49 protein-coding genes, 2 pseudogenes and 1 riboswitch (1 of these 52 only partly in view) are annotated in these 57,671 nt (G+C 48.8%); of the genes and pseudogenes, 21 read left to right on the top strand and 30 right to left on the bottom strand.

Annotated features, from left to right (window positions below; translation table 11 throughout):
- Positions 1-37 precede the first annotated feature (37 nt).
- From ABH899_RS11070 to ABH899_RS11060, 3 genes are all read right to left on the bottom strand, one after another.
- A complete protein-coding gene (locus ABH899_RS11070) occupies positions 38-673 on the bottom strand; it encodes an FMN-dependent NADH-azoreductase (RefSeq protein WP_369996136.1) in 636 nt (211 codons plus the stop codon).
- A gap of 188 nt (positions 674-861) precedes the next feature.
- Positions 862-1,464, bottom strand: a complete 603-nt coding sequence (locus ABH899_RS11065; RefSeq protein ID WP_369996134.1) for a nitroreductase family protein — start codon at positions 1,462-1,464, stop codon at positions 862-864.
- 184 nt (positions 1,465-1,648) lie between these two features.
- Positions 1,649-2,272 carry a DUF5701 family protein gene (locus tag ABH899_RS11060; RefSeq protein ID WP_369996133.1) on the bottom strand — a complete coding sequence of 208 codons (624 nt, stop codon included), beginning with the start codon at positions 2,270-2,272 and terminating at the stop codon, positions 1,649-1,651.
- A 184-nt stretch (positions 2,273-2,456) separates the two neighbouring features.
- Between ABH899_RS11060 and ABH899_RS11055 the strand changes: the two genes are divergently transcribed.
- The 4 genes from ABH899_RS11055 to ABH899_RS11040 are packed head-to-tail and all read left to right on the top strand — an operon-like array spanning position 2,457 to position 6,980.
- Positions 2,457-3,185 (top strand): MerR family DNA-binding transcriptional regulator, encoded by a 729-nt coding sequence (locus ABH899_RS11055; protein WP_369996131.1) that lies wholly within the window; start codon positions 2,457-2,459, stop codon positions 3,183-3,185.
- 54 nt (positions 3,186-3,239) lie between these two features.
- The gene (locus ABH899_RS11050) at positions 3,240-4,772 is read left to right on the top strand and encodes a spore germination protein (protein ID WP_369996130.1); all 1,533 of its coding nucleotides are present in this window, start codon (positions 3,240-3,242) and stop codon (positions 4,770-4,772) included.
- Positions 4,762-5,859: a GerAB/ArcD/ProY family transporter gene (locus tag ABH899_RS11045; protein WP_369996128.1), complete on the top strand. Its 1,098-nt coding sequence runs from the start codon at positions 4,762-4,764 to the stop codon at positions 5,857-5,859. The genes ABH899_RS11050 and ABH899_RS11045 overlap by 11 nt, the downstream gene beginning before the upstream one ends.
- Entirely contained in the window at positions 5,856-6,980 is a 1,125-nt protein-coding gene (locus ABH899_RS11040) for a Ger(x)C family spore germination protein (protein ID WP_369996126.1), read from the top strand. Before ABH899_RS11045 ends, ABH899_RS11040 begins: the two co-directional genes overlap by 4 nt.
- 27 nt (positions 6,981-7,007) lie before the next feature.
- On the opposite strand, the gene ABH899_RS11035 is transcribed toward ABH899_RS11040, so the two are convergent.
- The 3 genes from ABH899_RS11035 to ABH899_RS11025 all read right to left on the bottom strand — a co-directional run bounded on the left by ABH899_RS11035 (position 7,008) and on the right by ABH899_RS11025 (position 9,820).
- Complete coding sequence (locus ABH899_RS11035) at positions 7,008-7,802, bottom strand: SDR family NAD(P)-dependent oxidoreductase (protein WP_369996125.1); 795 nt, start codon at positions 7,800-7,802, stop codon at positions 7,008-7,010.
- 22 nt (positions 7,803-7,824) lie between these two features.
- A complete protein-coding gene (locus ABH899_RS11030; protein ID WP_369996124.1) occupies positions 7,825-8,343 on the bottom strand; it encodes an NUDIX domain-containing protein in 519 nt (172 codons plus the stop codon).
- 394 nt (positions 8,344-8,737) lie between these two features.
- A complete protein-coding gene (locus tag ABH899_RS11025) occupies positions 8,738-9,820 on the bottom strand; it encodes a VanZ family protein (protein ID WP_369996123.1) in 1,083 nt (360 codons plus the stop codon).
- Positions 9,821-10,249: 429 nt separating this feature from the next.
- Between ABH899_RS11025 and motA the strand changes: the two genes are divergently transcribed.
- Together motA and motB are read left to right on the top strand one after the other, a co-directional pair.
- Positions 10,250-11,047, top strand: a complete 798-nt coding sequence (motA, locus tag ABH899_RS11020) for a flagellar motor stator protein MotA (protein WP_009673662.1) — start codon at positions 10,250-10,252, stop codon at positions 11,045-11,047.
- Positions 11,040-11,840: a flagellar motor protein MotB gene (motB, locus tag ABH899_RS11015; protein ID WP_369996121.1), complete on the top strand. Its 801-nt coding sequence runs from the start codon at positions 11,040-11,042 to the stop codon at positions 11,838-11,840. The genes motA and motB overlap by 8 nt, the downstream gene beginning before the upstream one ends.
- 205 nt (positions 11,841-12,045) lie before the next feature.
- Here the strand turns inward: motB and ABH899_RS11010 are convergent, their stop codons facing one another.
- A complete protein-coding gene (locus ABH899_RS11010) occupies positions 12,046-13,098 on the bottom strand; it encodes a DUF1835 domain-containing protein (protein WP_369996119.1) in 1,053 nt (350 codons plus the stop codon).
- 209 nt (positions 13,099-13,307) lie between these two features.
- Complete coding sequence (locus tag ABH899_RS11005; RefSeq protein ID WP_369996118.1) at positions 13,308-14,306, bottom strand: DMT family transporter; 999 nt, start codon at positions 14,304-14,306, stop codon at positions 13,308-13,310.
- A 125-nt stretch (positions 14,307-14,431) separates the two neighbouring features.
- Positions 14,432-14,577: riboswitch (FMN riboswitch) on the bottom strand.
- 622 nt (positions 14,578-15,199) lie between these two features.
- On the opposite strand from ABH899_RS11005, the gene ABH899_RS11000 reads away from it, so the two are divergent.
- Positions 15,200-15,535 (top strand): hypothetical protein, encoded by a 336-nt coding sequence (locus ABH899_RS11000; protein WP_369996117.1) that lies wholly within the window; start codon positions 15,200-15,202, stop codon positions 15,533-15,535.
- A gap of 215 nt (positions 15,536-15,750) precedes the next feature.
- Here the strand turns inward: ABH899_RS11000 and ABH899_RS10995 are convergent, their stop codons facing one another.
- The 3 genes from ABH899_RS10995 to ABH899_RS10985 all read right to left on the bottom strand — a co-directional run bounded on the left by ABH899_RS10995 (position 15,751) and on the right by ABH899_RS10985 (position 18,862).
- Positions 15,751-16,191, bottom strand: a complete 441-nt coding sequence (locus ABH899_RS10995) for a hypothetical protein (RefSeq protein ID WP_369996115.1) — start codon at positions 16,189-16,191, stop codon at positions 15,751-15,753.
- Positions 16,192-16,267: 76 nt separating this feature from the next.
- Positions 16,268-17,026 (bottom strand): DUF6973 domain-containing protein, encoded by a 759-nt coding sequence (locus ABH899_RS10990; protein WP_369996114.1) that lies wholly within the window; start codon positions 17,024-17,026, stop codon positions 16,268-16,270.
- Between the two features lie 1,449 nt (positions 17,027-18,475).
- Positions 18,476-18,862, bottom strand: a complete 387-nt coding sequence (locus ABH899_RS10985; RefSeq protein WP_369996112.1) for a hypothetical protein — start codon at positions 18,860-18,862, stop codon at positions 18,476-18,478.
- Positions 18,863-19,072: 210 nt separating this feature from the next.
- Here ABH899_RS10985 and ABH899_RS10980 point away from each other — a divergent pair, with 210 nt between their 5' ends.
- Together ABH899_RS10980 and ABH899_RS10975 are read left to right on the top strand one after the other, a co-directional pair.
- A complete protein-coding gene (locus tag ABH899_RS10980; protein ID WP_369996111.1) occupies positions 19,073-19,273 on the top strand; it encodes a hypothetical protein in 201 nt (66 codons plus the stop codon).
- Between the two features lie 473 nt (positions 19,274-19,746).
- On the top strand, positions 19,747-20,235 hold the full coding sequence (locus ABH899_RS10975; RefSeq protein ID WP_369996109.1) for a hypothetical protein: 489 nt from the start codon (positions 19,747-19,749) through the stop codon (positions 20,233-20,235).
- 341 nt (positions 20,236-20,576) lie between these two features.
- Here the strand turns inward: ABH899_RS10975 and ABH899_RS10970 are convergent, their stop codons facing one another.
- Together ABH899_RS10970 and ABH899_RS10965 are read right to left on the bottom strand one after the other, a co-directional pair.
- On the bottom strand, positions 20,577-21,272 hold the full coding sequence (locus tag ABH899_RS10970) for a metallophosphoesterase family protein (protein ID WP_369996108.1): 696 nt from the start codon (positions 21,270-21,272) through the stop codon (positions 20,577-20,579).
- An 18-nt stretch (positions 21,273-21,290) separates the two neighbouring features.
- Entirely contained in the window at positions 21,291-21,665 is a 375-nt protein-coding gene (locus ABH899_RS10965) for a phage tail assembly protein (protein WP_369996107.1), read from the bottom strand.
- Between the two features lie 437 nt (positions 21,666-22,102).
- Here ABH899_RS10965 and ABH899_RS10960 point away from each other — a divergent pair, with 437 nt between their 5' ends.
- Positions 22,103-22,414 (top strand): hypothetical protein, encoded by a 312-nt coding sequence (locus tag ABH899_RS10960; protein ID WP_218230138.1) that lies wholly within the window; start codon positions 22,103-22,105, stop codon positions 22,412-22,414.
- 358 nt (positions 22,415-22,772) lie between these two features.
- Here ABH899_RS10960 and ABH899_RS10955 read toward each other — a convergent pair whose 3' ends face one another.
- From ABH899_RS10955 to ABH899_RS10925, 7 genes are all read right to left on the bottom strand, one after another.
- Positions 22,773-26,174 (bottom strand): M14 family metallopeptidase, encoded by a 3,402-nt coding sequence (locus tag ABH899_RS10955; protein WP_369996105.1) that lies wholly within the window; start codon positions 26,172-26,174, stop codon positions 22,773-22,775.
- The gene (locus ABH899_RS10950) at positions 26,171-27,199 is read right to left on the bottom strand and encodes an LCP family protein (protein ID WP_369996103.1); all 1,029 of its coding nucleotides are present in this window, start codon (positions 27,197-27,199) and stop codon (positions 26,171-26,173) included. The genes ABH899_RS10955 and ABH899_RS10950 overlap by 4 nt, the downstream gene beginning before the upstream one ends.
- Before the next feature lie 39 nt (positions 27,200-27,238).
- Positions 27,239-27,910 carry an SGNH/GDSL hydrolase family protein gene (locus tag ABH899_RS10945; protein ID WP_369996101.1) on the bottom strand — a complete coding sequence of 224 codons (672 nt, stop codon included), beginning with the start codon at positions 27,908-27,910 and terminating at the stop codon, positions 27,239-27,241.
- A 42-nt stretch (positions 27,911-27,952) separates the two neighbouring features.
- Complete coding sequence (locus ABH899_RS10940; protein WP_369996100.1) at positions 27,953-29,077, bottom strand: acyltransferase family protein; 1,125 nt, start codon at positions 29,075-29,077, stop codon at positions 27,953-27,955.
- Between the two features lie 210 nt (positions 29,078-29,287).
- The gene (locus tag ABH899_RS10935; protein WP_369996099.1) at positions 29,288-30,427 is read right to left on the bottom strand and encodes a WD40 repeat domain-containing protein; all 1,140 of its coding nucleotides are present in this window, start codon (positions 30,425-30,427) and stop codon (positions 29,288-29,290) included.
- Positions 30,424-31,887: a HAMP domain-containing sensor histidine kinase gene (locus ABH899_RS10930; RefSeq protein WP_369996097.1), complete on the bottom strand. Its 1,464-nt coding sequence runs from the start codon at positions 31,885-31,887 to the stop codon at positions 30,424-30,426. The genes ABH899_RS10935 and ABH899_RS10930 overlap by 4 nt, the downstream gene beginning before the upstream one ends.
- A gap of 5 nt (positions 31,888-31,892) precedes the next feature.
- Positions 31,893-32,582, bottom strand: a complete 690-nt coding sequence (locus ABH899_RS10925) for a response regulator (RefSeq protein WP_369996096.1) — start codon at positions 32,580-32,582, stop codon at positions 31,893-31,895.
- Positions 32,583-32,927: 345 nt separating this feature from the next.
- Between ABH899_RS10925 and ABH899_RS10920 the strand changes: the two genes are divergently transcribed.
- Positions 32,928-34,127, top strand: coding sequence for a DUF418 domain-containing protein (locus tag ABH899_RS10920; protein WP_369996094.1), 1,200 nt, complete (start codon positions 32,928-32,930; stop codon positions 34,125-34,127).
- Positions 34,128-34,299: 172 nt separating this feature from the next.
- A pseudogene (locus ABH899_RS10915) lies at positions 34,300-34,410 on the top strand (organic hydroperoxide resistance protein); the annotation flags it as partial.
- Between the two features lie 313 nt (positions 34,411-34,723).
- On the opposite strand, the gene ABH899_RS10910 reads toward ABH899_RS10915, so the two are convergent.
- Positions 34,724-35,101 (bottom strand): winged helix-turn-helix transcriptional regulator, encoded by a 378-nt coding sequence (locus ABH899_RS10910; protein ID WP_369996093.1) that lies wholly within the window; start codon positions 35,099-35,101, stop codon positions 34,724-34,726.
- Between the two features lie 257 nt (positions 35,102-35,358).
- On the opposite strand from ABH899_RS10910, the gene ABH899_RS10905 reads away from it, so the two are divergent.
- From ABH899_RS10905 to ABH899_RS10890, 4 genes are all read left to right on the top strand, one after another.
- On the top strand, positions 35,359-35,898 hold the full coding sequence (locus tag ABH899_RS10905; protein ID WP_369996091.1) for an NAD(P)H-dependent oxidoreductase: 540 nt from the start codon (positions 35,359-35,361) through the stop codon (positions 35,896-35,898).
- A gap of 222 nt (positions 35,899-36,120) precedes the next feature.
- Positions 36,121-37,683: a spore germination protein gene (locus ABH899_RS10900; RefSeq protein WP_369996089.1), complete on the top strand. Its 1,563-nt coding sequence runs from the start codon at positions 36,121-36,123 to the stop codon at positions 37,681-37,683.
- A complete protein-coding gene (locus ABH899_RS10895) occupies positions 37,664-38,767 on the top strand; it encodes a GerAB/ArcD/ProY family transporter (RefSeq protein ID WP_369996088.1) in 1,104 nt (367 codons plus the stop codon). The genes ABH899_RS10900 and ABH899_RS10895 overlap by 20 nt, the downstream gene beginning before the upstream one ends.
- Positions 38,764-39,888 (top strand): Ger(x)C family spore germination protein, encoded by a 1,125-nt coding sequence (locus tag ABH899_RS10890; protein ID WP_369996086.1) that lies wholly within the window; start codon positions 38,764-38,766, stop codon positions 39,886-39,888. Before ABH899_RS10895 ends, ABH899_RS10890 begins: the two co-directional genes overlap by 4 nt.
- A gap of 112 nt (positions 39,889-40,000) precedes the next feature.
- On the opposite strand, the gene ABH899_RS10885 is transcribed toward ABH899_RS10890, so the two are convergent.
- From ABH899_RS10885 to ABH899_RS10860, 6 genes are all read right to left on the bottom strand, one after another.
- Positions 40,001-41,278, bottom strand: coding sequence for a Gfo/Idh/MocA family protein (locus ABH899_RS10885; protein ID WP_369996084.1), 1,278 nt, complete (start codon positions 41,276-41,278; stop codon positions 40,001-40,003).
- 113 nt (positions 41,279-41,391) lie between these two features.
- Positions 41,392-43,068 carry a response regulator gene (locus tag ABH899_RS10880; RefSeq protein ID WP_369996082.1) on the bottom strand — a complete coding sequence of 559 codons (1,677 nt, stop codon included), beginning with the start codon at positions 43,066-43,068 and terminating at the stop codon, positions 41,392-41,394.
- Between the two features lie 13 nt (positions 43,069-43,081).
- On the bottom strand, positions 43,082-44,812 hold the full coding sequence (locus tag ABH899_RS10875; RefSeq protein WP_369996081.1) for a histidine kinase: 1,731 nt from the start codon (positions 44,810-44,812) through the stop codon (positions 43,082-43,084).
- Positions 44,813-44,848: 36 nt separating this feature from the next.
- Complete coding sequence (locus tag ABH899_RS10870; protein WP_036740554.1) at positions 44,849-45,715, bottom strand: carbohydrate ABC transporter permease; 867 nt, start codon at positions 45,713-45,715, stop codon at positions 44,849-44,851.
- A 30-nt stretch (positions 45,716-45,745) separates the two neighbouring features.
- Complete coding sequence (locus tag ABH899_RS10865; RefSeq protein WP_009674108.1) at positions 45,746-46,651, bottom strand: ABC transporter permease; 906 nt, start codon at positions 46,649-46,651, stop codon at positions 45,746-45,748.
- A gap of 110 nt (positions 46,652-46,761) precedes the next feature.
- Positions 46,762-48,387, bottom strand: coding sequence for an extracellular solute-binding protein (locus ABH899_RS10860; protein ID WP_369996079.1), 1,626 nt, complete (start codon positions 48,385-48,387; stop codon positions 46,762-46,764).
- Between the two features lie 318 nt (positions 48,388-48,705).
- On the opposite strand from ABH899_RS10860, the gene ABH899_RS10855 reads away from it, so the two are divergent.
- Positions 48,706-50,451 (top strand): sensor histidine kinase, encoded by a 1,746-nt coding sequence (locus ABH899_RS10855; RefSeq protein ID WP_369996077.1) that lies wholly within the window; start codon positions 48,706-48,708, stop codon positions 50,449-50,451.
- 110 nt (positions 50,452-50,561) lie between these two features.
- Here the strand turns inward: ABH899_RS10855 and ABH899_RS10850 are convergent, their stop codons facing one another.
- A complete protein-coding gene (locus tag ABH899_RS10850; RefSeq protein ID WP_369996075.1) occupies positions 50,562-50,981 on the bottom strand; it encodes an HD domain-containing protein in 420 nt (139 codons plus the stop codon).
- A 269-nt stretch (positions 50,982-51,250) separates the two neighbouring features.
- Between ABH899_RS10850 and ABH899_RS10845 the strand changes: the two genes are divergently transcribed.
- Positions 51,251-51,625 carry an SMI1/KNR4 family protein gene (locus tag ABH899_RS10845; RefSeq protein ID WP_369996074.1) on the top strand — a complete coding sequence of 125 codons (375 nt, stop codon included), beginning with the start codon at positions 51,251-51,253 and terminating at the stop codon, positions 51,623-51,625.
- A gap of 94 nt (positions 51,626-51,719) precedes the next feature.
- Here ABH899_RS10845 and ABH899_RS10840 read toward each other — a convergent pair whose 3' ends face one another.
- Positions 51,720-52,625, bottom strand: coding sequence for a LysR substrate-binding domain-containing protein (locus tag ABH899_RS10840; RefSeq protein ID WP_369996072.1), 906 nt, complete (start codon positions 52,623-52,625; stop codon positions 51,720-51,722).
- A gap of 118 nt (positions 52,626-52,743) precedes the next feature.
- Between ABH899_RS10840 and ABH899_RS10835 the strand changes: the two genes are divergently transcribed.
- A complete protein-coding gene (locus ABH899_RS10835; RefSeq protein ID WP_369996071.1) occupies positions 52,744-53,463 on the top strand; it encodes an O-methyltransferase in 720 nt (239 codons plus the stop codon).
- Positions 53,464-53,580: 117 nt separating this feature from the next.
- On the opposite strand, the pseudogene ABH899_RS10830 reads toward ABH899_RS10835, so the two are convergent.
- Positions 53,581-54,202 (bottom strand): annotated as a pseudogene (locus ABH899_RS10830) (YheC/YheD family protein).
- Positions 54,203-54,523: 321 nt separating this feature from the next.
- Here ABH899_RS10830 and ABH899_RS10825 point away from each other — a divergent pair.
- Positions 54,524-57,262, top strand: a complete 2,739-nt coding sequence (locus tag ABH899_RS10825) for a PAS domain S-box protein (protein ID WP_369996070.1) — start codon at positions 54,524-54,526, stop codon at positions 57,260-57,262.
- A 177-nt stretch (positions 57,263-57,439) separates the two neighbouring features.
- A protein-coding gene (locus ABH899_RS10820) for a MarR family winged helix-turn-helix transcriptional regulator (RefSeq protein WP_009674103.1) crosses the window boundary here: on the top strand, positions 57,440-57,671 show its 5' portion. The gene runs 212 nt beyond the window's last position; only the first 232 of its 444 coding nucleotides appear in the window; its start codon is at positions 57,440-57,442; the stop codon falls past the right edge of the window.

Raw genomic sequence — 57,671 nt, 5'->3', positions numbered from 1 at the left:
TCCCGGCTGGCAGCTCCGGCTCCAGGCCGGAGGGTGATTAGAAGCGTTTCGCCGCTTCTTTCGCTTTGGCGATAGCCGCTTCTTTGATCGCCGGAGCTTTATCCGGCATAGCCGCCATGCCTTCCACGAAGATGCCTTCAAAGGAAGGTACGCCGTGGAACTGCATGATTTTTTTCAGGAAGCTGTGTCCGCTCTCAAAGCTCGCGGCAGGACCTTCGGAGTAGACGCCGCCGCTTGCTTGGATATGAATGGCTTTCTTGTCGGTCAGCAGGCCGACCGGGCCGTTTTCCGTGTACTTGAACGTTTTGCCGGCGATGCAGATGGCATCGATGTAGGCTTTAAGAACCGGAGGGAACGAGAAGTTCCACATCGGGGAGACAAAAACATACTTGTCGGCCGCAATGTACTGCTCCACGATGTCGTTCAGACGCTGAACTTTCGCCTGCTCGGAAGCGGAAAGCTGGTCGAACGAAGAACCGGAGCGCAGCTTGCCCCAGCCGCTGAATACGTCCGCGTCGATTTGCGGAATATCCGAGTTATAAAGATCGAGGGCGATGACTTCATCGGCCGGATTGGCTTCTCGGTACGCCTCGATAAATTCTTTTCCTACCGCCATGCTGTAAGAAGTCTGGTGATCGTGCGGGTGAGCCGTAATGTATAGGACTGTTGCCATAATTGAATTCTTCCCTTCTTGTCGGAAATAATCTTAACTTCAAACTAATTATGTCTCATATTTTCCGTTCTGGGAAGTAGGCACATCCATGTGGGTTAGGATAAAAAAAGGTACTGTAAACGTGCGGGTAACAGAAACAGGCCCCATTTCTGCGGGAGAAATGGGGCCTCAGGTCGGGTTCGCCGGTGTTATTTGGCTATTTTGACCCGTTCCTCAACCGGTTTATATTCCTTGTCGCCCGCAGGCGCCGTCGGCTTGCCGAACGGCATCTGGGCGATCAGTTTCCACGATTCCGGCAGGTTCCAAGTGCTTTTTACCTTCTCGTCGATCAAAGGGTTGTAATGTTGAAGCGTCGCTCCAAGCCCTTCGCTCTCCAGCGCCGTCCAGATGACATATTGCAGCATGCCGCTCGACTGCTGGGACCAGTTCGGGAAATGGTCCTGATAGCTCGGGAACTGCCCCTGCAGACTCTCGATGACAGACATATCCTCGAAAAACACAACCGAACCGTGACCGCTGCGGAAACTGTTCACCTTCTGTTCCGTGGCGGCAAACTGGTCTTCCTTGACGATCGTACGAAGAATATCTTTGACGATGTCCCACAGCTTATGATGCTGCTCACCGAGAAGCACGAGCACCCGGGCGCTTTGGGAGTTAAAGGAGGAAGGCGTGTGTTTGACCGCTTCCTTCACGATTTCCACTATCTTGTCGTCTGAAACCGGGGATTCTCCGCTGATTGAATAAATAGAGCGTCTTTCCCGGACCGCTTGCAAAAATGATTCCGCTGACATACGTATCCCTCCGTTTTTCGTAGAAGTGAAGTGATTGTAATTTGCCGCATTGTACCCGTTTCTATGCAAACCCTATTATTCACGGCGGGTTAAAGGACAATCCTCCCTTATTACCCGCAGCGCCCCGTTAGGAATCTTCTTGACTGTAACGGAAAGGACGGCATACAAAACCCAGGCCGCACGTTCAAATTCTAGCTCCGCAGGAGGCCGATCCCAGCCAAGTATGGGGATTGCCGGCCCAGCACCAGCCCAGCTTCGGCTTGCCGCCGCTAATCCACAGTGCGCTTACCCTCCGGTCGCCGCATCTGGAACCGCATAGAGAAAATCCGTGGTTTTTCTGCAAAATGTCCGGGAATTGGGTGATCACCGCAATTCCCTCCTCGATCGTCAGCGGAGACCGGTTCCATTCCGCAAACGACTTCATGGCTTCATCCGGCGTCCGGTTCAGCGTTTCCGAACCCGTATCCACGTCCAGGAGCAAGTATGCTTCTCCTTCGGGAAGCTCCACGCCTTGGATAGGGCTGAACCTTGCGAGATCTTCGGCCTCCATGACGCTGAAGCCGTTTTTCCCGCCGCGTTCCACCCGCTGCATCATCTCATCCCGTGGAATTGTACCGGACGCCATGACCAGGACGAAAGGCAGGCTGCCCTCTCCCGTCTTAAAATCTTCCCGCATCCGCTTGGCGGCTCTTTCTTGTAACGGGGCAAAAAGCTCGCGAAAAGCCGCTTCCTCCAATCCCGCCAAACCGGGATAGCCTTTGTCTATTAAATTCTGGATCTGTCTTTCAAATTCCTCTTCAAACGTCATCAGTCCGCTCCTCTCCCACCGGTAGCTTTTTTTAAACTCTCCGGCTCTCCATATTCTCATTTTCATTGTATAACATGCGTGCGAATTCTAAGTTTTCAAAACTTTAATCCTTTGAAACCGCATTTTTTTGATAAAATACTTATAACCTTACTTGAAGGTTTAGATTGATACGGAGGTCATTCCCATGAATTTCAGACCCATCGATATCGCCCGAAAATTGCACGTCAGCACGAGTGCTTTAAGAAATTACGAAGCCGCAGGACTCGTCCCTCCCGCAGATCGGACCGCTTCCGGTCACCGGACCTATACGGAGCTGCATGCGGCTTATTTCGAGTGCATCCAGGCGATGTCGCCCGGCTTCGGCATGGACATCACCGCGGAAGTATTGCGCCGGCTCCAGAAAGGAGAGTGGGCCTCCGCCCTCTGGCGCATGACCGAAGCCCAAGCCGCTCTCTTCCGGGACAAGCGGAGAGCCGACGACACGCTGGCCTACCTGGAAAGCGGGGAAGCCGAAACCGCTCAGGAAGCGCCAGACCCGGGCGGCCAAAGCATCGGCCGGGTGTCGATGGAAACCGGTGTCCCGCGCTCCGCTATCCGTCACTGGGAGAAAGCGGGGCTCATCACCGCCTCCCGGAATCCGGCCAACGGATACCGGACGTTCAGCCGCCTGCAGGTGCGCAAAATCCGGCTGATCCTCACGCTCCGGCAGGCCATTTATTCGCAGGAGCTCGCGGAGCTGAAAAAAGCGATCGGGCTTCTCGATCCTGACAATCTGGAAGCGGCCAAAGCCATCGCCCGCGATTCGCTCCGGTATCTGGAACGGATGAATCTGCATCAGTTGAAGGGCGCGTACTGTGTCTACCGGCTGTGCGAAAGGCTGAATGTGCCGCTTTCCCCCATCCATAGAGAATAATGGCAATCCCGTTGGAACACATTATGGATATCGAATCCAAAGGGTGTGTATCGCATGAGTCTCTATCGCAAGCTTCTCCGAGCTGCCCGGAACTCAGGCCCGGGTGAACATCTCCAGGAACCGGCAAAGCCCCCTCAGGCTTCCGATTCTATTGCCATCAATATCGGTTATCTTCAGCATGGTCTATGCTATACGGAAGATATGAAGCAGCAGCCTCTCCCCTTCGCCGGAACGGACGGGATGCTGGTTTACCTCGAATCGCTCGTCGATCAGGACAAAATACAGCTTCATGTGGTCCAGCCTCTGCACGAAAACACCGGCCAAGAGCCGGATAACTTGTTTAATATTCTCGAAACGACCCGCGAAATTCCGCTGGATAACGCCGTCCAAGCGCTGATTCAAGGGAAATGCGTTTATTTTCTGGAAGGTCTTCAGGGGTTTTATGTTTTGGCAACCGAAGCGGTTTACAAACGGAGCGTGGAAGAACCCGAGAACGAAGGCGTGATCCGGGGTCCGCATTACGGCTTCATCGAAGTTCTGAACGTGAACTTGTTTCTGATCCGCAAGCTGATCGCAAGCCCTTATTTGACGGTTCGCTACTATAAGGCCGGCACGCATACGCAAACCCGGATCGCTATTGTTTATATGAATAATATCGCCAATGCCGAGCTCGTTCAGGAAGTCGAGGAACGGATCCGGTCCATTTCCACCGATACCGTACTGACAACGGGAATTATTCAGGAGATGACGGAGGATCACCCGTTCTCCGTGTTCCCGCAGCATTTGGCCACCGAGCGCCCGGACCGGACCGCTTCCAATTTAATGGAAGGACGCGTCGTGATTCTTACGGAAGGAAGTCCGACCGTTCTTATCGTTCCCGTCACCTTCTTCGCCTTCTACCAATCGCCGGACGATTATAACGGCCGCTGGATCGTCAGTTCTTTTGTCCGGATGATCCGGATGTTCAGTTTTCTGCTGGCATTCACGCTTCCGGCTATTTACATTGGGACCGTTTCCTTTCACCCGGATATTTTGCCGCTGGAGCTTGTTCATACGATCAAAAGCTCGCTGGAACGCGTGCCGTTTCCCGCTATCGTCGAAGCCATGCTGCTCGAACTCATCTTCGAGCTGCTCCGCGAGGCCGGAATCCGGCTGCCCAGCCGGGTCGGACAGACGATCGGCATCGTCGGCGGTTTGGTCATCGGGGATGCCATCGTACGGGCCGGACTCGTGTCCTACACGATGATCATCGTCGTTTCGCTGACCGCGATCGCCTCTTTTCTCGTCCCGTCCCATGAAATGAGCTCGGCCGTGCGGATTTTACGCTTTCCGCTGATGATCGCCGCCTCTATTTTCGGATATGTGGGAATCGCTTTCGGTCTCATGCTCCTGACCATCCATTTGTGCAAACTGGAGTCTTTCGGCACGCCCTACTTCTCTCCTTTCGCACCGCTGAGAATAAAAGATATGAAGGACGTGTTTGTCCGCTTTCCTTCGTGGCTGCTCAACGGGCGTCCTCATGACGCCAATCCTAAAATCATGAAGCAAGAAGCGACCTCAAGGAGCTGGAAACGGGATGAAGATTGAACCCAAAGACACCATTTCGCAAGGCCAGCTTTTTCTGCTCATTATCAAGCTCCAAATCGGTGTCGGAATCCTGTCGCTCCCGTACCGTCTGCACCAGCTCGCCAAAGGCGGAGGTTGGATTTCGGTCCTGATCGCCGGCGTCTTCCTGCAGTTGATCCTGGTTATGATGTGGATGCTGATGAAACGGTTCCCATCCTACAGCGTGTTCCGGATCGCGTCCGCCGTAACGGGCCGATATGCGGGCGCTTTTATCGGAATTGCCTACGTCGCTTACTTTCTTCTGGTCGGCGGCGTCGTCATGATGGGCGCGTTCGATATCATCAACCGCTGGATTCTCCAGAACACTCCGCGCTGGGCGGTATTGTTCCTGTTTATGCTGACGGGCGTTTATTTGATCCGGGGCACGTTTCGCACCATTACGCGCATCTTTATCCTGTTCACGTTTCTCATCGGGCCTATGATGTTCCTTATCGGATACGGCGTGCATCGCGCGAATCTTCTGTACCTGCTTCCGCTTAACGAGGCGGGAATCTGGAATATCATTATAAGCTCGAAAGAAACGATCACCGCCATGTACGGGTTCGAGCTGATTCTAATCATTTATCCTTACGTAAAAGGAAACCATGCGGGCAAACTGAAAGCCGTGTCGGCAGGCACGTGGTTTGTCGTTTTGTTTTACGCCTTTACGGTGTTTACCTGCATGGCCGTTTTCAGTCCCCATCAGTTGAATATGATTCCGGAGCCCGTTATGTATCTGCTGCGTTCGCTGCCATTCGGGGCGATGGACCGCGCAGATCTGCTGTTCCTCCCCATCTGGATGATCTCCATGGTAGCCTCCATGACCGGCTACTGTTATGCGGCCGCATTCGGCATCGGCCATCTGCTAAAGCATAAGGACCATAAAAAAGCCGCGCCCTTTGCGGTGATCATTTCCTGTGCCATCGCGTATCTGCCGCAGACGAAGGATCAGTTCGAGCTTTTCTCGTATATCGCGGACGCGTCGGCTTATTTTTTCCTCGTCGGATTCCCGCTTCTGCTCCTGCTGCTATCTTACGCACTCAAGAAGAAAGAAGGTGAACCCGCATGAGACGGGCCGGACGTATCGGGACCGTGCTGCTCCTGCTCGCCGTGCTGCCGGGCTGCTGGGATGAGGACAGTTTGAGAAATGCCAGACTGGGATACGGGGCGGGGTATGATCTCACACCCGACGGCAGGCTGATGCAGACGATGGAAGTTGTGGATGAGTCCAAACAAACCGAGCAGCAGGGTTCCGCGAAGAACGAGGTCGAGTCCGGCGTCGGTTATTCCGTCAGGCAGACGAGTGACGTCATCCGCACCAAGGTAACCGGCGATATCCGGTACTTCAAATACGGCTTTTTGCTGCTCGGCAAAAGCGTAGCGGAAAAGGATTTTTATCCGTACTTGGATGTTTTGTACCGCGACCCTCGCAATCCTACTTCCCGGGTTAAAATTGCCATCGTAGACGGCTCCACGAACGAAATGCTGCGGCTGAAACAGGTCGGAAACATTCTCATCGGCGAATTTATTACAAGGAAAATCGAAAGCTTGGAAGAGATGAGCATTTTTCCCGAATTATCGCTGGAAACGATGCTCACGCTGCTGCTGGATCCCGGTCAGGACTTCGTGCTCCCCTATCTTAAACAAGACGGTAAAAACGTCGATGCCATAGGGGTCGCTCTGTTTAACGGTCAGCGGATGACAGGCAGCCTGAATGTGGAGGAAGCCATTCTGTACTCGCTTCTCTCGGGAACTCACAAAGATACGGCAAGATTTGTACGGAAAATTAAAGAGGGGGACCGGAGTAACCTGGAGAATTACATCACGTTCGATGCAGGGGGAAAAAAAAGCAAACGAAAATTGAAGGTCCAGGTCCAAGACCGCAAGGTCGATGTGTATCTGGACCTGAAGCTTCCTGTGAGAGTGACGGAATTTGCCGAAGATCATCTGCATCAAAAAGATACGGTGCACCGGCTGAACGAAGACTTGTCCGCTCTCCTGACAGGGGACGCCGAAGCGGTGATCGAGAAGCTGCAGGAAAGCGGCTGTGATGCATTCGGGATCGGCAGACAGCTGATGGCCCGCCATCCAAAGTTATGGAAGTCCATGGATTGGCTGCAGGAGTATAAAAACGTCCGTTTCCATCCGAAAGTCAACGTGGAAATTGTAGGCTCGGGCGTCTTCAACTGACCCGCCGGCCTTGCGGGCCTCTGCCTGTTATACGCCCGGATTCCAAGAGGCGCTGCCGTCCTCCGGCATCCCCGGCAGGATCAAGCCGCCGTCTATCCGCAGCGAAATGCCGGTCACGTAAGACGCCTGCCCGGATGCCAGCCATACCGCCGCTTGGCCGATATCGTCCGGCAGCCCTATCCGGCCCAGGGGGACCGTCTCGGCGAACTTGTCAAGCTGCGGCTCCGGTTCCCGCACAAGTACGGCGCCGGGAGCCAGGCAGTTGACGCGGATTCCATAAGGCGCCAGATCGAGCGCGGCAGCTTCGGAGGCCCGTTCCAAGCCGGCCTTGAGTCCGCCGTAGGCGGCATCCTTCGGATACGCCCGCTCGGCCCGCGAGGAGGTAATGTTCAGGATGCACCCGCGAATGCCGCGCTCAATCATGTGCCGGGAGGCATCCCGCATCAGAAGCAGCGGAGCGCGGAAATTCAGTCCGTATAAGCTGTCCAGGTTTTCCGCGGGCAGCTCCTGTATGCGGCCGTACAGCCCGATGCCGGCATTGTTTACGAGAATGTCGAGGCGGCCGAGGATTCGCAGGGCATCCGGTATGGTCCCTTCGGCTGTTTCAAGCTTCCTCAGGTCACCCTCGATAACTCCGCATGGGACTCCCGACAAGCGTGAAATCTCTTCGGCCGCTGCCGCTGCAGCATCCCCATCCCGATAATGGGTAATCGCGACCCGGTAGCCTGCCGCGGCAAATGCAAGGGCGATGCCCCGGCCGATTCCGGTGCTTCCTCCCGTTACGAGTACGGCGGGGGTTTGTCCGTTCTGTTTCTCGGGCATGCCATTCTCCTCCTTCGTCTATTCAATCGTCAAGCGGGGGGCTTACGGGTCCGGTGTTCAGCGCCGCTTCCACGGCGCAGAGGATGAGCTCGTGATCCTCGATCACATGCGGCAGCTCCCCGGGCTCGACCCAAATGCGGGCCGTACACTCGTTTTCCCGGGTGAAAGGGCGGCAGGCGGTTATATCCATCCGGTAAAAAACCTGATAGCCGATAAGCGGATACTTGCCGCCCGGATCGAAATTCGGGTTGTTCTCATGGCTCACCTCAATCATCCCGACCGGACGGATCACTCCTTCCACGCAGCCTTCCTCCAGGCATTCGCGGTGCAGGGCCTCCCGGGGTGTCTCACCCGCCTCCACGTGCCCGCCCGGCAAGTTAAAACCGCGGGTTTTGACGCGGACGAGCAATATTTTGCCTTCGTAAAAGCAGACGCCATGCACACTCGTGACATCCTTTTCGGGAGGCGCTGCGGCAGCAATCCAGGTCAGTTTTACAAGATGGCCGCCCCAATCGGCCTCGATCGTCTTCGGTTTTAACATAGTTTGCCTCCGTTTGTTTCCTGCCGGTACGGATTTTCGAGTTGCAGTCTTGTGTAGTGGTGCCGGCACCCGCACCGGTGCCAAGTTCTCAAACCGGCTGCTTGTGATTTTGCGGCGGCCTATAATCCAGCCATTTCTGCCAAGCCAGGTCAAGCTGGCTCAGCACGATACCGATATCGACGGGCTTCTTCATTCCGGTTCCCTCCGCTTCAAGGCTCCTCCTAGAGGAAGCGCCTTCATTGTAAGTCCTCTTTTAAATATAGCGGTTTCGGCCGAAAAAAAGAATCTGCCTGGGGTTAAAACAGGATCAGTTTCTGTAAAATCCTGCTCCAACAGCCCCAGTCCCTATAAGAGAGGCTGAGGCTGCTTTTGATTACTTTTCATTTCCGCTTTCCTATTTGATTACATGCCGCGTACCGCTTTTCTTCTCGTAAAACAACTGCCGGTTGCGGTTGAATACACAGCGCAGGACGTGGATAGCGAACCAGGCATTGAACAGGAACATGGCGAACGTCGCAATGACCATCAGGATATCCGGAAGATTCTCGATCCCTGCCCGGATGTACAGCTGATTCAGTCCCCCGACGAAGAGATACAGCAGCCCGTAGCGGACGAAGAGCTCATAGATCGTTATTTTATCGGATTTGCCTGTGAGACGGATGCGGACGATCCATTTGCCGAGCGTCTGGCCGTTCGTGAAATAAGGCAGCACGATAAAATACAGCACGACGCCCGCCGCATAAGGGAGCGGTACGTTGAGTACAGCCAAAATGGCAAGTACCGGACTCATCACGAACCAATCGAACAGGAACGCCAGTCCGCGCCGGGTGTAAGTGACGCGTTTGACCGCCAAGTCCACTTTGTCATCGAGCGATTCGATCTTCGGCAGCAGGGAAGAAAGCCATTCCGCCGCCACAAATCCGATCATGCCCCCCGCCGTATTCGTCATAATGTCGTCGACATCGAAGAGCCGGTATGGATAATCGTAGATGCCGTACAGGCCGGTGACCTGCGTGATTTCGAAAAACAGAGACAGTCCTAAGGAGAACAACAGGCATTTGACCCAGCTTGTACGGAAATAATACCGCAGAAAAATACCGAACGGCACCGTCAGCAGCACGTTAAAAAGTACTTGAAGGAACGCCCGTTCCTTCAGCAAATGCAGATAGGTGCGCGGCTGGTCCGCCACTACGGCCGTTTCCTTGAGAATATCTTCCAGGAAGTGGAACGGAATCCACTGGGCATACGACTCCACCGCCGGAGGCGCGTTGTGGATGCTCGGAGGAAGCGGCAGAATGATCAGATATAGGGCATTCATCATGTACAGAAGAAACAAGTAAAGCAGCAAAGCCCTGTAAAAGTGTACATACCCGTACTTGCGGTACTGGACGATCAGAAAAGGAAGCGTAAACAGGACCGCCGCAATCGGAAACGTTAGAAAAGCGTACGAAATCGGAAACAAATAGAAACTGAACATGAAAACACCTGCTGTTAGAGATTTGATAAAATCTGATTTTAGCACAAGTCATGCCGCTATGCACATCATGCCATAAGTCGCGACTGCGTATGCACGTTAAAAAAACTTTCGGAAAGCATCGCGAAAAAGCCGGACATCTTCCAAATCCGGAATGAGAAAAATTTATCAAAATCTTTTTTTGTCCCCGTTGAAAGTACTCATCGTGCGTAATACGGAATGTGTCGAATCAGGTCGAAATTATTCAGTAAGCCTTCGCCGGTCAGAGCGGAAATCCCTTTTAAAAACGATCCAAAAACGCCAAAAAAGCTTATTTTTCGCCGTTTTGTGTGATTTTTGTGACACTTGCGAGAACTTGAAAATAACTGTTAACTTTATGAGTACCCTTGTCGATATAGGTCTTACAACCTACAACGAAGAGGTGCGCGAACTTTGGAGAAATCTTCTATTATTGGTATTATACTGGCAATTATCGCCGTAGGCGTCGGCATGGTTTTGAAAGGGGCCAGCCTGACTGCTCTGTTCAACCCCGCCGCTCTGCTCATTATTTTCGTCGGGACGGCGGCCACTCTTTTTATCGGATTTTCGGGCGAAGAACTTAAAAATTTTCCTAAACTGTTGAAAATCGTTTTCACCGAGCAAAAGCTTATGCCCAAAAAAGACCTCATTAATATGGTGGCGGACTGGACAGCTCTTACCCGCCGCGAAGGCCTGCTTTCTCTTGAAGAAAAAGTGAACGAAATTGACGATCCCTTCCTTAAAAGCGGAATGCGGATGATTATCGACGCCAATGATCAGGACTTCGTACGCGAAGTGTTGATGGAAGATATTGCGGCTATGGAAGATCGGCACCGGAACGGCGCTCAAATCTTTACGCAGGCGGGAACGTACGCCCCTACTCTGGGGGTATTGGGAGCGGTCGTCGGCCTGATCGCGGCGCTGAGCAACCTGAACGAAATCGAGAAGCTCGGCCATCTGATCTCCGCGGCGTTCGTCGCGACTCTTCTCGGTATCTTTTCCGGTTACGTTCTCTGGCATCCCATCGCCAATAAACTGAAACAGAAATCCAAAAAAGAAGTCATGCTGAAGCTGATGATGGTGGAAGGACTCCTATCCATTCAGGCCGGTATTTCTTCTTCCGCCGTCAAACAGAAGCTGCTCGTATTCGTTCCAAGCTCCCAGCGTGAAGACGAGGACTCCTCGAAACAATCGGGTATGGACAATGAGTAAAAAGCACAGGAAAGAACATCATGAGGAGCATCTGGATGAGTCCTGGCTCATCCCTTATGCCGACCTTCTGACGCTTCTGCTGGCCCTGTTCATTATTTTGTTCGCTTCCAGCCAGGTGGACTCGAAAAAATACGACAGTATTATGCGGGCTTTGAACTCCGCTTTTACCGGGGGAACCGGGACATTCGAAACCTCCGCCAAAATCCCGTTGAACCAGGACACCAGTACCGCGCTCAAGAAGCATGACAACCCGAACCCTTCGGAAAGCGAAGCACTGCAAAAGCAGTACGAGGCCGAGCAGGCCGATCTCGAGAAGCTTAAACAGAAGCTCGATCAATACATCACGGACAACAAGCTGGGCTCCGAGCTGACAACGACCCTGAACGACGACCAGTTAATGATCACGATCCAGGACAAAGCGCTGTTCGCCTCCGGGTCTGCCGTAATCAAACCGGAATCTCGCCTTCTGGCCCAGGCCATGACCGATATGCTGAGCCAATATCCGAAATACCGGATCGAAGTGGCCGGACATGCCGACAATGTGCCGATCAACAACAAGGAGTTTGATTCGAACTGGGATTTAAGCTCCAGGCGGGCCCTGAATTTCATGAAAATTTTGCTTGAAAATAAAGCCATCGATCCGAGCCGATTCCGCTCGATCGGATACGGCGAGTACCGGCCGGTGGATTCAAACGCCACGTCCGAAGGCCGGTCCAAAAACCGCCGCGTCGAGGTTAGCATTATGCGCGGCATCAAAGCGTCGGATGTGAAAAAAACCGCCGCGGGCGAGTAGCACTCAAAAAAGCAGGTTCCCGATCAATGAGGGGAACCTGCTTTTTTTGAGTGCCGGGGGACAGTGTGCGGGGTTTGGCCGCCGTCGATGCGGAGCCGGCTCAGCACACCCGGCATTTTAGCGTGCTAGCGCGGTTTCGAATCGCGCTTTCCTTTTGCATTCGGGGAGCTTTTATCGGATAACTGCCGCGAACTGCATTTTCTGCCTAGCAAGATGATTCGGCCAGCGCCACTTTATAAGACTGCATGGCAGCCGGCACACCTTTGAACCTTAGCCGTCCATCGCTAATCAACGTCCACAGCCGGTATTCGATGAACTCTATCATAACGGCGCCGCCCCAGCTCTCCAGCGCTTCCATAATCACCCGGCTGGCCGGGACGAACTCCTCCTTGTCATCACTGCTGCCACGCTGCATTTGACCGACAAGAGCCGCGAGCGCCTCGTCATAACTCTCCTCGGCAGCCGGTACTATTTTGCCGTCCGACCAGATATGAAGCTTCGCATCGGAAGCCGACAGCTCTTCCCATTCCCGGATGTATGCTTGCCTTGCTTGCTCTGACAGCGGCTGCTTTTGCTTTTCATGAATCCGTACGATTTCTTCAATCGCTTCTATGGAAAGAAAGCCGAATGCGTAAGAATGCGGCACCGGATCGAAACGGGCGGCTATCCCTTCATACAGCTGCGAAACCTGGCCGATATAGACGTTATTCGGAGCATCACGGAGGACAGACAGGGCAAGACGCATCCCGATCTGCTCGTGGGCGTGATTACCGGTCCAGATTGTAATGTCCTTATCGGCGGGTAAGCCGCGCATAGTCTCAAGAATGGTATCTGAACCGTGCCGGATCCCTGTTAGCTGGGCGTGCCCATACTCCCTGAAACGTTCGGACATCCATTCCAGCCGGAACTTCCGCCCTTTCTCCGTCTCCAGCTCCCGGATCGGCCCTTCGGAAAAACAATCGTTAAACGCGAGGATCTCGCTTTCTTTCCTCCTGCCCAGGCTGCTGAGCGCATACTTCAAAGCTCCCGCATCGGACAGTCCCATCACAATGTGGACATGGCCTGCTTCTCCCTCGTTCTCCGCCTGTTTTCGGGCCAAGTGACCATTCCATATCTCTAAAATTTGTTTTTGAAGGGCATGTTTTTTCTCGGGCAGCTCTTCGTAACGCTGTGCTTGCTCCAGCATTTGCAGCAGTAGGCCCTTCGCTTCATTGGGATGAAGGGCATGAATCTCGTCAAGCATAACCGAGCGTTTCATTTCCGTACACCTCACTTAGCGGGGTTATGTAAAATAATGGTACTGTATTTATTTTAGCATAGTATCTTCCGGAAATCCGGCTATACTCTCCCGCACACCTGCCTGAAGTTCAACTAAACTCAATTCTTTCGCTCCGTGCAAGTGGAGCTCCGCTTTCGGTGGATATAAAAAAAGACCGCCGATTAGGCAGTCTTTTGGATGCGTTGCAATTAAACGGCCGAAGCGTCTAGCTTCTCGTTGGCGCCGGACGCGGCGGCTTTACTTTCCGGGGTGCGTCCCATAAACCACAGCGTGGACCAGATCAGAAGGAAGCCGGCCAACTGTCCGATTGTCAGAGCCTGATCGAATACGAGCCAGTTGATCAGAACACCGACGGCCGGGAAGGACAGCTCCGCGATCGTCGCGAGAAACGCCTTGGTCGAGGACAACCCTTTATAGTAAAGCAGCATGCTGATCAGCCCCGGGAAAAACGCCTGGAACAGCAGGTTCACAACAATAAGCGCCCACTCGCCCGTTGCTTTATGAAGCTGCCAGGCGTCCCCGCTCGCCATCAGCACGATAAACAGCAGCGGAATGGCCAGTAAAAACCGGAGCGAAGTTACGATCGGGAAATCGAGATTTTTTTGCAGCAAATATTTGCCCATGACCGTGGACCCGCCCCAGAGAATTGCGGCCAGAATCGACAGCAGACAGCTCATGGTGCCCAGATCTTTGAGTCCCAGCGACGGGGATTGAAACCCGAACGTCAGCAAATACGTGCCCGCAAGTGCGAAAAAGATGTATTTAAAAAATCGGGCCGGCAGAGCTTCTTTCAGCAGTACGCGCGCCAAGGTAATCGCGAATAAGGGCTGAAGCTTTTGTAAAAGCAGCACGGCATTCGCGCTCCCATGAGCAAACGCCGACGTGAACAAAATCGTGGCGATTGCCGATCCGCCCCACGAAATGAACAGCAGCGCGCCGATGACAGCCAGCGTCAGCTTCCCGGTCAGTTGTTCTCGGTACCGGATCAGGACCGGAAGCGCGTAGCAGGCGAGCAGCAGGTGTTCGATGAACACGATCTGCGCCGATGTTAAGCTTTTCAGCAGCAGGATGCGGAAAAGCGGATCAAGCCCCCACAAAGTGGCGCCCAGCGCGACATACCAGATGCCGTTGATCCCTTTTCCTCTCGTTAATGCGGACTTTCCGTTAAGACCTAAAGCATTCTCCAATTCAAAAACCCCCTGTGGAATGTTTTGAATTGAACCTTCCGAAAAGAGACGATGCCCCCGCTGGAAGTTCAACGGGGGCATCGACAAACAGACTTCATTAAAATAAAAATTTTAATGAAGCTGCTTTTCACCTTCTCCCATCCGGACTTTACCGTCGGCCTTGGAGTCGCACCAAGTCAGTCCCGGCCGTAACAGCCGGGAGTCGCGGGCTTAGGGTACTTGCGTACCCATCACCGCCGGTTGGGACTTTCACCCTACCCCGAAGGTTCAATATTCAATTTCGTATGTTCTTTTGGTGACCTGTAATATTCATTGGTTACCCAAACCCTTGATACTGCTGGATTTCCGAGAAATCTTCAGTTACTTTGATTACTCGTCATTTCCTTTGATATCAACAAGTTTCCTACCAAAATCCTACCACAAAACCGACCTAAGAACACTTAACTGTAATTGAAATATTAACACTCTAAAATAAAAAAAGCAAGGGCTTATGCCCTGCTTTCTTTGCCTTTTAACCAATTGAAAATCACGTCTTTAAATGTGTTTATCGTATCTCTTTTCTCTATCCGACTAACTGGAAAAAGGAGGTTCTTCAAAATTCATAGTCGTTCCTTCTTCCAAAGCCTAGAACCTGAATAATTTGTTCTGCTGTTAAAACTTAGTGGTAGAATCCATAACCATACTTAATCGTCTCCACGATTATTATGTATTTCATATTTTTATTTATATAAATATCCATTCATCAATTTCTCTTTTCATTAACCAATGTGGAACTTTACATATTTTACTATATATAGTATATTGATTGCATTTCAAGAATCATTTCTAAGCCCTGTGAGTGCGTTTCACAGGACTCGCTCTATTCGAATTTTTATTCTATTCCACCAAGGGGAGTGGGAACTATTCGTAAAATTTGGCTTATTGTGTTATTTGTCTTCATGTCAGCTGTAGGTTTTTTTATTGGAGATTTTTACGGAAGTGAAATAAAAATTAACACTGCAATTAGTCAATCTCTTGAAAAAAGAACGGTAGAACATCTTAGTACCAAGGGATTCGAATCAAATGATTACACATTCAAAACAGTTAAGGCGCAAAAATTTGTTGGTATTAATGATTATGCAGTTGCGGTTCAATTTAACGATGAAGCTGAGAACACTTATTACTATAGTGAAGATACAGATGGAAAGATCTATCAATCAAGTAGGAATGGACAAAAACACATTGAGTAATAATTTAAAGGAAAAATTAACACATTTGACTCAATTGTATGAATACGGCAAATTTACCTAGCCGGCCGGCGATACATGGGAGAGTTAGAATGTCTAAAAATATTTCAAAAATACTATCTTTAGTAATGGCACTGATTTTTATTTTTCCTGTTACTATATTTGCAAACGAGTCCACTAACGATCATTCTAAATTCGTCTAACCTAATGCATAAGCTTTACTTAACATGCACCTTTATTGCATATTGAGCGCTTCCTTCAGACCAGTCTGCACTAATACTATACATGTAAATTCCTTCTGAGGACGGTACTGTTATTTCGTTAGAATTCTTTGTTTCTATATCTCTATTGTCATTGTCAGTAATGACTTGTCTAATAATCGGAGGACCATCCGGTTCTCTCTTAAAGGAAATCTTAATTGTTGAATTTTTAGGTACGATTATAGCTTCTTTATCTTTGACTGCATACCAAGGGGACATGTTCTTTTCTTTACCAAATTTCCAATAATACGATGCGGTTTCCACTGGTATAACTATGCTCGTACTTTTAATGTAGGCTCTAGGTGCTTCTGGTAATGGTTTCCCATTAAACAAATATAAAAAAGATAATACAGAAATACATACTGCAACTGATAAAAGTATGACTATCCATTTTTTCATTTTTTGCCTACTTTCTCAATGTTGATATTCTAGTAGAGATACGGAGAGTTTATTCCGTATCTCTACTAGAATACTATTAATTGTGAAGTATATACATTTCACCTGCATTTATCTTAGCGATAACTCTATTTTGCAAATCACCATCGCTTGTCCAGGCAATACTGTCAGTCAATATGCTCCATGTATCTCTCCCTTTTTCGTTGTTGTGAAGATCCATAGTAGTATGTTGCCTTCCGGTATAACCATCTTCGAATACCTTATTGTAGTACGCATCATCTTTTTGCTCGTGTGCTGTTCCGTATGACCAAGCCCATTGCTTACCAGCATATTTACACATCAGAGCATTCCAAACAGCGTGACGGAATGCATCACTAGTATCTCCCTGTCCACTTTTACCATAATTTGTCTTTGTATAAGAATATGCTTTTTCTTTACAACTATCAATAATCGCAGCAATTATAGGATTTGAAATAGCTAAAGCTTTCTCGGCAGGTGTAAGTTCCATCCATATGGATTTAGCTTCTTCATAGCCGATCCCGCGCTCTTTCATATAAATATCAGTGACCTGTTCGGCGGTGATATTGAGATATTCATTTTTTAGAGATTCGAGTCTCTTGTATAAACTGACACTCCCATCAGTAAAGGTCAAATCTTTATATCTTGGATCTTTTAGCAATTCCTCTATTGTTGATGGAATGCTTAAACCTTGCTGATTTTCTTCGCTTGTAACAAAAGATTTTGATTCACTTAGAGCACTTGCAGAAACAACTGGCGTTGCTCCGACTACAACTGTTGTTAGAAGCAGAGATAAAGCTGTCTTTGATAAACTAAACAAAATATCAACTCCTATTTTATATTATTCCATATATTACCAAAAATATAAGGTATATTAAATAGGAATATTGTTATGTATTTGTTAAATTTGTAATTTTATGTTACTATATATTAGCTCAGTTCGATTGAATATAACCTTGTATAGGAATGTTTTTAATATATGTAAGACTCATTTTATTACCTTAAATGGGATCAATGAGATTAACAATACATTGATGCCCGCGTTGCTCCAATAAGTTTCTCATGCTCCTAGGTGTATCTGTAGCATGATTTGATCCAACTATAACGATTTCCCCAGGCTCTTTCTTTATTCTCAGTTTGATCTTCAATCGCCTCATAAAATATTCTGTCCCGCTTTTTGTTGATAGATGGATTGTCCCCTACCAAATTAATAGCATCCTCCCTTATTTTTGTACTTAAGTTCCTCAGAAAGGTTTGTCTATTTTTATCAGCGTTTAAGTTTTTTTAAGTAACTCATTCTGTACATAGAGAAATTAGAAACGACAGCTTCGTCGAAATCTCTGCCATTGTCTAACCATACAATTGGTGGATTTAGAAAATGAAAAGTCTTTTGCTTCTTCTAAGAACAAAAAGTCCCATTCGTTTATTATCATTTCCAGAGAATTTGCGCGTTGAGATTTCACCATTTTAAAAATTTGTCGTCCCACTCAGGCGCTACAAAACTTGGGTTATCTGTGTTCTCGTCTTTTATCAATCGCATCCATTCAATTAAAATTGCTTCCGACACATTGGATCGTTATGGTTAATGCCCGCAATGTACAGTTTCATTCTTTTATTTCATTTAAGTTTAAGAAACGCAGCTCAGTAAATTCCTTATTCAGTTTCTTTTCTAGTCGGTTGTTCTTTTTAAATTCGCTTTGATATAATTTGATCAATTTATCTTGCAAGGGAATTTCTTGAACATTGCTAAAAACAATTTTCTGAAAACTCTCCTACGTTCGATTCTTCGGTCTTCATTTTATCGTAGACGATATGCTTCTTAGCTTCTACAACTCGAAATATTTCGAGTACTACTTAATTGTAGCCTCTTATGAAAATTCAATTTTTATTGATTTTACTGTTCTTTAATTCTAGAATTTCCTTACTTTTATTCTGTGTAAGATGCATTTTCTCTAGAGAAAGCCGCTAAATCATTACTTCCTTTTGACCGGCTCAATCCCCAAGACGCGCAGCTATAAAAATGACTTCATTTTCTGATCCTTTATCTTATTTGATTCAGTACAAAAATTTCCATATCCCATCTCTGATATTTATTCCGAATTTATTAAACTATCTTGCAAAAGGTTTACATTGTCTCTGTCATATTCCAATCATTCCCCACACAACTTCTATTTTCGCAGTAATTGCCATAACCATACTGAACAGATTTATATTATTTAAAGTCCTTGCTCCTCATTATTCGTTAAGAGGAGCAAGGAAAAGCAATAGTTTACTTGTAGTTTCTAATGTGTATCTTTGAGCTCACTGCACTGTTTTCAACATTATTTACTTCAACTTGATATGCACATCCACCCGACATATAATAGTCACTTGATTTTTCGGCACTTTTCCCTGAAGCAGCGGTAACGGTTAACGATTCTAAATACATAAATGAAGGATAACCTGGACACGATTCATATAGGTGTGCCTTAACAGTGCCGCTTGTTACTTGAAGCGTCCATCTTCCGTATGCATGTTGACCAACAACATAGTTTGTCGCACCGTTTTGATTGTTTGTTAAAGATGCATACTCATATTGATTTGCAGCAAAAGCTTCAGACACGCCAACTAGAGAGAGTACGCCAGCCAATACAAATGTAACCAATGATTTTTTCATTATTACAACCTCCTATTTGTTATTTCCCCATGAATATAGCATTCTCTATAACTTATTTATATAGAATATAAGTATATCCATTATTAAACATAATTTTTAGTTGACTATTAACATTTTAAGAGAATTGATATGTAGATTGTATGTTTACAAATAAAACTAAAGTAATTCATCCTAATATGTACAAGTATTTACATTTAAGAGAGGGTTACTATGAAAAAATCTATTGTTTCATTTTTAGCGGCCGCCTTACTTCTCAGCTCTGTATCTTCCGTAGCTCTTGCAGAACAAAATGCTGTATCTCCTCAAGGATTAATTACACCTCTGGCAGATTCAGGATGGCAAACTAAAAATAAAATCAGGCAAGGGTTTACACGGACGTTAACAGTTACGGACCGGGCACGAACAAAATAAAAATTACAGCAGAAAAGTCAACCGCTGGTGCAGCTTACTCCCAACTCTATCTGATGAACAGTACTCAGATGGTTCAGGTAGGAAGTGGAACAATAGGTTCCTCAGTCACTCTCGACGCGGCTGTATCTAATATAGTTCCCGTTAATTCACAAGCATCCATTAAAGTCCTGCTTAAAATTTATGCATATGGAGATTGGGATACATGGCTTGGCGATTGGGAGACCGATAGTTTTACTGTAGTAAGAATAAATTGATTTGCGGGAGTCCTTGCTTTCTAGCAGGGACTCTTGTTGCATCAAAGCCCTATCTTTAGAACGGATAAATTAAAATATAGACAGAAATTTTTCTTTTAAATTATTGTAAATAACAAAAAGTATATCCATGAAATTATTTACATTTTTGTTTATTGATAGTACTATAGACATGTGTTCTCAGTATATTTAAAATTAAAAGGATAAAGGAGACAAATCATTATGAAAAAAGTAAAAGCCGTCGCATTGTTTTCGTTCGCTGTAGCCTCAGTTTTGAGTTTTTCCGGAAATACATACGCTACTGCTGATAACATTTCAAATTTAAGCGTTCCTAGCATCATTACCACCCAAGAAGATCGTACAGGATTTTCATATAGCTTCTCGATGCTTAGTAAAAGCGGCAGCCCTCTGCCTTCAAACGGAACTATTACCACGAATAAAAGCTCAGATGTTTACGTTACGCTTGTTCAATGGGAAACCAAAGACAGAGAAGGTCAGGGAACAGCTTGGTCAGCCGATATGGCTTATGATTTAGAAGAAACAACTACAAAAAATAAAGCCGGCGAAATTTCGGTGCGAGAACTTCTTACTTCTAACAACAAAACAATCGGTTGGACAAATGTTAAACCTGGAACCTATAGACTCATTATTAAAAACACTGGGTCTTATTGGGCTGCGGGAAATGGCTTTGTCCGTGCGTACGAAAAATAATTAAAGTTTAAAAGATTTATATACTGGGAACACACAAAATTCGCTGTTTGATAAAACAATAAATTTATAGTCCGATAATGTTTGTTGAATGCTTGTCTGTGCTCAGAATTTTACCAAACCGCTGCCTCTCATCTCATCCAACACAGTCTATGTACATTTATACTTTGCTTCGTGAATTGTATGAATTTGATTGCACAGCGGTTTGATCATTTTTTTTGGAGGGGGGGAAATGAACACGAAGCGGGTGAATAACGATGATAAAATTTACTTAATCTTTTGAGTAAACATCTTATAGCGACTGCCCCGAAGAAGTGTTGGATACGTATCATAAATGATTCGTTTTATTGTATTTTTATAAGGTCCGAATATATAAGCCGCTTGTTCCTTGGCAATTCAACGTTTTGATGAAAGTGGCCAAAATACCACCGTTTGTACTTCAGTTTCTGTTCAACCTCATAAAAATAAGGATGCATTTCATCCTTCTCCATGTGAATATTGAATAGCGATGAAATATAATCCAGATCCGAAGTAGAACAAGTATGCGTGATCACATAGTCTACATTCCAATTATTCCTGTTAAGATTTTCTAAACCTTCTTCGTATTCATCTTTAGAAGGCATTTCTCTCCTCCACCAAGACCTCCCTTCTTTACGATACTCTTTATCATGTGACGCAGCTCCACCAAACGTAAAAAATTTATTATTTTCTATCGTGAATACCTGTCCTCTCATCAAGTGAATAACGCTGTTATTGATTTTATGTACCTTCCCACCATTCCAAATTTCAACAGGGTACTGTTCCAGCAAATCAAAGTTTTCATGATTCCCATCAATAAACAGAGTCGTAAAAGGCTTTTCTTTGTCGAGCCACTTTAGCCAGTACTGGTCCTCTCTACTCCCATCCCATATTAAACCAAAGTCACCGGCAACGATTACGTAATCTTTTTTCGTTAAGGATTTTTGTTCTGGAAAGTTCCTTTTATTAAGCCTACTACCCACGCTTATCGTTCCATGTATGTCTCCGGTTATATAAATCATGTGCTTCTCACCGTTACTCTAGTCGTCCCATTTAAGTCCAGCTGGAATCGGAACAATAAATTCGTGCTCACAATTTGGACAAGTGGCAGGTATTACAGGTTTTTCATCTTTATTTATTCTCTGATATAAATCTTGCAAAAATGCGAGGTCAGCTATAAATAATTGTTCAATCACTTTCGTGTCAATCATTGGAAGGTCGCCTAATCTAGTAATAACTCTTGTAAGGATAATGACCATTAAATATTGTGGATTTGCTTGAACGCGCGGATCTCTCATGGGTAGAATTTCATCAGCGGCTGTTGCAAGTCTCATTGCCCCTTTTTTATGAATATTCCCACTGCTATCTTCAAACCCTCTCGGTAATTCAAACTCATATTCTGTCTTAAATGCCATTAAAAAAGCCCCCTTCGAATTGTTTTCTTGCAATGGTGTTTTTAACTTTTTTCAAGAAATAGCATGGTGTTAGAACTGCAACAGCTAAAGTTAATCTTCAAACTATACTTAACACAATATTACAGACATTGTAAAAGAATTGTTTTATCGAACTTTTCTTAAGAAGACGTCTGGTACTTTTCCGTAAGGATCTTTTCCGAATGGTTCGAGATAACGCTTATGAAAGAAAAACAATCAGCTAGCAGCTTGCCCTCTAACGTGGAAAGACCTGCTCAGACTGTCGAGAAAGTTTCGACAGCTTTCTTTATGGATGGAAAATAAGTCAACATTCATCGTATTTCTACAATAAATTTGCGTCTAAATGAGTCTAATTGACCATGGTATAAATACCAAAATATGGTATATTTACAGTATCAAATTAAAGGAGGAACTTATTTATGAATTTCAAAGCATTAACTATTGGCGCCCTAGTAGGAGTATCTTTGGTTTTTGGAAGTGTCGGGGCGTTCGCGTCCCCAGTAAATGCCAATGCCAGTACTGTATCGCCTCACGCAGATCAAACTTTAATCCTGCGTATCGGTGAAGTTTATAACACAAATGGATATGTAACCATTCTTAATAATCCCCAGAATGCAGTTGTCGTAGAATTCCAATCGTATGTTAAGGGATTACAACCTGGGCAGGCTCTCATTAGTGTAAATAAAAATGGACAAATCACTACATACGACGTTTTCGTAAAGGCATTTTGAGCTTTGGGGAGGGATTTCCTCCCCTAGTTGTTATTTAAAGTTCCATCCGTCTTAAATGAAGATTGATTCATGACTCTCCCTCCTTTTTTATTCTCCTTTATCTACAACCCTAATATATGTTAATTATGGTTCATATTCGATTGCTGTTCGCAGCCTAGAGTCCTAAAATCAACAAAATCCCCGCTCAATCAGAGTCGGGGATTTTCTATGTACTCTTTTATTAACAATTCAGCAAAAATCAATGATCACTTTCTGTTACAAGCAATGCGGCGAAGTGAATTGGTTTCATTTCATCGATATGAAGTTAAAGCCCCATTCATTCGAATGGGGCTTACAGAAATATTGGATTGATTGCCGATTAGCCTTCGACTTGTTTTATGCGACTAATAATAACGGCTGCTTCAGCCCGGGTGGCAACTGCCTTAGGACCAAAGGTACTTCCGGGTAATCCATGGATGATCCCTTTCTGAGTCAGAAGTGCGGCAGCCTCTCTGGCATACGGAGCAATGGTTTCCCTGTCCCCAAATTTAGCAAGAGCTTCTTCAATATTGCCAGCTGCAGCGCCCGAAGTAATCTTCATGGCATTAGCCGATATTTTAGCCATTTCCTCGCGCGTAATCGCGCGGTTTGGCTCAAAATAGCCCTCGCCTGTTCCTTCTGCCAGTTTTAAGCCGACTGCAGCTTTTACATAGGTTTCATACCAGCTTGCTGGCGGAACATCTTTAAAGGAGATATTTTCTTTTTGGTCGGATAGATTGAAGGCTCTCACGATCATCGCCAAAAACTCGACGCGGGTTACTTGCTTAAGCGGTTCAAAACGTCCACCATTAAACCCATTTACCAATCCTAGACGGGCCAATTCGTGTATCTCGCTGCCCGCCCAAGACTCTACTGATTGTAAATCACTGAAACCGACTGCTGATTCGGAACTTTGGTTTCGGTTAGACACGGCGTTAAATATCGAATTGGCAAGGAGACGGAACTGGTGCTGCGAATGGGCACCATTGGTCAGATCGTTGGAGAAAACCGTGACGTTTTTATTATTTTCCTTATAAGTAAAGGCCATAATCTGTCCCTTGGCAGCTTCGTGTCCGGGCCACCAGCCTGCCTTGTAGAAATCATCATTACTGCTTATCGTTGCAAGAATATTTGCTGTCTTAGGAACCGTTTTGATATAAGAACCTGTAATGGTATAAAAATACTCCTGTTTATCGTAAGGGGCTGTAATGACGCTGTCTTGCTTGACGTCGGCCAGAAATACTCCCTCATATCGCTCCCATTTGGGCCCCCCGAACGAAAATCCGGGAATCCAATCTTGAACGTTTACCATTCCCATATTTCCGTACGCGATATATGGTTTGCCTTTCCCCACCTGCTCGGAAGAATCAAATGTATTGACAAGAACATCCGCCTGAGCCTGGTCTGAAGTCACCTTAAACCCTAAGTTTTCCAAGACATACGCCGGCTCACCGAGTGCTCCTACAAGAGTGCTTTTAAGCTCTTTACCAACCGGCATATGATCGCCAAATGGACTCACATCAAGCAGGTATTTGGAAGCCAGCGGGTTCAGATCGTCATAAGAGACGACAAAATCTCCAGCCTCATGTTCCGATTCGGTCTTTGTGAGCATCTTTACGTGTTTTCCAGATGCCAAGAGCTCGTTAACAGCTTTTATCGCATCGTTGTTCGTATTTCGAAGGAGAACGTAAACGGATGGTTTGTCCGGCATGGCAGTAGCCGGAATCGTTACCGATATTACCGGAGCGGTTTTACCCTCAAAAACGCGGGGTTCTCTGATAACATATCGATTAAATCCGCGCAGAACCGGAAAATCCTGAACGATCTCACCTGCAACCGACTCATAGTCCGACACATCAATACCATCATAAAGAACCGAGTTTGCATAGCCGTGGTAAGACTGATGCATGTCGATGACAAATGATCCCGCAGGATAAGTTGTCCCGGAGACGGTAACGGGCTTTATGGATCGTTCCACCTTAATTCCGTTGCGAAGAAAGTACTCGATCATGCGATAGGTTTCGTATGCATTTTTCTGAATGCTTCTGTCGATTGGCAGTACATAATACTCCGGGAAGAAGTTTTGATTGCCTGAACGCGGACGGCCGATGATTTCATCTTTGGCATTGACCAAATATGGATCTACTGCACGATCATCCTTATTATCTATCCCGCGTTCGTATATTTTCAACTGATTCATGAACAGCTTCTCTTTGTTCTCCATCACATAATGGGTAGCCCCCGCCACGCTGTAATACAGTGCTTTAGTCGACTCTTCGTTTGATTCAGGGACTTCCAGCGTGTGTCCCAACGCCCCATGATGCATGGCAAATACAGCTGTATATGCGGGAGTTGCGTCATCCCAGCCTGTTGAGGTGCCTTTAGGTACATATTTCGGATCCTTCACGGATTTCTGATGTTCTTCGTAAGGAATGTGATAATCGTTATACTTTGTATTGGCAATTCCGGCCTCGCCCATCGCCTTCGCTTGTTCCAACATACTGTCAATCAGCAGATCATATTCGATGTTTGGATCATGCGGCGGCGTAGTCGGTTCAATCAGGAAGTTGGAATCAAATCCATGCAGGTCCAAAAAAGACAAAGGGGACCATTTTGCAATTTGTTCCGTAACACTGCGTGTTTCAGGCTGGGTTTGATAAGAATTGTCTCGGTTTAAATCAAAATAATTGGGGTTCGCTCGTGTTGTGTGAACACGTCCATCTGGATTGTCCGTATAAACGAACAGGAAAATGACTTGGTTTAGTGCTTGGTCCATGTTTAAATTGATCTTGCTCTTCTGGCCGCTAGATCCCTTCGTATCATAAGATATACTGTCATCTAGCGCCATAGATTTAAAGAAATTGAAAATAGAGTCGACTCCTGGAGCTTCGTTCGGATGAATATTATTCAACCAAATCGGTACCTTATAGTCGCCAAAAGTACCTGATTGAATATCAGCCTGCAGCTGCTTGGGATTATTCGTCATGGCTGGGTGAGTCACATTTTGATATTGATCTACCGAGGCTTTATCTTTGGCAAGGATCGTTAGATAAATATCACGGCCTTCGACTGATTTTCCAATCGATATGGTTTTAATATACCGGTCATTCTTCTTAGCCGCTTGCGCTGTAACCGCATCAATATCCGTTTTTAGCTCATCATAAGTGTGGAAGCTGTCATACGGCGTTAACTTAACCGGTGTCTGGGCAATAACTTGTCCGTGAGCAGTTGCAGCGAGCTCATAGGTACCCATCAATGAAGCATACAGGGGACGCTGTAAGCGAGGCTCGGCCAGATTATCTGTGTCATAGGGTAGATCGAAAGTGATATTCGCCGTGTATTGCCCGTCTTTCGCCTTACCATCGCTTACCGTTATAAAGGAGGGTCCCGTATAATCCCGCTGCGCGAATTTCTTCCATTCAGACAGCGGCTTACCGCCATAGGTCCAGCTTATGCTTTTACTATCCACATTTTGGGGCAGTGTAAACTTGACTTGGAAGGTTCTTTTCTCCGTCATGGACGCAACATGATGATTCATTTTTAATTCTTGAACTGCTTTCCCCCGTGCGAGTGTCTTATTCTCCTTTTGATCGTGGGATGCCGTTTGGCTTTCTACATCCTGAACGGGTTCCGCCTTAACATGGCCTGGATCCACGGTACCGATCATTAGGGAAAATGAAATCATTAAGCCAAAGGCATGTTTGTTAAGCTTTTTCTTCAACCTCTGCTCCCCCTCTTTCATTCGTTCTTCCCAGCAGAAACTCGTGATTCCCCAGTCTTCAAAGAATCTTTAGATTCGGCGGGAACAGATTTTTCCGCTTCCATTATGTTCTGAACAAAGTCTTTCAGCTCTTTGCGGCTCGATACATCCAGAACAGCCGCTTTGCCCATATGGGTCTCCTTAATCAGCTCCATTGGCGGAATTTGTTCACTTCCTTCCAGTTTGCTTTGATATCCTACCGACGCCAGCTTCCACATGTCATTTACCGTTAGATTGGTATCCATATAAGGACTGACTTTCTCAAGAATGGAAGGGAGTTTCATAATAGATGTTGTGCTTTTCATTTTCTGGGCCACCGCATCGGCGAAGTCCCGTTGGCGTTTCGTCCGGGAGTAATCCGATAAGGCGTCATGACGAAAGCGAACGTACTGTAATGCCGTTTTCCCATCCAAATGCTGCTTTCCTTCGGTAAGATGAATATCATATTCATGCTGATCGGCTGCGCTCTCATAGTTCATGTCCTTCTCGACATAGAAATCAACTCCCCCTATTTCGTCCACTAGTTTTATAAAACCCTGAAAGTCTGTATATACGTAGCACTGAACAGGGATTCCAAGCAAATCGCTTACCGCTTTCATAGCCGTGTTAGGCCCATACGTGATTGCCGTATTAATCCGATTTTTGCCGTGATCAGGAATATCCGCATACGTGTCGCGAAGAATTGAAAACAAATGAATTCTTTTACGCTCAGGGTCCAGAGAGACAACCATCATGGTGTCTGATCTGGGGATCTCTCCTTTATTGACTCCACGAGCATCTACCCCCATCAATAAAATATTGACCGGCTCCGTTCCCAACCATTTAGGAGGCTCTACTGACTCAACCTCCGCTGCGTTAGCAGCGGCAAATAGAGACTTTTGGCTATCTGTTTTATTTAAACCTTCCAACCCTTTATATAGAGAGTAGAAATAATAGACAACCGGACCGGAAAGCACAATCAAAATCAATGCGAGAACGGCTGCTATCCTCTTCGTTTTTAATGACATGTTGTTTCTCCTTTCTTGAACGACAACAGGAAACTACGCTTACTGTTCTTGCAAGGCTTCGATAAGAAGAGATGCATAGTATCTCGATCCGTCAGGCTTTAAATGAACCCCGTCTTTATAAAAAATATCTTTTTTCCCTTCACTGGCTGCATACCAGTCAACAATTTTAACATGGTGGAATTCACCGGCTACGTCCTTGATAGTTGTATTGACCGTGTCCTGCCATCCTTTTGAAACTCTCGTGGTGACTACAAATACCTGCTTGTCCGAAAGAGACTGAAGCAGACTGCGAAGACTCTTGTTGTTAAAAGGTCCGTTGGTGCCGAGTTCGATAATAATGCGATCACCTAATTTCCCTTCGGCTTTTAAATCATCGATTAGCTTCTGGGCTTGGGACATTTGTCTTCCAACCTTGCCATCAACCGTAATTTTGGGTAGTTTTTCTTTCAAATAAGGCTCAATACCGACTATGACCGAATCTCCAATGACCGTAATTCCTTCTCCATCGAGAGATTGAGGAGGTTTCTTGTTCTCCGTTTTTGGGGGAGCAGATTCTGAGGATGCTTTGATCTGCTGTGGTGTTGTGATTTGTTGTCCCCCTAGTTCTCCCTGCTCTGTTGTTTTCGAGCTCTGATGACGCTGACTGAAATATCCAGCAGCTAATAGGATAATGACAAAAACCCATGTTATCCCTACTTTATGTTTCTTCATTTTCATTTCATCCTTTCAAAAATAGATTTAATTTGTTGGTGGTTACAAAGTAGATTTGTTCAGTTCCTTAGAGCGAGTCCACCATAAACGTCCTTTTCGAATCGGTTCCTCCACAAACCTGTAGGACAGAGCAGACAACATAAAAATGAGCGTTAGCTGCAGCAAAATGTCAACGAATCCGGGTTCCCCGACATTCGCCTCCGGCCTTGATAATATAATGACCGGATAATGCCATATATAAAGACTATAAGATCGTTTCCCGATCCAGCTAAGAGGTTTGGCTGCCAGGATGGCTCCCAGTTGACTGGCTGGATGCACCAGCACGGCAATGATAACCGCAGTAACTACAGACAGAAACAAGAAGCCGACCGGGTACAGTGAAGAATCATATTCATTCGTTTGATTCATCATGATAAACAAGATCAACATCGCCGCTGCTCCCAATAAATCTAAAAGCGAGCGGGCCCTTGAGGAAATTCGGTCCGTTAGCCTCCAACTTGGCCATACAACGGCTAACGCCGCTCCAATCAGGATAGCGAATGCCCGGGTATCCGTTCCGTAATAAACTCTGCTAGGATCCGTCCCTGGCACATACAGGAGCGCCATTGCGATGGCGGAAACGGCAGCCCCTAAAAGAATAAATACAGCAAGCTTACCCTGGCGCCTTAAAAGCCTGACTAGAAAGATTAACAGAAGCGGCCATATCACATAAAATTGCTCTTCAATAGACAGCGACCAAAGATGTCCGATCGGAGAAGGCGGTCCGAAACTTTCAAAATACGATACCTGATGAAAGATGAGATACCAGTTATTCACATAAAAAACGGAGGAAAGGAAATCTCCTTTCAATGTTTGCATTCTGGAAGGATCTATGAGAATCAACCCTAATGCCACGACCATAAGCATGCTGACCATTGCCGGCAGTAGTCTTCGTATTCTTCTAATCCAAAAATGCAATAAAGAGATTTTGCGTTGAGTTTTCAACTCCCATAAAAGTTGATCCGTGATTAGGTAGCCGGATAGAACAAAGAAAACTTCTACTCCCAGCAGCCCGCCCTTAGCCCACTTCAAATTGAAGTGGTACGCAATAACAGCTAATACGGATATGGCTCTTAAACCGTCTAATCCAGGCATATAACGTTTTAATAATTGCTTTTGCTTCCCCATCCTTTATGTTTCATCCTTGTCTGTATATGGGATGTTTATTACTCTTTTAATATAGCTGCCGGATGTCGCTAAAGTTTGATCAGGATGTAAACAAGTTGTCACAAGCTCCGCTCCTTTTTGGACAAAAAAATAACCTTCTTTACGATTTGATCCGTAAGCAAGGTTAGTTTTTAGGTATTCAGGCTCATTAAGTTGAATCATAAACGAGGCTTATTGGAATTCGATAAGCAGTACCTGACCATCCGTTGTCATCGTTTGGGTATTTGATGAAGGTGAATAAAACTTTTGCCCATAGACAAGTAAACCTTTTTCGCCGGGACTCCAGTACATTTGGGATGGTTTCAAACCATGATAAACAGGTTCGTTAGACAGAACATTATTCCCTTGAATCTTTCCTGCGTAAATCGTGTCCTGGCCATAAGTTGAATAGGCAATACATTTCCTGTCTTTTGACAGTTTAAATCCCTCCACTTTTTCCAGCAGCACAGATAGTTCTTTGGTACGTTGATCATACTCGAATAACGTACCATCGGTTCCAAGGAATACAAACTGATCGTTATTCAGCCAAGCCACTTGGTCTTCATCACTCTGATGTTCGTATTGTATATCGATTGAATTTCCATTGACCGTCCCCAGCATGATGATGTTTTTCTTGGCCTTACCGGATTGAAAGGCGGTTAATAGTACACTGTGTCCGTCATCAGATACGTTGATTTTTGTAAGGCTGTTTCCCTTTCCGTAGTTTTTTATCGTATATGTTGTGGAGGATTGGTTACCGACGTCCCATAAGTGAATAAAGGCTTTTCCACTTTCAATCGGATCAATTACCAAATAACAAAGATATTGGTTGTTGTTGGACCATGCGACATTCTGAAGATACAGATCCTTATTATTGCTGAAATTTGCTACCTCGGTTTCTTTGCCATCTTTTAGTGACATCAGCTTCAATTTAGTTCCATACCTTGTGCTTGAGATCTCACGGATGAGTGAACCGTCAGGAGACAGTTCGATAAGAGGCGAATCCATTTGAATTCCAGAAATAACCTCACTTTTTTCGTAAGGAGGAGCCATACGCTTTAATACGGTTTGTTCTGATAGGTTACCTTTCTTATTCGAAGCAATTACAGAATCTTTACCGGACCATCCTAATAGTTGACCGGCGTTTGTGAATTCATCGGGTAGCCGATAGATTGTCTTTACCTTGAAGGGTTGTATCCCTTCATTTTCAGTCTGCTTCTCTTCCTGACTCGGAATTACAATCGTCTCTGTTTCGGGTTCGAACAGAGCGCAGCCGGATAAAACCAAGATTAGAAACAAGAGTACTGCTATTGCGAAAAGTGCCTTCTTCATATCGGCTTTCCGTCCTTCCGGACATTCAAATATTCTAATTCTACCGTAACTATCGTTTGGTTGTTTTCGTTCGTCATACGGATGTTCCCGCCGTGTTCATCGACAATGGATTTGGAGATGCTGAGCCCCAGCCCGACACTTCCCTCTTCAGATACTTGATTGTTGCCCAGATTAAACGGCTGAAATAAATAAGCAATTTGATCGGTCTCGATTGGATCGCTCGGGTTGCTAAAAACAAATTGAATTTTCGTGTCAGCCCTCTTCGCCGTTACGAATATTTCTGCTTGATCCGTACTGTATTTGATTGAGTTATCCAGTAGATTAATAAAGAGCTGGCGTAATCGGTTTCCTTGACCATATACGATCAATTCATTTTGGATCTCGTACCGAATGCTTTTCTTATAGCGTTGAGCCCGGATCCCCATCGATTCGCACACGTCTTTCAAAATGCTTCCCGCATCGACCCTTTCAGGCTCCATAATCTGAATGTTTGGGCGCGACGCCTCCAACAGTTTCAAAACCATGCCATGAAGACGTCTGCTTTCCTCGATGATATGGTTCATGCCCTTTTCGAAAAAATATCGGTCCGCTTCTCCTTTTTTACGTATAATCTCAGCATATCCTAATATCGAAGTTAACGGAGTCTTAAGTTCATGGGTGATGTTGTCAAAAAATCGCTTCTCCTGTTCATGAAGAGCCTGAAGGTGATCCCGGTCTTTTCGGATAATCGTCATCTGCCTGCTAATTTGATCGATCATTTCGTTAAAGTTGTCTGCAAGCCTTCCAATCTCATCCTTCCGCCTGAACTGGATCCGCACTTCCAGGTTTCCGCTTTTCACCTCATTTGAGGCTCGAGTTAGTCTGACAAGGGGGATGGTAATGTGCCTGGAGAGGATATATGAAAAGAGGAAAGCTGCCGCGAAAATAGCCATCGCAATGTAAAAGATGATTTCCTTAATCCGTCCGCTTTGTTCATAGAGCAGACTGAAATCTCTGGAAAACCGTAAAATTCCAACCTTCGTTCCATCAATGAAAACAGGGTACGAGAATAGAACGGATGCTGTGTTTCGATCGTAAGTGATGCTGTATGCAGTCTTCCCCTCTATTGCTTCTTTTAAATCGCCATTTGTTAGATGCGGAATTGACTTATCCGATGAATACAGCAGTTCCCCGTCCACTGTATATACGCCGACGCTGCTGCCAGTGGCATGATTCAAGTCGTTAGCCATCTCCTCAGCCATTTGGCCAAAGTAAAGCCTATTGTTCGAAAAATGATTGATCAGAAAAGATTGTCGTACATAAATGTTACTGTTGTTCTTCAGTCCAATTAACTCCGAGGTCACTATTTTTTTGTTACTGGTCTGAATAGACTCCTTCACGGTTTGATTTAACACCAGAAAAGAGAGCGAAAATATTAAGAAGAAACCGATAATAAATTTGACGCTAATATTTCGAATCATTCGTTTTACCGCCTATTTTCGAATTTATAGCCTATTCCAAATACAGTGGCGATTAGATCGCCGGCATCCAGCTTTTTACGAAGCCTTTGGATGTGAGTATCCACCGTACGGGTATCTCCCTGAAAATCATACCCCCATACGATATCTAACAATTCTGCACGTGTGTACGTTTTTCCTCGATGTCCAATCAGTGTCATCAGTAAATCAAACTCTTTAGGAGTCAAATCAACTGCGTGACCATCTTTTTGAACAAGACGTTCTTCCACAATGATCTCGATATGCTCAAGCCGAATCACTTTCCGCTGATCATCATGTCTTTTGTTCGCTTGATCAACCCTCCGGAGGATTGTCCGTATTCTAGCAACTACTTCCCGCAAATCAAATGGTTTTGTTATATAATCATCCGCGCCGAATTCCAGTCCGAGTATTTTATCCGTAATATCCGATTTCGCGGTAATCATCATGATCGGTAAATTATGACTTGCCGTTACCTTCTTGCAAATATCCAGCCCGCTTTGGTCCGGCAGCATCCAGTCGAGAAGCAGGAGATCGGGTTGAAATTGCTGAAGCTCCATCATTCCCTCGGCTCCACATGCCGTCGTTTTCGTTTCGAACCCTTCCATAGAAAGCCCGTATGATAGTAAGTCAGCTATTGCCGCGTCATCTTCAATGATGAGAATTTTTGCTTGATTCATCGTAACCCCCGTTTTTTTTGTAAGGATCATCCATACCTTTCCCTAAAGCCAATGTCTCAATTAATGAACATTCAAATCGTAACAAATTATAGTTCGTTAAGCCCCAAAAACGCAGACTTGAAATGAGAATAGGCTTCTTTTGGGATTATTAAAATGACGGATTAGCCTCATTTTTCAATATAGCAAGCAGATGTCACTATCGTTTGATCAATTTGTAAACAAAATGTCACAGGATTGGTTTGTGACACTTTGTTTACATCGTGATCAAACTTTGGCGACATCCTCCCGATATAGTGGAAACACATTGCGACAAATGAAACCAGCACTAGTGAGGAGGAATCGAATTTGTCAGATCGTTTCAAAATGCCGGATGAGAACGGCAATGAAAAGGAGAAAGGAACGGGCAGCGGACACAGACGACCGGAAAACGCCTTCTCGAATGGACGAGGCAACCCACAGGGAGCCGGGCGTCTTCTGGCGCTGGATGCTGCGAGAGGTTTGGCGGTTATCGGTATGTATTTGCAGCACTTTGCATCGAAAGAAAGGATTACTACCATCGTTTCCGGAAACACAACGTTATTGTTTGTACTCTGCGGCGGGATTTCCTACTCCATCATGGCTCAGCGCATGAAGAATCGACAAAAGGATACAACCGCCTTTTGGGCAAAGATGCTGGCTCGCGCGGTATTCGTCTATATTATGGGATATTTGCTCATCATGTTGAATACCTCTTTCGGAGTGATTTTGCCCGCTTACGCTGCCATGTTCGTCTTAGCATTGATACTGGTGGGTCTTTCAAACCGCACACTCGTTACGACTACCGTTGCACTGATGTTTCTAGCCCCCCCACTTATGCTTCTGGGCATGAGTGCCCTATCTGGAGCATCCCTGCTTCGAGACGTTGCCGGCGGTCCGATGTCCACCCTAGCGCTCGCCCCTGCTTTCGTAGCGGGTATGGCAATCGGGAGCCTTGACCTGACCAAAAAACGAACCGCATTTTTACTAGCGATCGGCGGCCTCATGTTGCTCATTATAGGTAAGACACTGGCCGCTTATGTCCTCCCTGAGCTTAGCCGTTCATTTGAATCGTGGCTTGTCACTGTTCAAGGTACCGCCGCTATGCCAGACCCGTATGCCATCTGGCCGCTTAACATGGAACAGCCGATGTGGCATATGCTTCTATGGACGGTTCCGCATAGCGCTTCAACGTTCCAGACGCTGACCGGGCTCGGGTTTGCACTGCTGGTAGTGGGAATCGTATTCCTCGTACCCAAGAAAACCAACGCCATATTGGTCCCTTTTGCCGGAGTCGGACGCGTGGCGTTGACCATGTATGCGGCTCAGTTCGTCGTCGTTTGGCTGCTTACGCTATCAAGAATCGACTATAGTTTGGATGGAGTTCCCCTCGGTGATCTGCTAGTTGCCATGATAACATTGGTAGCAGGCTGGTTAATCTCACGGCTGCCCCATGGTCCGCTTGAGTCATCTATGCGACATTTTGACCGGTTGTTCAGTGTCCCTCGCTCGATAAATGCACCGAAATAGGAGCTCCTTACTAGAATCTATTGTATGGAATTTTGCTAAAATACCCCACCTATCGGTGGGGTATTTTATGGTTAAAGACAATTGGAACCACACGTTAGCTTTGTGTTCGGTATTATATCTTCGATCCCCCTGACGGCGGATTTGAATTGACCGTCCAACTGAATGTGAACAACAGGACCAGACAGAAGAGCTCGTGAAAGCCGCGCATGGCGTTTGTCCATATTCCAGGGCAACTCGCGGCAATATCGATGTGAAACTGGTCATAAACGGACAGCCTATCTAAAAAACACATTCTTTTTTTAATAGCTTGTCGGTAAACCATTATTCTAAATTAGACCTTTTTTGTGTCATTAAAAATATGGGGGGGTGTTCTTTTCAGCTTACAAAAAAAGACCCCTGGAAAAGGCTTTGATCCGCATGGCCGGTTATGAATACTGGTAAGATAGTATCCTGTCGTTTTATTTTGACTTCAATACATTTCCATATATTATAATATATAACAGCTAATGACTTTTAAGAAAGTCATCCCTATACGTTTCCGGTCAAAGGTGATTTTATGAAAAAGGCTGCTGAAATAAAAAATTCCCGCACCGGCCTCAATCACTCTCTCCCGTCCTGCTCCGCTCAGCCTGACCGCTGCTTTCAATCACTCCCTGATGCATAAATCCCCAGCCACACATATCCGCGAGTATTGTGCTCAGCGTACGCCCGTGATCGGACATCGAATATTCCACTTTGGGCGGAATTTCCTGATAGATTTTGCGTACGATCAAGCCGTCGCGCTCAAGCTCGCGAAGGTGATTGGTCAGCATCCCCTGGGTAACCGACGGAAGAAGCTTCCTGAGTTCTCCGAACCTCTTGGTGCCCTGATGAAGCAGGATAAACAAGATCAGCGGCTTCCACTTGCCTCCGATCACATCCAGCGTGGTCATAATTCCTTCAGTCGTCCCCGGTTGTCTATCATTTAACGGCATCCGATTCCCCTCCGTCATTCGTTTTTGATAAGTTCCTTTTTTCTGTTACTTTATCAAATCGGCCCGTTTAATAAAAGTACTTCTCTTTTTCGTACATAGTCTTATTTTTCGTACTATGCGCAGCAGTTCAAGGTATGATTTTACAGACTAAGTCCGATTAAAAATCCTACTTCTCAAAAATAAGAATCTAAATAATAATGAGAGAGTGATTCGGATTATCCCACGATTTCCAATTTACTTTGAAAGGATGTTTGATTATGAAAATAATGGTGATTACGGCTCATCCCGACTTAACAGCTTCCAGAGTTAACCGTGCTTTTGCCCGCAAAGTTTCTACCGTCCCCGGCGTCTATGTACGCGACCTTTACCGGGAATATCCCCAATGGACGATTGATGTGGAAAAAGAGCAGCGGCTGCTCACTGAACACGACCGGATTGTTTTCCAGTTCCCTCTTTACTGGTACAGCTCTCCGGCCCTGCTGAAAAAATGGTTTGACGATGTGCTCACCTACGGCTGGGCGTTCGGAACGGATGGCGTCCATTTGACGGGAAAAGAATTTATCGTCGCCACGACAACGGGCGGTACCGAAAATCAATATCGTTCCGGAGGTTCCAACTGGCACACGCTAAGCGAGTTTATGAAACCGATTCAGAGCACGCTTGAGAAATGCAACGGCGTTTTTCTCCCCGTATTTGCAGCCTATCATTTGTCGGATGCGCCCGAGGCGGAACTTCAGGCGGAAGCCGACCGTTACGCGAAGCATATCGTCAGCCCTCAAGCGGACCTTGCCAATTAACCTGAAAAATAGAGAACAAGTTCGTACGAACTTGTTCTCTTTTCTTTTGCTTGGATATGTACAGCCAAGTTCGGTACCACACTTGTGACGCTTCCCGCTTGAGCGCTGCGCGGCGAGCCCAGGAACAGTGTGACTCTTCAGCCGTGCTGCGCTTTATTGGTATAAAGTGACAAGTTCGGGGCAATCTACAGGCAAGTTTGCGAGAAGGAAGGAGGCACACGCGTGAAGCTATTCAGACACTTATTCCATATGAACAAAAAAAACGCTCCGGCTCCGGCTCCAACTCCAACTCCAGCTCTGTCACAAGAAACGGTGGATACCGTCACCATCAAATCCTCCCTTGCGGAAAATGCACGGTACCTGGATCAGGCTATGTTTCATACCGATGACTTGGTGAAGCTCTCGCTTACGTATCAAAACCAGGCTCTGCTGCTCTGTTATCTCGATCCGATGTGCGATGAGGTTAAAATCCGGAGCTTCATTCTGAAACCCCTGACGGAGTCGGAGGAAGAAAATCTGGCCGACGTGTTCACCGCTCCCAGGGTTTATGCGCAAACTTCGCTGGACGAAGCCGCGGATGCTCTGCTGCAGGGGCAGGCCGTTCTTTTCAAGGAAGGCAGCACGGAGTGCTATTCGATTACGGTCAATGCGGAAGTCAAGCGGACGACGGAAGAGCCCGAGAACGAAAAAACAGTCCGCGGCTCCCATGAAGGTTTTGTCGAAAATATGACGGTTAACCTGCATCTGATCCGCAAACAGATCAAAAACCGCCATCTCGTCATCCGCCGGTATACGCTCGGCAAAGAAAGCCGCACCGAGGTCGCCGTGGCTTATCTGAACCATGTCGCCAAGCCGGAGCTCATTCTGGAAATCGATAAACGCCTCCGTACTATCGCGGGTGCCAATACACTGTCGACTGACCTGATGGAGGAATATATCGAAGACCGGACGCTGTCTCCTTTCCCCCAGATTCTGACGACAGAGCGTCCGGACAGGGCCGCCGCCAACCTGCTCGAAGGCCGAGCTGTCCTGATATCCGCCGGGACCCCCAGTGCGCTGGTCATGCCCGTGACGTTTTTTTCGTTCTATCAGTCCCCGGACGATTATTACAGCCGCACGCTTGCCGGCTCGTTCATCCGGTTCATCCGGCTGCTGAGCTTCGTCATTGCGATTACGCTGCCCGCTTTTTATATCGCGGTCATTACGTTTCATTACGAGGTTATTCCGGCCGAGCTCTTGTTCCAAATTAAAGGAAGCGTGGAGATAGTGCCTTATCCGCCGCTTCTGGAAGCCATGTTCATGGAGCTGACGCTGGAGCTGCTGAGGGAGGCGGGAATTCGCCTGCCGGGACCGATCGGACAAACGATCGGCATCGTGGGCGGTCTTGTAATCGGGGACGCGGTCGTGCGGGTCGGACTCGTATCGTATCCGATGATTATCGTCGTCGCTCTCACCGCCATTTCTTCCTTTATCGTCCCTTCTCACGAGATGAGCGCATCCGTGCGGCTGCTCCGATTTGCCGTCATGATCCCGGCTGCCCTGCTCGGCTTTATCGGCATCGTTTTCAGCCTGATTTTCATCCTGATCCATCTGTGCAAGCTGGAGTCGTTCGGCACTCCGTACCTGGCACCGGCGGCTCCTTTCCGCCTGAAGGACTGGAAAGACACCCTTTTCCGTTTCCCTCTATGGAAAAAAGACAACCGTGTCAACATGGCAAAACCTTCGGTGAAGAAGGACAACGCGGATTCAAAGGAGCTGCAGGAGAATGACACACAATTCGAATAAAATAAGTCCGAAGCAGATGCTTTTTCTCGTTCTCCAGACCCAGATCGGCGTCCAAGTGCTTTTCATGCCTTCCCGGGTACAGGCGTTTGCCAAAGGCGACGCGTGGATGTCGGTCTTGCTCGCCGGTTTGTTCAGCCAACTGCTTATTCTGATGATGTGGGCCCTGAACAAACGCTTTCCCTCGGCTACTCTGTATGACTTTATGCCCCGCTTGACAGGCAAAGCGGCCGCAGCGTGCCTTCAGGTCCTGTATATCGTTTATTTTACCGTCCAGAGCAGTCTCATTCTGATGTTTTTTTACGAAGTGATCCGCGATTGGGTCTTTCCCGAAACGCCGGAATGGCTCATTACCGGTCTCATGGTGCTCGCCTGCATTTATCTGACCCAGGAAAATCTGCAGATCATCGCCCGGTTCTTTCTGCTGGTCAGCATCGTGATTCTCGTCATGATCTTTATATCCGTGTATGCTTATACGCATTCCAATCTGCTGTATATTTTCCCGATCGGGCAGGCCGGATTTCTCCCGGTTATGCGGGGGGCGCACGAAGCGATGAATACGCTGACCGGCTATGAATGGATTCTTTTTTGTTATCCCTTCGTGGAAGGGACACCCCGGCGGAAGCTGGCTGCGGCATCCGCGGCCAACGCTTTCTCGACCCTGTTGTACACGTTTCTCGTCTTTACGAGTATCGTTGTATTCAGCCCTTCCGAGCTTGGCCTGCTGCCCCATCCGGTTCTGTATATGGTTAAAGCGCTGACGTTCACGATCATCGAACGTCCCGACCTGTATTTCCTCTCCGCCTGGATCGTCGTGGTCGCGACGTCCATTATGGCTAGTCTGTATATGGCTTCGACGGGTATCTCCCATTTGTTCGGCATGAGCAACCACCGCAAGCCTGTTCTGTTTACGGCCGTCGCGTTCTTGGCGATTGCGCTGCTGATTCATGACCAGGGTGTGATGAGAACTTTGGGCAAAATCTTTTCGCTGTCGAGCTATTTTTTCCTGGGCTGCGTTCCCCTCCTTTTACTTCTGATTTCACTTGCTTTGCATATTCGCGAGGGAGGGAGGGGGCTCGTAGAATGAACCGATTTTCCAAAACCGCGGCAAGCCTGCTGACTCTTCTTCTGCTCAGCGGATGCTGGGATCAGCAGCTTCTCAAAAACTCCCGCATCATTCATATCGGCGGATTCGACCGGGGAGAAGGAGATGAACTGAAAGTTACCGTCGCCTTTCCGGACGTATCCAGTATTGAAGGGGGGCGAAGCGAAACCAACGAAATACACACGGTAACGAGCAATACGACTCAGCAGGCCCGCGGATTTCTCGATCATGAAATATCGGGGAATTATTCCCCGTCCAAGCTGCTTGTGCTTCTGCTCGGCGAAGAATGGGCGCGCGCCCAAAATATTATGCCTTACATGGATGTGTATTACCGCGATCCCAAAAGCCCGTTGAACGCCCGCCTTGCGGTAGTCAACGGAACAGCGGAAGAATTGATCGGCTTGAAAAAGGTCGGAACGAAACTCCTCGGACGCTTTCTGGATGCACTGCTCGAAAACATGGAGGACGGTACCGTCATCCCGCGGGTCAATTTCCAGTCGATCGGCCCTGTCAAGCCTGGACAGGACTTTGCCCTCCCCTATGTGTCGATTCACAACAAAAAGCCCGTTGTTCAAGGTGTAGCGCTGTTTCACAACAATGTAATGACGGCCTCCCTCTCCTCGGAAGAATCTCTCATCTATCTGCTTCTCAAGGGACAAAAGGGAAAAACGGCGCGCCTCACCCTTCCCGTGAACATCGAGGAGGAGGAAGAGCACGTGACAAAAGCGGACCGCTACATTACGGTCGATCTCCATAAGTACTCGCGGAACATGAAAGTGGAGCTGACGGAGAGCGGCGGAGTCAGAGTCAAGATCCGGTTGAAAATCAATGCCGCGGTTATCGAGTACCCGCTTGACCGGCTGAACAAAAAAGAGACGCTTCAGAAACTGGATGAAGCACTTTCCAGACTGCTGACTGCCCGGGCCAAAGCCATCACGCGTAAAATGCAGGAAGCCAATCACGACGGATACAGTATAGCGCTGAGGCTGATGGCTTTTCATCCGGAAGCCTGGAAGAAGATGAACTGGGAGGAAGACTACAAGGAAGTGCAGTTCGAGCCGGACATCCGGCTGAAAATCGAACGTAAGGGAATTACGTTCTAGGGGAAATGTTTTGCACGATTAACCGTAATAAAAAACCAGGAAACTCTAGGAGAGTTCCTGGTTTCTTCATGAGGTCGTACCGCTTCGAGCGCGGCTGAACCGAGCCTCGTCGCTACACGATTCCGGCCATGGAAGCCCGCTGAAAATCGGCCAGGCTCACACTCTTGCCGCCGTTCAGCCGCGATTCTTCCGCGCCGAACGCCATCAGGTGGCTCTGCAGCGAAGCGGAGGCGGATGTCCGGCTTGTGCCAGGGGCGCGGCCGTATTCCCGGACGTCCTTCAGGAAGGAGGCGACCATGCGCTCGTCTCCTCCCCCGTGCCCGTCGCCGGCGATGTTGCAGCGGACCTCGACCGCTTCTCCGGTAGCGAAACGATGCAGGGTGTAGGAGCCTGTGTCCATATCGCCCAGGATCTCGCCGCGGGTCCCCATGATCTGGACCCGTCTGCCGCCGCCCTGGGTAAAACCGGACATCGTGAAGGCCGCGGTCGCTCCTCCGGCAAATTCCAGGTTCACGACCTGATGATCCACGACGTTGTTATCGCAGCGGTACACGCAGCGTCCGAACGGACCTTCCTTCAACGCCTTCACGATGCCTTCGTGGGACAAGTCGTGTGTCATGTAACGCGCCCACGGATGATCCGGCGGCTGAATGTAAAGCTTGAGCGCGGAGAACGGGCATTCTTTTTCGACCTCGCAGCCTTCGATGCATCTGTCGGTCGATCCCGCGGGGGCGTTCTCCTTCTTAAAATGAAACAAGGAGCCGAATGAACTGACGCTCTTGCACTCCTCGCCCATGAGCCACGAAATAATGTCCAGATCGTGGCACGATTTGGCCAAAATCATGGGACTGGTTTCTTCCGCACGGCGCCAATTGCCCCGCACATAGCTGTGGGTCATATGGGCGTAACCCACATTTTCGGTCAGTTGGACGGACGCGATATCACCGAGCTCTCCGGCATCCAGGTGCTGTTTGATTCCCGCCCAGAACAGGGAGTATCTCAGAACGTGGCTGACGACGAGAAGCCGGTCATGGGCTTTGGCCGCCTCGACCAGTTGCACGCACTCTTCCAGCTTGGGAGACATCGGTTTTTCCAGCAGGACGTGATAACCGAGCTCCAGCGCCTTCATAGCCGGCACGAAATGCATCCGGTCCAGCGTGCTGATAATCATAATGTCGGCGATTCTTCCCCGCTCGAATGCTTGCTCCCATGACGAATATACATAGTCGGGCTTGATTCCGTGTATCCGCGAGATGAGTTTCCGTCTGCCTTCATCGGGCTCCGCTACGGATATAATGTTAAGCTCGTGGGGATATTTCTCCGCGTACGGTCCATAAATGTAACGTCCCCTGCTTCCGGCACCGAGCAGTACCGCTGTTAATGCTGCCACTTTACTTCCTCCTCTTGCTTCGGCTTATGTTCCGATTGTACAAGAGAGAGACTTCGGCCTAAAGAGATCGTTGGTTACTTTCATATACTTCTGTTGACGTATGTGCCTGCCGATCAGCCGCTGTCGCCGCTTGCCCGCCGGCTCCGGTATTCCTGCGGAGTGGATTCGTTCTGCTTTTTGAAAAAACGGATAAAAGCCAGAGCCGAATTGTAGCCCAGCATAGAAGCGATTTCCCCTACCCTCATCGGACTGCCGAGCAGCAGCTCCTTGGCCTTCAAATTCCGGTAATCGTTAATGTAATCGGACAATCCGATCCCCGTCATTTGTTTATAAAGCCGCGACAGGTACGAGGGATTAAGGCCGACGTGGTCGGCAATGGCATTCAGCGAGATATCTTTCGCGAGATTGGCTGCTATGTAAGTATGTACCCGCTGGACAAGCTCGTCCGGAAAATGAGCCGCCTGCTCGCCGTTCCAATCGAATATGAGCTCCGCCGTCTGCAAAAAATACGCTTTGAGTTCGGCTACGGTCGTATCCGCTTCACAGTGGAACAACGTCGACAAATCGTGGCTGCTGTTCAGGTACGCCCTCAGTTCCTCATTTTTGTTCATATAGGCCAAAAAGACGGCGGAAAGCGAATGATACACTTCTCTTTTCCGTTCAAACGGCCATTCGTCACTTTCCCATAGATCGCTGATTTCCTTGTACACGTTAAAAAATTCGCAGCGGTGGCCGTTCTCCAGGCATTTTCCGAGCAGTTGCACGCGAGCGGCCGTAAAAAACTCGCTCCGTTTCTGCGCGTGGCCGGTTTCCCCGTGATTATCCGACGCGGGTTCCGTTAAAATGATTTCATTTCCGAGGCCCGCTCCGAACAAAAAGGTATATTTCAGCTCATGGAATTTGTCGGAAATATCGTCCCAGGGAACCGGATTTTTGCCCACCACAAAAGAAACCGGCAGTTTCAGCAGATTTTTGCAGGCCCGTTGGATCGTTTCAAGAGCATTTCCCACGAAACGCCGCGTACTGTCCCAGCTGTCCCCGGTAACGTCCGTGTCTGGACACGATGATTCCTCCGGCTGAATAAACCAGGCGATTTTCACCTGGTCGTACACATAGGTGTACACGCGTGCACCCGGCGACAAAATCTCTTCCGCGATATTTTGGACGGCATACACGAAGAGCGCTTTGTCCGGCGGCGTCAGCATTTCTCGCCACACGTCCACTCTTCCCAGAAGCAGCAAAACCGGCTCTTCCCCTTGAAGCGGAATGCCGATTTCCCGGAAGTGCCGGTCAAGCTGCTCCCCGGCCGGCCTTTTTCCCTGAAGCAGACTGCTCACATATTCTTTTTGGAGAGAAGGGAGCGCCCGCTTCATGCTTTCCTCCGCGCGTTCAATCATCTCTTCACGCGCTTTCTCTTCATCGAGCTTGTCGATCGCCCGGGTTACGGTGGCGATGATTTTCTCGTCGCTTTCAATTTTCAGCAGATAATCGAAGCCGCCGTATTTAACCGCACTCTGCACATATTGAAAATCGTTATAGCCGGTCAGAAAGATCACTTTGCACGAAGGCCAATTCGTTTTAATTTCCCGGAGCAGACCGATGCCCTCCAGCCCGGGCATTTTAATATCCGAAATGACAAGGTCGATCCGCTTGTTCCGCAATACTCCCAGCGCCTCTTCTCCGGAATACGCGGTATGAATTTCCAGGGAAAGCTGCGAAGTTTCTTCGAAAAGATCCTTCAGACCCTCCACGATAATCGGGATATCGTCTACAATCAGCAATCGGTACATTCGGTCTCCTCCTCTAGCTGTTTCCGATGTGAATGCCTGCTTTCAGGCCGCCCAGCTCCGATCTGTCCACCGTGATCCCGTAGCCCTGTCCGTAGCGCAGCTGGATTCTCCGGTGAACGTTCACGAGACCGGTCGTCTCTTCAAGCTCGTGATTTCCGTCCGCAAGACGTCTGCGGAGTTTGCCGAGTTCTTCGTCCGTCAAGGTCGTACCGTTGTCTTCCACATAGATGGTAATGCCTTTGGCGTCCATCCTGCTCCAGATCCGGAGAAACCCGGCGCCGGGCGTGCTTCCGAGCGCGTGTTTGTAAGCGTTCTCTATAATCGGCTGTAGGATAAGCCGGGGGACTCGCGTGTCAAACTCCTCTACCTCGAACACCGCTTCAATGCGGTCCCCGTAGCACACTTTTTGCATATCCACATAGGTGCGCGAATGGTTGATTTCAAGCGAAAGCGGAATTTCATCTTCGTCGTTGCGGGTAATAAAATGAAAATAATCCCCGATGTACAAGCAGAACTGGTACGCTTTCTCCTTATGCTCCGATTTAATCAGGCGGCACAGGACGAAGAAGCAGTTATACAAAAAGTGCGGATTAATCTGGGATTGCAGCCGTTTCAGCTCTGAACGCTGACTGCGGATTTGCTGCTCGTAATTTTGCTCGATCAGCTCCCGCAGCGAATGGATCGTCTGATTGAACGCATGGTACAAATACCCGAATTCGTCGTTGCCCCGGTCGACCGGAATGAGCTCCAGCCGGTTTTGCTGGACGCGTCTGAACGACTGCACCAGTTTTAACAGCGGCCGGTAAATCAGCCGGAACAGGAAAAACGAGAAGAACAGGACCACCGCAACCGCCAGAACGCACGCCCACCTGAACCATACGCGATAAGTCTGGATGGGGCCAAGCAACGTTTTTTCGGGAATGCAGCTGACCGAATACGAGTTCCACAGGGCCGAGTAGTTGTACACCGCCAAATACCGGTCGCTGCCTACGGTAATCGTCTCGTAGCCCTGTTTGTTCCCATCCGCGCTTTTCTCCCCGATAAAAGCTTTCGCCGCCGTCAGCAGCCGCGGGTCATTCCCGCTCTGAAAATTCCACCCGCGATCCGTGTTGATCAGCAGGGTTTCCCCGCCGAAGGAGCCGCTGATCTGCGCCAGCGACTGCCTGATCTTGGCCGTCGACAGCTCGACGCCGATGACGTACAACGGCTCCCGGGTCGAATTCGACGGCACCTGCATGCTCAGGAACAACCGGTCGTCCCAGAAAATAAACGGCTCGTCGGCCCGCTTATTCCGCAGCTGGAGCGCTTCATATTCCTCCAAATCCACGAAGGTATCGTACTTGACGCTGAGCAGCGTCCGCTGAATAAGCGGCACATAAGCTTTCACTTCCTGAATAAACGCGCTGGAATCCTTGGTCAGATTCAGGCGCTTCTGAATACCGAGTATTTTTTCGGAACGGTCGTAATCCGACAACTCATTCCCCATGGCCGCGATTTCCTGCAAATCGCTGTCCGTGACGTAATTCGGGAGAAACCGGTTGATCCGGTCCGCTTCCTTGTCCAGCGAATCCAGATAATACCGGGTCGTATTCAGGATGGACTGGGACCTTTCCTGGCGGATGCTCTCCGACCCCTTTTCGTTAATCAGCCAGGTGATGGCCATGATCGGAATCAGGGCGGCCATAAATACCGCCATAATTTTTTTGAAAATGGAGGAGTCCTGCAGGCTGAGATTGAGTTTCATGAATACCGCTCCCCTTACGCTTGAATGCCCGTCCCGTTATTCTTTGACACTCCCCATCACAATTCCTTTAATGAAAAAGCGCTGAAGGAACGGATACACCAGTAGAACGGGAAAAGCGGCGACGAAAATCTGGGCGGCTTTGCTGGTGCGGTCCGACAGTTTAACCAGCAGTTCGGCGTCCTGCGCTTTGATAAACCGGAAATCCATGTTAATGATAATGGTTTGCAGGAAGGTCTGCAGCGGATATTTATCGGGATGGTTCATAAGAATCATACCGTCAAACCAGCTGTTCCAGTGGCCGACCACCGTGAATAAGCCCGTCGTCGCCAGTGCGGGAAGAGAAAGCGGAGCATAAATCTTCCACAAGGTCGCAAAATGGCCGGCGCCGTCGATCCGGGCCGATTCCTCGAGTTCCTTCGGCAGACTCCGGTAAAAGTTCAGCAGCAGAATCACATTAAATACGGGCAGGGCACCCGGAAGAACCAGCGCCCAGACCGTATCGATCAGGCCGAGCGTTTTGATCGTCATGTACCACGGAATAAGCCCACCGCTGAACAAAATCGTAAAGACGAAGACCCAGACGTAAAAGGTGCGCATGCGGAACACGCGGGGGTCCTTAGACAACGGATACGCCGTGAGGATCGTCAGAAACATGCTGATCGCCGTACCCAGCACGACCCGCTGGACCGAGATCCAGAACGCCCGCAAGTATTCCGGCTTGCCGAACACGTTATCGTAGGCGGCCGTCGTAAAGTCGACGGGCCACAGCAGAACCTTCCCGGCGGAGGCCGCCGCTCCCGAACTGAGCGAGATGGCCAGGATGTGAATAATGGGCGTGAGGCACGCGAAAGAAATCAGGGCCAGGAACACGACGTTTCCGATTAGAAACAGTCTCCTGCCCATGGTCAAGTTGTGGCGCAAGGCAATCCCTCCTCAGAAGATCCGGTAATTGGCGAAACGGTAAGCAAGCAGGTACGATACCGAAATCAGAACGAAAGAAACGATCGACTTCAGAAGTCCGACCGCCGTAGCGAAACCGAACTGCGACTGCTGCACCCCCATGCGGAAGACGAACGTGTCGATAATGTCCGCGCTTTCATAAACTTGAGGGCTGTACAGATTGAAAATCTGGTCGAACCCGGCATTGAGCACGTTGCCGATGTTCAGCGTAAGCATGAGCACGATAATCGGCATCATTCCGGGAAGCGTGATGTAGAGGGTCTGCTTCCACCGGCCCGCTCCATCCATCTCCGCAGCCTCATACAGCGACGGATTGATGCCGGTAAGGGCAGCCAGATACACGATGGTGCCGAAGCCGAACTCCTTCCATACGTCCGATACGACCATCACATAAGGAAACCAGGCGTTATCCCCGAGAAAAAAAACGGGCTTCATCCCGAAGACGCCGAGAAGCTGGTTGACGATCCCCGACGACGGCGAAAGCACGTCGATCAGAATGCCGCTCAGCAGCACCCAGGACATAAAATGCGGCAGGTAGACGAGCGTCTGAAACGTCCGTTTGATCCACTGCCTGCTCAGTTCATTGAGAAGAATGGCGATCGTAATGGGCACGATTAAACCCGCCGCTATTTTCATCGTCGCAATAAACAGGGTGTTGAAAAAAATTTGTCCGATATCCGGGTATTCCATCAGGAAACGGAAATTTTTCAATCCCACGAAAGGTGAACCGAACAGCCCTTTGGACGGGATGAATTTCTGAAAAGCCATCATAATTCCCGCCATCGGGATATAACTGAATATAATCACGATAATCAGACCCGGCACTACCATCAGATGAAGAGGCCATTCCCGCCTCCAAGTCCGAAACCTCGTATGCATACCCTCACCTGCCTTATCAGCTTCATGTAGATAGAAAAAGAGGGATCGCATCCTTTCCGATCCCCCTTGAAGGATTTTGACTGAACTCACCCGTACGGGCGGCAGCCGCCCTATTTGTTCTTGTTGTACCAGTCATTGACTTCTTTCGTGATCTCGTTGCCGCCCATGCTTTTCCAATCCGCAACGAATTTGTCGAATTCATCCGCCGACACCTGATTCATGATGATTTTGACAAACACTTCATCCCGCTTTTTGTTCAAAATCGCTCCTTTTTCCACCATGGTCGGAGTCGGCGCTCCGTAAAACTTGTTCTGTTCAAACTGGTTGTTCTTCTTCATTTCCGGATACAGCGAGACGGCGCCATGGGGTCCCGAAATCAAGTATTCCCACCAGAGGCTCGTATCTCCGTTAACGTATTTCATGGCGCGCCCGTAGCGGGTCTTCTGATCTTTCGTCTGCAGCTTGCTTTCGTCTTTGTTCGCGATCGCATCGGGAAGCACTTCCCCGTTATTGTTCGTCTGGTTATTGACGAAAATCGGGTTCAGCAGCCAGTAGTTGCTCGATTTTTCCACTTTGTCTTTGCCGAATTCGTACACCTTGCTCTCTTCGCTCTGGCTGTTGTTCACGACGATCCAGTGGTTCAGCAGCTTGATGACCGCCTCCGGATGTTTCGCTTTCTTGGACACGACGTAGTACTTATCCACGCCCAGCCCGATTTGGGACTTGGCGGGTTTGCCGTCCGAGGAAGGAAGCGGGAACACGCCCCACTCCTGCACGACTTTGCCGTCCTTGACCGCTCCGCTCGCCAGTTGGGCCGGCATCCATTCCGCCCCGTAGACCATGCCGATGCTGTCGTTATACAGCATTTCGGAAGCTTTAGTCGCATCCTTGACCGCAAACTCGGGATCGATCAGGCCTTTCTTGTACAGATCTTGAAGACCTCGCAGCGCGTCTTTCATCTGCGGCTGAACATCCCCGAACTGGAGCTTGCCGGTTCCGTCATCCAGCCACTGGTTCGTGTAGGCGTGATATCCGTTCAGGAAACCCGTGATACCAAGGGCGCCGTCGAACAGATTCTTGTTGAAGGCCAGGCCGTAAGCTTTTCCCGTTCCTCCGGGGTCCTTCGTTTTAAAAGCCTCCGCGATTTTGGCAACGTCCTCCATCGTTTTCGGCTCGGGCAGGTTCAATTTCTTCAGCCAGTCCGTCCGCACCCACAAGAACTGGGCGTAATAAGGATTGGATGTCGAGGGAATCGCCATCAGCTTGCCGTCGAACGTGGCCGATTTCATCTGGAGGCCGCCGTCCATGGTCATCATTTTCTTTGTGTTTTCGGTGGCGACCTTGTCGTATACGGGTGTCAGATCCATGATCATGTCCGCTTCGATAAGCTGCTGAAGCTGCGCGGCATCTACGGGAAAGAAATCGGGAATCTCGTTGGAAGCGATGGACATTTTCAGCTTTTCCGCGAACTGGCTTCCGTCCGCCACCCATTTGTTGATGATTTTAACCCCGGTTTCTTTCTCGTACGCCGCGTAAACCGCATTGTTGTCAAAGGTTTCGCCCGGATCGAATTTCAGATACGGATCGCTTGCCCGGACCGTGGATACCTCCATGACTCCGCCCGTTTCCGGCGTTTTCGCCTCTTCGGGCGCTGTGCCGCTGCATGCTGTAACCGTTAACATCGCGGCGATGACGGCAGCCGGCAGCAGCCCTTTATGTCTGTTTTTTCTGCTCAATGCAATCCCTCCTGGGTATTGTTCCTGTGCGGGCCGCTATGACCGGCCTCTCGTTCCTTGCGTAGCTTAAGTATAAGAAACGGGGTGCCGTGCTTCCATATACTCCTATTTACATTCGTATACACCTCTTGACTGACCTTTGTTCAATAAAGCGCCGGGCACGCCGGGCTATGCCGCATAAAGCCTCGGATCTCCGCTTCTTAACGGCTTTGCTCCCCGTTCCTATCTTGTGTGAACTCACCCAGTTTTTGATATTGTAGAACGGGGGCGAATAACTTAGAATGATGAAGGAACTATGCGGTCGAAGGGAACTAGAAAATGTCTATAAAACGATTATCCGCCCTGTTTTTAGCTGTTATTCTGGCCATTTTGCTCATCAATGACAGCGTCTTTTATTATTCCACGAAGAAATCCCTAACGGCGAACATGGAAACGGAGCTGTTTTCTCTTTCCCAGCAAATCCAGTTAAGCATTGACCACGTGGAATATTCGTCTCAAGCCCGGGATAAACTCTTGTCCGATTCGTTAAGGCAAGTGTCCCTCGGCGTCAAAGCCGCTCTGCCTTCCCGTTACCGGGATATCGACAACAGCATGCTGGCGGATCTCAGAGTCAAATATAACGTAAGCAATCTTACCTTGTTCGCCCAAATCGGGGATGAGATTGTCAGCGTCCGTTCTTCGGATCCCAAGGAAATCAACCTGAATGCGAAATATTGGGGCAATTACCGGACAGCGCTCGAACAACTGTTCAGACTGGAAACGGTTACCGTATCCGAAGGCACCACGCTTCAGAGCTTCTGGGCGGGTAAAATATCGGGTTCCGCCTCCAATCCCGGTTCAAAAAGAAACAAATTCGGCTTCTACTACGACGGAACGACCGACTATATCATTAATCCGACGATGAACAGCTCTCTCATCGAGCAGTTCGATCAGAATGACGGTTCGGAGTTTATCGTTGCGGAGACGTTAAAGAACAACAAAAGCCTGCTCGAAATTACCGGATTCAATCCGCGTACCTTCTCCAAGCCCGATGACGATCCGAGCTTTTATACCGTAACGAACGGGTCCAAAAACATCCGGTACTCCGAACGCAAAATTTTGTTCGGCCAGTACAATAGCAGGTCGCCGGAGGACGTCTCCTTGATCGAACAGGCAGTTAAACTCGATAAGCCGATCTTTTTCCCTACGAAAATCAACGACAAAAACGTGCTGAAAATTTTTTATCCGGTTAAGAGCGAACGCGTTCAGTTCCCTTACGTAATCGGCCTGGTCAACGACATGGAGTATATTCACAACTCCTTGAACAAACAGCTGCTGAATTTCTTCCTCGTCATCGTTTCGGTTTCGATTGCCAGCCTGATCATGGTCTATTTTATTTACAAAGGGGTTAACCGGACGAAAGACGCCGTCGCCCAGACGATCCAAGAGAATTATACGGATGAAATGAACAGTCTGATGGTCGCGATCAAAGGACAGAATCACGATTTTACCAACCATTTGACCACGATCAGCTGTATGGTCCAGTTAAAAAAGTTCGAAGAGACCAAGAAATATATCCACGAGCTTGTGGAAGAAACCAGACTCGTCAACAGCATCGTCCATGTCGGGCATCCGGCCCTCGCTTCCCTGATCAGTTCCAAGATTACGCAGTCGCAATTGAGAAAAATCAACTTCACTTACGAGCTGGACTTGGCGGACGATCTCACGAGCATTTCCGGACTGAAATCCGTCGATCTCGTGAAAATTTTAGGTAATTTGATCGACAACGCTTTCGACGAAGTGAGCGGAATGAACGTGGAGCAACGGAACGTGCATCTTCTCGGCTATACGGAAGAGAACCAACTGATCTTCAAGCTATCCAACCATATCAGCAAAAGCTTGTCCGAGAAGGATCTGCAGGCCATGTTCACAAGCGGTTACTCCACGAAAAAAGACGGCGTCCACAAAGGCCTCGGTCTGGCCATCGTAAATCAGCTTGTTCAGCGGTACAAAGGAACGGTCTCCGCTGAAATTTCCGGAGCGAACACGATCCAATTCACCGTGATTCTGCCGATTTATTCCTAATCCGGAAGAACGAAAGATACGGATTGGACGGCCGTGGCCTGTGTCGCAAGCTCCGCCGTTCCGCCAAAAAGAAACTCGGCCTGCTACCTGCAGGCCGAGTTTCTTTTCGCTTAACGGTTCAATTCGTGAAGGGCGGCTTCGTACTTGCGCATTCTCTCTCGGTCTTTGGAGGTCGGTTCCTTGATGCGGGTCATGTCCATGTTATCGTGAACATCAGCCAGTTTGACCTCCCGGGCAAGGGGATTTTTCTTCGCCCTCCGGACGAAGTCCAGGTAATCCTCGCCCGGCTCCCGGCTCAAAGCGGTCACCGCTTCAATGATGTCCGGCGAGAACCCTTCCCGCCGTAAATCTTCGGCGCTTATCTCCGAATCCTCCAGAACGTCATGGAGGACAGCCACAATACGCGCATCGGTTGTCTGGACGCTCTGCATAACCCGGAGCGGGTGCAGAATGTAAGGCTGGCCGGCTTTGTCGGTTTGTCCGGAATGGGCCCGGGCGGCTATAATAATCGCTTTTTCCAAGGTGCTCATTTTTTCGCCTCCTCCCTGATCCTGTGCTGTAACCCAAATTATACCACGACCGTCCCTTAATCACACGGCACTCACTTACGACTGGAGGCGAGTCCGCTGCAAACCCGTTTGTAATGCTTCATCGTGTGGCGCCTGTTTCACGCGTTTTACCTCTTCCTTATCCTTCCTGTATACTGTCAATGAACCTTTTATTCATACCGTTACAGGAGGAACCGGAATGATTAAGCGTCATATCGACAGACTGGAGCAACTGCTACCATTTCCATATTTTGTATCCTTCTTACGATGAAGGGGCCGTTTCCCCTTTTTATCTGCTTTCTCTGGAGGAAATCGACGAACGGAAAGCTTATTTCTGCAGCGAGGACATCCTGCTCAGCGAGCATTTCGAAGAAGACGAAATCGCACGGCTCGATAAACGGATCCGGCCTTACTACAGCAACCGAAAATGGCTTCCCATCGTGCAGCTCGCCGGAGGCAGCCTGTATCTGATGCTGGATTTCGATCCTTCCGAGCAGGGCAGGGCGGGACAAGTAATCGCATTTGTGCATGACCCGGACTTCATTTACTATGCGGCGGACAGCTTTCCGGAGCTGCTGGATATTTCCAACAAGAACCTCGAAGACTGGAAAGAAATCGATTATTAAAACGCGAGACCGGGCCGGCCGGCCCGCTCTACAGTCGGCAAAAAATTAAAAACGGAGTGCGGAGCCTGAGCTCGAACACTCCGTTTCGTTTGTTTCAAGGCAGGGCTTGTCCCGCTCCTACGCTGGCTTTAATCATTTGAATGAACCGCTCCGCCGGGGGCGACAGAACCTCATCTGTACGCGTACATACCGCGATGATATTTTTTAACCGGATGTCCTTCACATATACCCGGGCCAATTCCCCGCGCTCCACATGATCCCGGACGACCAGCGAGGAAATAAAGTTCGTCCCGTACCCGGCCATCACCGCGCTGATCGTCTCATTCAAGCCGTTGAACTGCAGGGCGATCTGGGGCGGACTCACGTTATGCACCCTGCATAAGGAAAAAAGCCACTCCCGCGTCGAGCTCCCCTCTTCCCGCATAATGAACGGCTCCTTCACCATCTCGGCCAGTGTGATGTGCTCATTGGCATATTTGTGACGGGCGGGCACTACGAACCACAACTCGTCCTCGAAAAGCTCCTCCCAATGGATGCCGGGCTGCCTTTCGCCCGCTCCGCCGTAAACGGCAATTTCGGCTTCGTAATTGAGCAGGCTGTCGAAAGCGCCCCGGGAATTGGTCGTCGTGATGACGAAATCTACTTCTTCATGGTCCCGTTTGAATTTGGCGACCCAGGCCGGGAGCAGGAAATTGGCCGGCAGATAGGTGGACACGAGGCGGATCGCACCGTTTCTTCCCGACGTATACCCGTCGATAAAAGCTTCCATTTCCTCTTCCAGGGCAAACAGTTTTCTTGCATATTCCAGCAGCTTCCGTCCGGCATCGGTTAAGGAAATTCCTCTTCCCCGGGCGGCGAAAAGCCGCATCCCGATTTCCTTTTCGAACCGTTTGATCTGGGAAGTGACAGCGGGCTGGGAAATTCGAAGCGCCTCGGCCGCTCCCGTTATGCTCCCCGATTTGGCCGTTTCGTAAAAAATCCGCAGAGCGTGAAGATTCATGTCGCACGCACCTTCTCTTAACTAAAATTTATGCTTTAATAAAAATTATATATTTTATTTATGGATCAATCCAGCATACAGTAGAGGTAGATTCCAATACGAAAGGAGTTTTACCCTTATGACGCTTTCAAATGAATCCTCCGAAGTCCGTAACGAACCCGCCCGGCCGGACCTGTCCGGCAAATGGTCGCATGTGGATGCCTGCCTGAACGAATGGCTTGTCCCTGCCGATCCCGTCATGACGGAGGTTCTCGCAAACAACGCCAGAGCCGCCCTTCCGCCCATTGATGTGGCGCCCAACCAAGGGAAACTGCTCCACCTCCTCGCTAAAATCCAAGGAGCCCGCTCCATCCTGGAAATCGGCACGCTTGGCGGGTACAGCACGATCTGGCTGGCGCGCGCGCTTCCCGAAGACGGCAAAATCGTCACGCTCGAGTACGATCCTCACCATGCGGAGACGGCCCGCCAAAATCTGAGCCAGGCGGGCGTGAGCCATCTCGCGGAGCTGCGGGTCGGCGAAGCGCTCGGGTCGCTGGAGCAGCTTTACGCGGAAGGGGCCGGGCCGTTCGATCTCATCTTCATCGACGCGGATAAACCGAACAACCCCGATTACTTCAAATGGGCGCTGAAGCTGTCGCGCCCGGGCAGTCTCATCATCGGGGACAACGTCATCCGCGACGGGGAAGTCGCCAATCCGCACAGCGAAGACCCGCGCGTTCAAGGGGTCCGCACCTTCCTTGAGCTGATCGCGGCCGAGCCGCGGGTTACCGCGACCGCGTTGCAAACCGTCGGCAGCAAAGGCTACGACGGGTTTGTCCTCGCGCTGGTGACGGCCTAATTCAAGCGGAGGTTGTTCCGCTGCTGTACAGGAATGACTCCCGCGAAACACCCGGGTCCGCCCAGCCGATCAGGAAAGACCGGTCAAGGCAGGCCCTTTCATTGTCCGCAGCGCTTGCTAGGCGTGCCCGTAATAGTTTTGGTAGCGCAGCATATTCCGGTAAATGCTTTTATCCTTTAATGTTTTGAATCCTTGAATTTTGGGCCGGGGGTTCGCTTCCAGAATCCAAGGGTGCAGGTTAGGGTCCAAACCGACGTCCAGTCCCACTTCTTTAATCCGCGGAAACGTTTTATTGAGATGGCGGGCCGCCCTGAGGCCCAAACTCCGCAAGGAAGCCTTGTACCGTTTGATGTCCGCCACATGCTCTTTAAGAAGAACCTCAACAGGTTTGGAAGAGCCGCCCCTTGTGGCGGAGAAGATGAATCCCCTGCTGAATAACGTACGGGGATTTTTTAGTACGTCTCCGGAGGGCCGTTGCCTTGCTGTCAAAGTCCCGAAATTTCTCCACAAAGGTATGAAGCTGAAAGCGGTACCCGTCCTCTTTGCGCTCTACCCGGATAACGCCGCTGCCTCCCGTACCGCTGTTCGGCTTCACATATACCATTTTATACGTATCCAGCATCTTTTTTAATGTCCCTTTACTGTAAAGCCGGGTTTCCGGAACGTTCCGGCTGATTTCTCCGTGTTTCCGTAAAGAATCGGATACGTTCTGTTTGGTCGCATAGCCTCCCAAGTTCATCCGTCCTTTCTTGATTTGTGGCATTAGTCTATGGATATGCCAAGATCTCGCCCTTGCTTGTGCGCATACCCACCCGGGCTTTTCCGATTCAGCCGGAGTTCCTTAAGTAAAGCGTTGTTTCTCCATGGCCATACACGAACAATCGCCTGATTAGCGGCAGTAAAAAAAGTGTAATCCAAGATAGATCGAAGTCCGGTTAAAAGATCATTCGCGCAAATCCGTCCCCTTACCGGGGATGACCCGCGTAGAAGAACCCTTACATTGCCCTGCAAAAATGAGGTATACTGAACTGGCAATACTTAGCCTGAGGAGACTATTGGCATGAAACCCTTTGACGATAAATGGTTGTTTGAAATAGCCTACGAGAACGCGCCATTTGCCATGGGCGTTTATTCGCTGGCGGAAGACCGCTGGTTACGGGTCAACCCCTCCTTTTGCCGCATGCTCGGGTATACGGAAGACGAGCTGGCTAAACTCTCCGACAGGCGGATCACTTACCCGGAAGATATCGCGCTGTCCTGCGCCGATCCTTCCCTTTCCCACTTCGAGAAAAGATATGTGCGCAAAAACGGCGGGATCGTCTGGGCTGCCGTCGGCCTCTCCCCGCTTCCTGCGGAATCCGCGAAATCTGCCGCTCTTCTGGTTCAGGCCGTTGATCTGACAGCCAATAAGATGCGGGAAGAGCAGCTTCTCGACAGCGAACGCAAACACCGTCTCATAACGGAAGCTTCGCTGGACTGGATCTCCAGGCACGAGCCGGACGAGCTGGCGACCATGACTTATTCCTCTCCCATCTGCCGAACCATTTTCGGCTATGAACCTGAAGAAATGGTCGGGCAGGGGGCTCTTCCTTTGATTCATCCCGAGGACCAGGATAGAGTCGTTTTATTTCTGGAACAGAACCGGAATACGGAGGGCGACAAAGTAACGTTCCGGTTTCGCTGCAAAAGCGGCGATTACGTCTGGCTGGAATCGACTACCCGCTACACATACGACAAAGACGGGAATCTGAATGAGATCATTTCCATATCCCGCGACATTACCGAGCGCAAAAAAGCGGACCAGCAGCTTCAAGAAAGCGAACAGCGCTATAAATCGTTATTCGATCACAACCCGGCCGCGGTGTATTCCATGAACCTGGACGGCGATTACTTGACCGCGAACAAGAATCTGCAGAAAATTACCGGCTTCACGCTGGAAGAGCTGATCGGGATGTATTGGGGGCCGATCGTCGCTCCTAAAGACCTGCCCAAAACGCTTCACCACTTCGAACTGGCCAAACAGGGCTTTCCCCAAAGCTATGACTTGACCCTTATCCATAAAGACGGGCATCCCGTCGAAATCAATTCGACGAATATTCCGATCATCGTCGATAACGAAGTCGTCGGTGTCTACGGCATCACGATCGATATTACGGAACGTCAACGATATCTCGCCCAGATCGAGAAGCTTAGCAGCGAATATACGCTAATTCTCAACTCGGTGACGGAAGGTATATTCGGCGTGGACTCCTCGGGCAACGCGATGTTTATTAATCCGGCCGGGGCGGAAATGCTCGGATTCGTCCCCGAGGAACTCATCGGCAAACCGTATCTCGGGATGCTGCAAAACACGTTCGGCACCCCGGCCCAACAATCCGAGGATGAACAGGTTATTTACCGCGCCATCCGGGAGGGCCGCTCCTACCATAACAAGGAAGCCGTGTTCTGGCGCAAGGACGGCTCCAGTTTCCTCGCCGACTATCACGTGACGCCGCTAATCGATAACGGGGAGCTGCGGGGCGCCGTCGTCGTCTTCAAAGATATTACGGGCGAGAAAGAAATCATACGGGCCAAAGAATCCGCGGAAAAAGCCGATCAGGCCAAGTCCGAGTTTCTGGCCATCATGAGTCATGAAATCCGGACGCCGATGAACGGAATTATCGGGATGGCGGATCTGCTGGCGGAAACGGAGCTGTCGGAGGAACAGCAGAGCTATGCCGACATTATTTTGCAGAGCAGCTACGCTCTGCTGCGGATTTTGAACGAAATCCTGGATTTCAGCAAAATCGAAGCTGGTAAAATGGTGGTTAATCACGAGCCTTTCGATGTCCGCTCCGTTTTGGACCATGTCGTGGAGCTGTTTCATCCGAAAGCCGCGGAGCGCGGCATCCGTTTGACGTACGAATTGGACGGCGGCATTCCTTCGACACTGATCGGAGACGAGGGCATTTTGCGGCAGATTATCGTAAATCTGGTCGGGAATGCGATCAAGTTTACGGAGAAGGACGGCCATGTCTCCCTCTCAGCCAAGCTCGACAAAATGCCCGGACGCAGCGATGCCGTGCTGCAATTTTCCGTCCGGGATACGGGCATTGGAATTCCTGCCGACAAGCAGAGCCAGCTGTTCCAGTCCTTCTCGCAGCTCCACCCGACCATTAATCGCAAATACGGCGGCACGGGGCTCGGGCTTGCCATCTGCAAGAAGCTGGTGGAGCTCCTGGGCGGAGCGATCGGCGTCGACAGTCAGGTTAACGTTGGTTCCACGTTCCATTTCGTGCTTCCCTTCGAGCTGCCCGGTGAATCGCCTGCCCCGTACTCCGTTCCGGAAAAAACGCAGCGCAGCAAACCGGCACCGGCGTCAACGCTCGTAAGCGGCAGAGAAAGCGGCGCCCTTCCTCCGCCCGAGTTCGGTCCGATGAAACTGCTCGTTGCGGACGATAACCCCGTAAACCGCCTGCTGCTGATTACCCTGCTCAAAAAACTCGGATACGAAGCGGACTATGCGGAGAACGGCGCGGAAGCGCTCCAGGCGGTCCTCTCCGACACCTACGATGTGGTGTTTATGGACCTTCAGATGCCGCAAATGGACGGCTTCGAAACGACCGCGGCCATCCGCCGGTTGAAAGGAGACGCCTCGCGCCCGGCGATCGTGGCGGTTACCGCTTTTGCCCAGAAAGAAGATATGCAGATGTGCCTCGCTTCCGGGATGAACGATTTTATAAGCAAGCCGGTGTTTGCGCCGGAAGTTGAACGCGTCCTGAAGCTATGGTCGCCTCACCGCAAGCAGGACCAAACCTGATCCTCCAAATCTTGAACATCTTCGCCCCGGCGAAGGTGTTTTTTTGTGATTGCCTTTTACATCTGGCTTGAATACACATCCCACACATGGACCAAACGGTCCTGTTGACAAGTGAACGTGCAGCGCATATACTGAAAATATAAACAATTAAGATAACTTAACAATTAAGGTGATGACATGGACGAACGCTTATACCAGACCGTAAAGGAGATTAACGAAGCCGAATACACGGCCAACTTGCTCCTTTTACAAGAGTACAACGAGCTCCTGCAAGCAGATCTGACCTCCAAGCAAGCGGTCGTTCTGGAACACATTCACAAACACAAGCGTTTGACGGTCAAAGAATTGGCGGACCTGATGCTGATCACTTCCAGCGCGGTTAGTCAGCTCATCGGCAAACTCGACAAGG

The organism is Paenibacillus sp. RC84 (assembly GCF_041260495.1).
Taxonomy (GTDB): Bacteria; Bacillota; Bacilli; order Paenibacillales; family NBRC-103111; genus Paenibacillus_F.
This window is presented reverse-complemented; position numbering and strand designations above follow the sequence as displayed.

Excerpts from the sequence above, each read along its gene's own strand:
- ABH899_RS11070 (WP_369996136.1), bottom strand. The coding sequence starts at position 673 with ATGGCAACAGTCCTATACATTACGGCTCACCCGCACGATCACCAGACT.
- ABH899_RS11065 (WP_369996134.1), bottom strand. The coding sequence starts at position 1,464 with ATGTCAGCGGAATCATTTTTGCAAGCGGTCCGGGAAAGACGCTCTATT.
- ABH899_RS11060 (WP_369996133.1), bottom strand. The coding sequence starts at position 2,272 with ATGACGTTTGAAGAGGAATTTGAAAGACAGATCCAGAATTTAATAGAC.
- ABH899_RS11055 (WP_369996131.1), top strand. The coding sequence starts at position 2,457 with ATGAATTTCAGACCCATCGATATCGCCCGAAAATTGCACGTCAGCACG.
- ABH899_RS11050 (WP_369996130.1), top strand. The coding sequence starts at position 3,240 with ATGAGTCTCTATCGCAAGCTTCTCCGAGCTGCCCGGAACTCAGGCCCG.
- ABH899_RS11045 (WP_369996128.1), top strand. The coding sequence starts at position 4,762 with ATGAAGATTGAACCCAAAGACACCATTTCGCAAGGCCAGCTTTTTCTG.
- ABH899_RS11040 (WP_369996126.1), top strand. The coding sequence starts at position 5,856 with ATGAGACGGGCCGGACGTATCGGGACCGTGCTGCTCCTGCTCGCCGTG.
- ABH899_RS11035 (WP_369996125.1), bottom strand. The coding sequence starts at position 7,802 with ATGCCCGAGAAACAGAACGGACAAACCCCCGCCGTACTCGTAACGGGA.
- ABH899_RS11030 (WP_369996124.1), bottom strand. The coding sequence starts at position 8,343 with ATGTTAAAACCGAAGACGATCGAGGCCGATTGGGGCGGCCATCTTGTA.
- ABH899_RS11025 (WP_369996123.1), bottom strand. The coding sequence starts at position 9,820 with ATGTTCAGTTTCTATTTGTTTCCGATTTCGTACGCTTTTCTAACGTTT.
- motB (WP_369996121.1), top strand. The coding sequence starts at position 11,040 with ATGAGTAAAAAGCACAGGAAAGAACATCATGAGGAGCATCTGGATGAG.
- ABH899_RS11010 (WP_369996119.1), bottom strand. The coding sequence starts at position 13,098 with ATGAAACGCTCGGTTATGCTTGACGAGATTCATGCCCTTCATCCCAAT.
- ABH899_RS10995 (WP_369996115.1), bottom strand. The coding sequence starts at position 16,191 with ATGAAAAAATGGATAGTCATACTTTTATCAGTTGCAGTATGTATTTCT.
- ABH899_RS10985 (WP_369996112.1), bottom strand. The coding sequence starts at position 18,862 with ATGAAAAAATCATTGGTTACATTTGTATTGGCTGGCGTACTCTCTCTA.
- ABH899_RS10980 (WP_369996111.1), top strand. The coding sequence starts at position 19,073 with ATGAAAAAATCTATTGTTTCATTTTTAGCGGCCGCCTTACTTCTCAGC.
- ABH899_RS10975 (WP_369996109.1), top strand. The coding sequence starts at position 19,747 with ATGAAAAAAGTAAAAGCCGTCGCATTGTTTTCGTTCGCTGTAGCCTCA.
- ABH899_RS10970 (WP_369996108.1), bottom strand. The coding sequence starts at position 21,272 with ATGATTTATATAACCGGAGACATACATGGAACGATAAGCGTGGGTAGT.
- ABH899_RS10965 (WP_369996107.1), bottom strand. The coding sequence starts at position 21,665 with ATGGCATTTAAGACAGAATATGAGTTTGAATTACCGAGAGGGTTTGAA.
- ABH899_RS10960 (WP_218230138.1), top strand. The coding sequence starts at position 22,103 with ATGAATTTCAAAGCATTAACTATTGGCGCCCTAGTAGGAGTATCTTTG.
- ABH899_RS10955 (WP_369996105.1), bottom strand. The coding sequence starts at position 26,174 with ATGAAAGAGGGGGAGCAGAGGTTGAAGAAAAAGCTTAACAAACATGCC.
- ABH899_RS10950 (WP_369996103.1), bottom strand. The coding sequence starts at position 27,199 with ATGTCATTAAAAACGAAGAGGATAGCAGCCGTTCTCGCATTGATTTTG.
- ABH899_RS10945 (WP_369996101.1), bottom strand. The coding sequence starts at position 27,910 with ATGAAGAAACATAAAGTAGGGATAACATGGGTTTTTGTCATTATCCTA.
- ABH899_RS10940 (WP_369996100.1), bottom strand. The coding sequence starts at position 29,077 with ATGGGGAAGCAAAAGCAATTATTAAAACGTTATATGCCTGGATTAGAC.
- ABH899_RS10935 (WP_369996099.1), bottom strand. The coding sequence starts at position 30,427 with ATGAAGAAGGCACTTTTCGCAATAGCAGTACTCTTGTTTCTAATCTTG.
- ABH899_RS10930 (WP_369996097.1), bottom strand. The coding sequence starts at position 31,887 with ATGATTCGAAATATTAGCGTCAAATTTATTATCGGTTTCTTCTTAATA.
- ABH899_RS10925 (WP_369996096.1), bottom strand. The coding sequence starts at position 32,582 with ATGAATCAAGCAAAAATTCTCATCATTGAAGATGACGCGGCAATAGCT.
- ABH899_RS10910 (WP_369996093.1), bottom strand. The coding sequence starts at position 35,101 with ATGCCGTTAAATGATAGACAACCGGGGACGACTGAAGGAATTATGACC.
- ABH899_RS10905 (WP_369996091.1), top strand. The coding sequence starts at position 35,359 with ATGAAAATAATGGTGATTACGGCTCATCCCGACTTAACAGCTTCCAGA.
- ABH899_RS10895 (WP_369996088.1), top strand. The coding sequence starts at position 37,664 with ATGACACACAATTCGAATAAAATAAGTCCGAAGCAGATGCTTTTTCTC.
- ABH899_RS10890 (WP_369996086.1), top strand. The coding sequence starts at position 38,764 with ATGAACCGATTTTCCAAAACCGCGGCAAGCCTGCTGACTCTTCTTCTG.
- ABH899_RS10880 (WP_369996082.1), bottom strand. The coding sequence starts at position 43,068 with ATGTACCGATTGCTGATTGTAGACGATATCCCGATTATCGTGGAGGGT.
- ABH899_RS10875 (WP_369996081.1), bottom strand. The coding sequence starts at position 44,812 with ATGAAACTCAATCTCAGCCTGCAGGACTCCTCCATTTTCAAAAAAATT.
- ABH899_RS10870 (WP_036740554.1), bottom strand. The coding sequence starts at position 45,715 with ATGGGCAGGAGACTGTTTCTAATCGGAAACGTCGTGTTCCTGGCCCTG.
- ABH899_RS10865 (WP_009674108.1), bottom strand. The coding sequence starts at position 46,651 with ATGCATACGAGGTTTCGGACTTGGAGGCGGGAATGGCCTCTTCATCTG.
- ABH899_RS10855 (WP_369996077.1), top strand. The coding sequence starts at position 48,706 with ATGTCTATAAAACGATTATCCGCCCTGTTTTTAGCTGTTATTCTGGCC.
- ABH899_RS10850 (WP_369996075.1), bottom strand. The coding sequence starts at position 50,981 with ATGAGCACCTTGGAAAAAGCGATTATTATAGCCGCCCGGGCCCATTCC.
- ABH899_RS10840 (WP_369996072.1), bottom strand. The coding sequence starts at position 52,625 with ATGAATCTTCACGCTCTGCGGATTTTTTACGAAACGGCCAAATCGGGG.
- ABH899_RS10835 (WP_369996071.1), top strand. The coding sequence starts at position 52,744 with ATGACGCTTTCAAATGAATCCTCCGAAGTCCGTAACGAACCCGCCCGG.
- ABH899_RS10825 (WP_369996070.1), top strand. The coding sequence starts at position 54,524 with ATGAAACCCTTTGACGATAAATGGTTGTTTGAAATAGCCTACGAGAAC.